Origin of the sequence: Psychrobium sp. 1_MG-2023, assembly GCF_030689115.1 — a bacterium.
Taxonomy (GTDB): domain Bacteria; phylum Pseudomonadota; class Gammaproteobacteria; order Enterobacterales; family Psychrobiaceae; genus Psychrobium.
In genome coordinates this window covers 1-52,967 of sequence record NZ_JAUYVJ010000029.1, presented here as the reverse complement: position 1 = coordinate 52,967, position 52,967 = coordinate 1, and the positions used below count along the sequence as shown (strand labels likewise).

Genomic DNA, 52,967 nt, shown 5'->3' with positions numbered 1-52,967 from the left:
TCCGGCTAACAGCATGCCGGAACGACGGGTTGGGGCTGTCACTTAGCGTCATCCTGAAAGTGTTTAATTCAGGATCTCTGTTTTGCAGTTAAGCGCGAGATTCCGGCTAACAGCATGCCGGAACGACGGGTTGGGGCTGTCACTTAGCGTCATCCTGAAAGTGTTTAATTCAGGATCTTGCTGTTAATTAAAATAAGCAGTTAGAAAAGAGTATAAAAAAGCGAGAATAGTCTCTACAACTATTCTCGCTTTAAACGGTTAAAGGGTGTTAGAAATTACTGCTCAATACCAACGATTAACCATGGTGCATCAGCGTGGCTAAGTTGACGCTCTAAATGCCATACCTCAGCGATATCTTCTTCGATACCTTCAACTGTGTCACGGTAGCGACCTGAGAATTTGACACTAACTTCAGCTACTTGTGCGTTGTTATCAGCACGTACTAACTCCGCATCTAAGAACATCACTTCGGTTTGAGGTGTCGTTTCTAGTTCGCGTCGCTCTTTACTAAGCTCGTTGTATAACTCGTTAGAAACATACTCTTGAATCTTTTCTAAGTCATTGTCATTCCACGCTTGTTGTAGTGTCTTATAGTGACCGCGCGAACCTTCAAGGAATGAACTAAGATCAAAACCTGTTGGTAGGTTAAATGGAACTTGATCGGCTGAGTTAGCAAAACCACCACCTAAACCCGAGCCTTGTGGGTTTTGTGGTTGCTGCTGTTCTCTAAACTGTGCTTGGTTAGCGGCATATGCGGGCTTTTGTGCACTCGCTTTCGCTTGGCTCATACTGCGGAATAGTTTAAATAAGACAAAACCAATGATTGCCATGATTAGGAAGTCCATGAACTGGAAGCCTTCAAAAGCTCCTCCCATCATAGCTGCGATTAAACCACCGGCCAGTAAACCACCTAATAAGCCGCCCATTAGGCCTTTCTTACTTGATGTCTTACCCGCAGTTGCAGTGTTAGCTTTAGCTGCGTCGGTCTGTTTAGGTTGCTCAGCCGCTGTTTTTTGAGTTTTACCAATTGAACGCTTACCGCCAAATTTACGTGCTTCTGCGTCAGGAATCGTGGTGAATAATGCGAAAATCACCGCGAGCATTGTTACAAATGTTTTCATGTCTTGCCCAAGTCGAGTTCAAATAAAGACAACATATTAGCAATGAGACATTTTATGTCAACTGGCGATTGGGTGAAGCCCGAGATTCCAGATAAAAGTGTACCGGAACGACGGGTTGGCGATTGTCACAGATAATCCCTAAGAGTGTTCTATTCAGGACCTCTCAGCCAGTCATCCTGAAAATATTCTATTCAAGAGATTTCTTTGATTGTGGGGCATGAGACGCTGGTTAAAATGATACTGACATTTGCACACCACTATAGATAAACTCCGCAGCACTCCAATGATCACCGTCTATTTGTCGCAAACGGACATGACCTGTTAGTTCAAGATGGCCGAGGTTAATGCCAGCGCCAACGCCGATGTAAGCATCAAGGGAGTTTGAGTGGTCGTGGTCTCTATCGTCGTATTCGTTGTGGTAGTGGTTAAAGTTAGTGTTATTAAAATAGTCATCATTGTCATAGACTAAATCGTGATCATCATATTTATGTTGATTAAAGATGAGCTCCCCCAAATCGATACCAATTTCGCCATAAACGGAAATATCAGAGAAATAGCCGAATTTTAATCCAAGCTCCCAAGCGACATATTCTTCAATGTAATTATCCTCAGTGAGCACTTCAGCATTACCAAGTGAAGTATTTACAGCAAAACCCATGTGAGAATAGTCATCTTTGAAAATGATACCACTGCCCACACTTGAGATTGTGCTTTCGCCATTGGTGTCATGAGTCACAAAGAATGATGACAGGGTGTCAGACGCATAAGTGTTTAGACTGGCTGTGAGTAAAACAAGTGCAGCAAAATATTTCATGGCAAAGCCTTTAGCTAAAATCTAGATGCTTAAGATAGTATGGCACCAAAGCTGAACCTCAGTTGAAAATAGTCTAATTCTTTTAGAAAAAAAATTTTTTTAACAACAAATTATTTCCTGATTTGGATCAACTTTTTTTAATCGTTTAGGCGTAATCTGGAGACAGTTAATTAAGAGTTAGATTTAAAAAGGAATAGAAAAATGAGCGTTGAAAATCATCATTTACATAACGAATTTCCAGAGTTTCACCAACAGATTCATGATCTAAAAATGAGTGACCGTCACTTTATTAAATTGTTTGACGAGTATCATGATGTTGACCGTAATGTTCGTAGAATTGAAGATGCAGCAGAAGCCGCTTCTGATGAGCGCCTAGAAGCCTTAAAGCTTCGTCGACTGCACCTTAAAGATGAACTATTCGTGATGCTTAAAAAAGCATCATAATGAGAGGTTCGATTTGAAAAGAGCGACTAATTAGTCGCTTTTTTATTGCCCTTTTCGTAGCTAATCGTTTGAGCTAATCGCTGTAATTTCTCTAATGCATCCTCATTGCCTTGGTGACGTTGTGATGCACCCTGCTGGGAATAGTAGCTAAATACGTCAAACCATAAATCCAATAACTGGGCGTTGTCACTTTCGCCAAAACTATAAAGTACTTGCGCCGCGACCTCTGCTGTTGCTAATTGTCCCTCGGTAATTGCTTTTCGCAGACGGTAGCGCTCACTCTGCTGCTCTAAATTGATTGATAATAAAGGAAAGCCGTTAAGATATGGGCTTTTACGATACATCTTCTTCGCTTCTCGCCAAGTACCATCGAGTAAAATAAATAATGGACGCTTACCGTTCTCCAATGGAGGCACATGATTGACGATGGTTTGGCCTTCGTGGGCGTATACTTGTGGAAAGACAACAAAGGGCTGATATTGGGGATCATTGATCAATGCCAGCAGTTTCGGGTCGACTTCAGTGCGTTGCCAGATAAAAGCGTGGGTATCGTCGACTAAATCTGCGATGAGCCTACCTGTATTACTGGGTTTGAGTACTTCATCATCCCACATCAATAGTAGAAAAGCGGCGTCACTGTGGCACTGAGGCTTATGTAGACAAATACAGTATTTTATTGAGATACGGCAGTTTTCACAGCGCTCAACTTTGTAGCCTCGGCCTTTAAATGGCCGAGTGGCGATACTTTCACGATATTGATGAAGGCGCTGAACTGCGTGCATAGAAAACCTAAAATAAGAAAAAATTATTAAACTATAACTTTTAGTTATAGTCAGTGCTAGGATAAGATGCAATTTACTAGCGCGAGCTCACCTTTTCAATAATTACTGTACAAAAGGTTACAATTGATAACGATCTATTGGCTTTTTCAGTGTTATGGTGAGATACAAGTTAATCGAACATAGATTGAGGTGTTAATATGAAACAGCTAATCGCTTTGATAGCAGTTATCCTAATTGTCGGTACAACATCATACTTTACTGAAAAAGAACAAAATAAAGTAAACAAGGTAAAGTCTTGTCAGACGGAACCACAGCAGAAACGCTGTGATAAACCAGCGTAATAGCTGAATCTAATGTCACTCGTCATACCCCAACCCCGTCGTTCCGGCAGGTTTTTAGCCGGAACCTCGCTTTACTGAAAACAAAGATCCTGAATTAAACACTTTCATGATGACTGGTTGAGGGGTCCTGAGTAAACACTTTCAGGATGACCGGCTGAGAGGTCTGAGTAAAAGTAGTCAGTGTGAAGACTGTGACAATCCCAACCTCGTCGTTCCGGCAGGTTTTTAGCCGGAATCTCGCTTTACTGAAAACAAAGATCCTGAATTAAACATTTTCAGGATGACTGGTTGAGGGGTCCTGAGTAAACACTTTCAGGATGACCGGCTGTGAGGTCTGAGTAAACATAGTCAGTGTGAAGGCTGTGACAACCCCAACCTCGTTGTTCCGGCAGGTTTTTAGCCGGAATCTCGCTTTACTGAAAACAAAGATCCTGAGTAAACACTTTCAGGATGACCGGCTGAGAGGTCCTGAGTAAACATTTTCAGGGTGGAAGCTGTGAGTTATTAGGTAGCGGTAAGCGTTATATTAGTCACTAAACCTTTCTTCACACCATGTTTGTTGTTGGGCCTTATTCAAAAATGTCCATGCAATAAAGCGGCTAGTCTTCTGGCCTTGCGCCATGCTCACTACTTTGACGTCACTCGCATGTGCTTTTTTGAGGCTTTGTTTCAACGGCCTTAAATTATCTTTCTTTGAGACTAACGCAGTAAACCATAAGACTTGATGGCCATAACTCTTGCTTTCTTTAATCATATTACGAATAAAGGTGAGCTCGCCACCAGGACACCACAGTTCGGCCTTTTGACCACCAAAGTTCAGCTTGTCTTGATGCTGTTTATTGGTTCCTAGATTGTGTCGCTTACGTTGTGAGCCAACCGCTGCATCTGCTAATGACTTGTGAAATGGCGGGTTGCACAAGGTAAAATCGAAGTATTCACTGGCGTTAATGATCCCTTCGAAAATGGCGTTTGCGTTTGGTTGTAACCGTGTACTAACAGTCGAATCTAGGCCTTGGTTACTCTCAATAATCAATTGGCTTGATTTAATCGATATAGGGTCGATATCTGAAGCCACAAAGTGCCAACCATATTCACGCTGTCCTAAAACTGGGTAAATACAACTTGCGCCAGTACCAATATCAAGCCCTGTGATTTTTTTTCCTGCAGGGACTTTGTCATTATTAGTTTGGCGTAATAAATCGGCTAAGTAATGAATATAGTCCACTCGCCCAGGAATAGGTGGGCATAAGAAGCCCTGGGGAATATCCCAGTGCTCTAGTTTATATTGCAGCTTTAAAATGGCGGCATTTAGCGCTTTTACTGCATTAGCATTGGCAAAGTCAATTGATGCGTTGCCAAACCTGTTTGGCGCAACAAACTGGGCAAGGGCTGGTGAGGTTTTACATAGCGCATCAAAGTCATAGCCATTTTTATGGCGATTTCTTGGATGTAATTTGTTTTTTAATGCCGCTTTAGTTGTCATTATTGCACAGATGTCTTGGCTGGATTCACAACTTTTGTACCGACGCGGAAGGTACCATTTGACATAAACTGTACTGCCTGATCACGTTTTTTTCCCACCAATAAAGGCCCATCGTCCATAAATAAGAAATTTTTCCAACAGCGCTTAAAAACTTCCCATGTGGTTTCAATGACATGCTGTCGGTCATTACAAAAATAGACCACCGTATTATTTGGCCATGTTAAGTGTTCTAAAATTAACTCGGGTAAATCACTCTCGTCACTGTCCCAAGTGGGTTCCCATTTTCCTTGTTCAAACCATGTGTTTGGATTGAATGGCCAGTCACCTTTCTTGAAAAAATCAGGGTGGTCCACTTGTTTACTGATAAAGGTATTCCAAAATACAGTCGCACGCTGGGCTTCCATTGGTTTAATTTTGGCTTTGTCTTCTTCGCTAATAGGTAAGCTGTGTTGACGGAAAATCCAAGCTTTCTTGTGTTGATCTAATGGCGTGTAACTCATGGCTGTTTCTTTATCGGGGAATCATAAGCAGATTATAACAATATGGTTGACCAATTGCGCCTGACCATAGATATATTTCTTAATTTATCTTGGTGTTCATCGTTAAGTCAGCTAGGGTTGTTTATGATGATAAAAATTATATAACTCTAAGGAAAGTAATGCCTTATCGATTAAGTGTGCACGTTTTGTTAGGTATGTTACAAGGTATATTGCTGGCGTTAAATATTGCATGGTGGGATTCATGGCAAGCCCACCAAACGTTATTGCTAGGTATCGATATGGGATTAATGTCGATGTTACTTTTTCTTCAATTGTGCCCAGAGGTGTTGCAAAGCAATGTGTCGACGGTTAGTCGTCGATACAGTTGGTTGCCGCTTTTCGTATTAAGCATGTTTCTAGGCTTCACCTCGTATTATGTCGCCTTACAAGATGTTGATGAGTTATATCCATTATGGGTAGTGAGTGCGCTAGTTTTAAGTTATATCACTTTACCTTTTATTCAGCTTAGCGCTGCAGGTTTTACGCAGCCAAACTCTTGGTGTAATGATGCCTATCATCAGCTGTTCGTTCATAGCTGGAGTAATGTGTTAATTGTTGGCTTTGCCTTGTTTTTTACTAGCTTATATTGGCTCGTTATTGTGTTGTGGGTGACACTGTTTTCGGTGATTGGTATTGCAGTGTTTGAGGATATCTTTTATCACGAATGGTTTGCTTGGCCAACGCTTGGAGCTGCTTTTGGTGTGGGTCTATATATGGCGATGAGCTATCAAAATATCATCACCTCATTAAAAAGTTTGCTGTTATCTATCTGTAAAATGCTCCTACCGCTAGTGGCATTTTTAACCGTCATCTTTGTGGCCAACTTGCCTTTTTCTGGCTTAGACGGGGTGTGGTCAACAGGGTTCGCGACCCCGCTAATTTTAGTACTGATTGCATTAAATATTTTCTTATTCAATGGTGCTTGTTACCCAAAAGAAGCGCTAGACAGTCAGTGTTTACATTTTCCTTACCCGAGCGCCGTCCGTTGGTTGGTGTTGGCCAGCATCGCCTCATTGAGTATCTTAATTGTGATTGCTGCTTATTCGGTCTCTTTGCGTGTTGGGCAATATGGCTGGACACCACCGCGGGTGTATTTAAGTTTTGCGGTGATGGGCATTGGTGCATACGTCTTGAGCTACTTAACGCTGCTAATAAAGCCACAAGCAAGCTTTTGTTGGTTAAAGCGGGCTAATGTGATGAGTACAGGCCTCGTCATTATAATGTTATCGGTTGGTCATTCACCGTGGCTTAATCCGCTTACGGTGAGTGTGAATAGTCAGTTAGCGCGTTTACATCAACAGCAAGTCACTGCTCTGGAATTTGATTATGGTGCGTTAAAATTTGGCATGGGACAAGTTGGGCAGGAAGCACTCGAACAATTAGCGAATGACACAACACACTCTGAATTTGAGGTAATTAACAGCCGATTGACCCTATTAGCATTGAGTGAGAGTGCGTGGCAATGGCAGGATGCCTTGCATGACTTGAACAAAGCTGAGGCTAAATTTGTGTGGCCCCTGCAACCATTAATTTCAGCAGAGCGCCTTGCTAGCTTAATTGAGGTGGCGAGTTGTCTTGAGAAAGCCTGTGCTTTATTTCCGATTGACTTAAACTCTGATGGAGAAAGTGAGGTGTTATTCTTTGATAACAACAATTGGGGCAACATTGAAATCCTTGATGAGGTTAATAATCGTTGGCAAGTGACGGGATATTTACCGAACAATGGGGGCAATGACGAACAGCGAGGCGTGTTATTAGAATCGTTAAGGCAAGGAGCGTTTGAATTGCAACCGGCACGCTATCAAGACGTAAGAGTTGGCGATAAGGTCTTTAGAGTGCAGAGTCATTAATACTTAATGCCAATGTTAATACTAAAGCAAACGCTTCAAATAAATTAAATATTTGAAGCGTTTGCTGGTTTTGAACGATTTATTTATCGATGAGTAATGGGGTTAATTGTTCCAGTTTACCGTCAATTGGTCCTGTAACTTGCAGTCCTAATATGTGTGCTAATAATGGCATGATATGGATGTTTTCCGTTGTTGGGTGTTGATAACCTTGCTTGAAAGCTGGACCCGACGCATAGAAAATCCCGTCCATATCTTTACTCGCGAATTGACTCCAACCGTGGTCTCCCTTAATTCGGTGTTCACTAAAGCCAATTGCCCAGCCTTGATTGGCCAAGCAGGTAATATCACCAATGCGTTGTGACTTGTGAGCATTAAATTTAACGGGGATCGTTTGATATTCAAAGCAACGGTAATGTTGTGCTTGTTGGTTTAATTGCGTTAAAGCTTGAGTGATATCAGCTTGACGCAGCGATGGCACTTTATTGTTGTGATAAAGGTGAACGATAGGCCCTTTGCCTTTACTAAAGAATTGCTGTTGCAAGCCTTTCGGGAGAGTTTCAAAATTTCCAGTGTTATGTTGTGCCATGCCATGATCAGACACAATGACTATGTTGACGGCAATATCAAGCTTTGTAAGTTCATGATGGAGTTGCTGTAAAGAGCTATCCACTTTACTAATGGCCGCAGCGACTTGTGGTGAGTTAGGGCCATAGTGATGACCAGCACTATCAACATCGTGAAAGTAGGTAGTGACAAAGTGTGGTCGGCGCGCTGCTGACAGCTTAAACCAATTTACAACCGTATCTAGTCTAGGTTGGTGTGGTGCATTGTGGTCATAGTTGACAAAGTACGTTGGCTTTTTTCCAAAAATTTTAGCTTCAGAGCCTGGCCAAAAGAAACTGGCGGTTCTCATTCCTTGCTCTTCGGCCATAACCCAAATAGGTTTTCGTAAATAGAAATCACCATTAGTTACAGCAGTAGGGTCGGAAATTGAATAATCTTTATTGAGATCGGGAGCATGAAAGCGATTGTTTAAGATACCGTGATGTTGTGGGTATGACCCGGTTACAATGGATAAATGATTAGGAAAGGTCTTAGTTGGAAACGAAGGCTGTAGTGACTTTAGGCTGGCACTGTTCTTAGCGAACTGGCTTAAAAAGGGTGGCTGGTACTTCTCAATGTAATCCCAGCGAAAGCCATCAATGGATACCAAGAGCACATACGGTGCTTGATGACTTTGTTCATTATTCTGAGATTGGTTGGTAGTGTTGTAAATATCAGGCTGGTGGCTGCAAGCGATTAAGACGCTAGTGAGCAGTAAGAGGGTGATATGTTTCACGTTAAGGCCTTGAAATAGTTGAAAGCGGCTAGATTATAACCCTTCTATTAACGCTGTACGAACGTTACAGCTTTATCCTATCAAAACGAGAGGTTGATCACGCTAATCGCTTTCGTTAATGTGAAGTAAAGACTCCGTTAAACGTTAAGTGACGGAAGGCTTAACGTGGCATCGTCAGGATGATAGTGGCAACCCAATATTGCAACTATTTGTTCTAACTGCGGTAACTGCTTATTCGAATCAACAGCCCGTGTTTGGGGCGGTGAGAGGATAAATTATTTTAAACCGATGTATTGGCCATTGCTTTTTTTTCCATTAAATCATGAACTAGTGCAATTAATGCTTTGGAATCGACGGGTTTGGTTAGGTGCATATTCATGCCAGCGTTTAAACTCTTCTCTTCGTCTTCTTTGGTGCTGTGCGCGGTCATGGCAATAATAGGCGTATCATTATTAAACTTTTGACGGATCATTTGGGTCGCTTCTAGCCCATCCATTTGCGGCATTTGCACATCCATTAACACAAGATCGTAGTGTTGTTTTTGCACGGCTTTAACGGCTTCTAAGCCGTTGTTGACACAATCGATAGTGACATTAAGATCTTCTAAAAACCCTTGAATGACCCGTTGATTAATCAGGTTATCTTCAGCTAGCAGTAAATTTAAATGCGCTGAATTAGAGTCATTATTTTCTATTGTTGGCTTTGGAAGCGTGGGAGCTGATGTGGCCTTTTCAAGTTTGGCTAAGCTCGCGATTAATTGTGTAGGCTTGACTGGTTTCTCTAAAATATCGGCAACGGGGGTCGTGCGACTTAAATCAGCAGCGTCACTCTTATCAAACGAAGAAATTAAGATAAAGTGCGGTAAATTGTCTGTGATCACTTGATTGATGATGCGAATCGATTCAAAGCCATCCAGACCGGGCATGCGCCAGTCCATCAATACGACATCAAAGGGAGCTTGTTCGGTGACCGCTTGTTTTAATATTTCTAAGGCTTCGAGCCCCCCCTGTGCTTGCTCAACCTCGAGGTTGAATTTGTTTAGCATATCACTCAATAGCGCTCGAGAGCTTTTGCTATCATCAACGATTAAGATTTTGAATGCTGGTAAACTAACGACTGCTGGGTTCATTAATGAAGAATTAACGTCACTGCCGCTAGAAAGAACGACATTAAAGCTAAAGCACGACCCTTTGCCGAGTTCACTGGTGACATGGATACTGCCAGACATCAACTCGACGATTTCTTTACAGATGACTAACCCTAATCCAGTGCCGCCATAGCGCCGAGTGATAGAGTTGTCAGATTGAGAGAACGCTTGAAATAGCTTATCGAGCTGCTCTTCGGCGATACCAATTCCGTGATCGGTTACGGCGAACGATAAGCGACTAACCGATCCCTGTTGTTCAAGCAGCGAAATGTGAAGCGCGATATCGCCTTGCTCAGTAAATTTAATCGCGTTATTCACTAGATTAATTAACACTTGCTCAAGGCGCAGCGCATCACCATTAAACGCATCGGGCACGTCACTATCAATGACGATATTGAGCTTAAGTTGTTTTTCTTGGGCACTGAAGTGACAGACATTTAGTAAGCGGTCTATCGAGTCGCTCAGTGAAAAATCGGCTTGTTCGAGTTCTAGTTTGTGCGCCTCAATTTTAGAAAAATCTAATAAATCGTTCAGTAAGGTTAATAACGATTGAGACGAGGCATGGACCATCGAAATGTTTTCACGCTGTTTGTCAGACAGCGCGTCTTTGAGACTCAGCTGACTTAGGCCGATAATCGCATTCATTGGCGTGCGTATCTCATGGCTCATTTTAGCAAGAAAGTTACTTTTAGCTTTATTTGCGGTTTCAGCCTCAAGAGCCAATTGCTGCATTTTTCTCTTCACTTTGTGCGCTTTAATGAGGTAGTAAACCATGAAAAGCACGAGCACAATGAACAGGCCTAATGCAATATCTCGAAGTTGAGATGTTCGTTGCTTTTGAGCTTGTTGAAACGCTTGTTGCTCTTGTTGCTGTTTGAGCAGTTTGATTTGTTGCTCTTGATGCTCTAAATCTAAGCGGGCACGTAAGAAGGTTGATTTACTCTGTTGGTTTTTCTGATTGATGTTATCACTAATGTTCTTAAATGCGATTTGATGTTGCAATGCAGCTTTATAATCACCTTGCTGTTCTAATAAGCTGGCGAACATTTGCTCAGCTTGGCGCTCTGCCGCTTGATCTTTGTGGAGTCTAGCGGTGGGCAGCAAAGCCTGTAAAATAGCAATGGCTTTAGTGTTATTGCCTATGGTTTGATGAACCTTAGCTCTGAGTAGTTCAGCTTTTAGTTGGGCAGCAAAGTAACTATTTTTGGTGGCCATGGCTGTGCTAGTGTTTAGTATGTCGATGGCCTGCTGAGTGTTGCCCGTTAACAGTTCTAATTCGGCTAATGAAATATAGGCTTCGCTGACCCAAGTGGATGACATACTGTTTAATATACGAATCGAGTTGATTAAGTGGGGTCTTGCCTCTTCGTATTGCCCTAGTTTTAAGAGCCCCTCTCCAATAGTATATTCGGCGGTGCCTTTATATTGGGGGCCACTTTTTACAAGCGGGTGTTCAATAAGCAAGCGTCCGTACTCTAAATATTTATTGAAGTCATGCTGATTGCGATAGTAAAGGCTGATGCCTTGTAATGTATGAAACTCTTTTTTTGAACCTAACTGTTTATGCAAGGCCAGCGCTTCTAAAAATAAAGGCAGGCTTTCTTCAGGGAGGTTGGTGAGTGAATATAACACTCCTTTTAGTCGTTTCGATTCTGCTTGGGCATAAACATTATTAGCTTCAAGGGCATACTTTTGGCTGAGAGAGAGGTACTTATACGCTTGCTCATATTCTCTGGATAATAAATGCGTATAAGCCGTTAAATTATTGAACGTTGCCAGCTGGGCAGGTGTGGATTTTTGCGCTAACAAGGCTTTTGTTGCTAAGATGAGCTTTTTGGACTGCTCCAAGTCTGAAAGAGCTAATTGTTCAATTTCAGCTAACTTATTGTCAATAGTTAGGTTTTTTTGAGTGACATTATCAGTTGCTGTTAAGGCAGAAGATAAAAGCACCGTCATGACAAACAGTACAATTTTAAAAGTCATGTGCATATTATTTACGCTACTTTTATCTTGAGGTGGGGTTACGGCTTAAAGAACATAATCATCGTGCCTTTAGTATCAATTGGCGATGAGTCGCAGCGTTTTTGTATCTCTGCTACATCTTGGTCGAGAATTAACTGAATGTCTGCCTCATCTAAGCCGAAGTCGCGAGCAGCTTGCTCAGGGTTCGCTTCGTGAGCAGCGAGTGCTTCAGGGTTTGAATTAAGTTCTAATACATATTCTACGAGTAAATCTGTCATTTGTTATACCTTACTAACTTTTCAGAGAGTTTCTGATATCTATTTGAGTCCCTATAGTAATAGGATTGAATTATTTATCAATGGATAACGCGTTATCGATATCCTCTGGTGTTAAGCCCAGTTGTTTTAACACCGCAAGATCGAGGGGGGCCTCTTGGTAAGGAGGAATCGCTAATGTTGATATTGCAGTGAGCTTCGCCTGAGGTAGCTGCGCTAGGGCAATATGTTCTATTCTCGGCGGAAATAATGCTAGCGTAGCCGCTTCGTAGATTATCACTTGATGGTCGCTCGGATAATATTTAAGTAACTCATTCGAGAGCACTTTTAGTCCACGTTGGTAGTTGTCGGTCTTATCTAAGGCGAGGGTGTGATCCCCAACCAGACCAATTTGCCATAACACGAGGAGTGAATAGGGGTCTATGGTGCGTTGATAAAACAGAAACTGGGTCGCTTCAATACTAATACAACCACTTTTTCCCGGATCTATGCCAAGGTCCGCAACCAACCAGTCTTCAGCTGAAATGCCCGGTTGCATCTTGGCACGATAGCCTAGGGCTTTTAGTTGACGAATGGCTAAGTGACTTGCATAGGCAAATACGCCGGGGTGACCGTAAAAGGCGGCGCAGACGTTGTTGCCTTGTTTGACTGACTCAACAAGAGCATTGGCCATTTCGTTGTAGGTAATTAACCGTGATTTATTGCTGCCATAAAACTCAGTCATATCAACGGTATTTGGATTTAACTTGGCAAGCCATTGTTTTGATACTTTATCTGGCACCACAGTAAAAACGATGTCGGCCTGCTTGATTTGCGCTTGAGTATTGAGTGTCATGTCGCCAGCAATTTTAATCCCTGTGCCGACAACCGTGAGCGAACCTTGTTTATTCATTACATATTACTTTTTATAATCGATAAGGCATTGTGCGTAATATGAATAGCTGGATCAATTGGTTATTTGAGAAAAAGGGGAGTTGCGTTTGAACGATAATCCTTAGCTAAAGATTATCGCTACTCTTCTTTGTTGGGAAATAACCAAATACGCATGACAGACACCAATTCATCAAACACAAAGGGTTTGGTGATATATTCTGAAGCGCCTGCCTCGAAGCATCTCTCTTTATCTTCAGGCATAGTTTTCGCTGTTAGCGCAATAATAGGCACCTCTTGGTAAGCGGCCATCTTACGAATCGCTTCGGTTGCTTGATTACCATCCATAACAGGCATCATGGTGTCCATTAGAATCAACTCAAAATCATCAGCTTGTTCTAAAAGCTCAATAGCTTCTTGGCCATTTTCTGCAATTGCAACGTCTATGCCGATCTCCATCAGCATTTTTGACAGGGCGTAGCAGTTTCTCATGTCATCATCGACTAGAAGTACTTTACGCCCTTGAAGTAGGGCTTCTTCATCATGCAACGCACAGACATTCTCGACCTGAGAGAGTGGGGTTTGGTGTAAAAAGAGTGATACGTCATCAACTAAGCGCTCGGCTGAATCAGCGCCTTTAAGAACGATTGAAGAAGAGTACTTGTCGAGCTCTCGTTGTTGTTCATTGTCGATTTCCTTACCGGTATAAATAATGATAGGAGGGATATTTGGAGCGTCTTGATTATGGAGCGATTCGAGTAATTCAAACCCACTAATGTCAGGCAACCCAAGGTCTAGAATAATGCAATCAAAATCCCCCTTTATAATCGCAGCGAGGCCGGCTTCGCCTGTGGCGACACAGGTAACTTTAATGTCTTCTGTTTCTAGTAGTTGTGAGGTTGCGCGTTGATTTCCTGTTGAATCTTCTATCAATAAAATATGACGGGTATTGTTTTTAACCAAGCGAGAGACTTTGTCAAAGGCCGACTGCAGTTCGTTGTTATCAATTGGTTTGGTTAAGCAGCCCATGCGTCCTTGTGTTAAAAAGCGCGGCTTGTCATCCGCTGATGTCGCAATAATGTGGATTGGAATATGCTTGGTGGCGGCACTGAAGTCTAGCTGCTCTAAAACATGATTAATGTTGATATCAACAAGTTCAGTATCTAAGAAAATGGTGGTTGGCTGATACTCCTTGGCTAAGTAAATCGCACTACGCCCACTTTCTGCTAATAAACACTTAAAGTTATTTTCGCGTGCTTTTTCGCATAAGAACAACGCTAAATTTTTGTCTAATTCTGCAATTAATACGGTTTTATCTCCGGCATGAATGCTGCGTCGATCATCAACAATGATATCACTTGGTGGAGCATGATTTGCCGTAGTATCGACAAGTTGTTCTTGAGGAGGCTCGCGTAAGGGAGAATGATGACTTAAAGTTTTATTGCCCATGGGTTTGGAGCGGGTGTCTATCACGTTGTGGTCAGCGTGTTGAAGTGCTAACTTTTTAGGTAAGTAGAGTGTGAAGGTACTGCCTTGATCAAGTTGACTTTGCAAGTGTATTTCCCCACTGAGTAATCGACTTAGCTCTCTTGCAATAGTTAGGCCTAGTCCTGTCCCACCATACTTGCGACAGGTGGTGCCATCTTCTTGTTGAAATGCTTCAAAAATGGCTTGTTGTTTATCAGCAGCGATGCCGATACCAGTATCTGTGACCGCGAGAGCGATTGTTTCACTTAGGTTTAGTTTACTTTGTGATGGAACGACTGTTTCATCAGCGTTGGCGATGGTTAACGTGACATTACCTTGGGGAGTAAATTTCATGGCGTTGGAGAGTAAGTTACGGAGGATTTGTTCAATGCGTAAACCATCACTAATGATAGTATTAGGAACATTATCAGCGATGTCTATAGTAAACGTTAATTCCCGATCTTTTGCGATAGGGGTAAAGGTTTTTTCTAAATTCTTCGTTAAGAGATCAAAAGCGACCGCTTCGTGGTTGATGGTTAATTTTCCTGCTTCTACTTTTGATAAGTCCATGATGTCATTAATCAATGATAATAAACTACTACCACCCTCAAAAATGACTTTTGCGTCTTCGACTTGAACAGGGGTTAAATTGCCATCTTTGTTATTAGACAGAGCTTTTGCTAAGAGAAGGAGACTATTTAAAGGCGTTCTTAATTCATGAGACATATTGGCTAGAAATTCTGATTTGTATTTACTTGCCACGGATAGCTCTTCCGCTTTTTGTTCAATTTGTTGGTTTTTAATTTCAATATCGCGTTGCTTTATTTCGAGTGCTTGTGTTTTTTGTTCTAAATCTTGGTTGGTCAATTGCAGTTGATCTGATTGCTTATTCAGCTCAGAAGCTTTGAGTTTGAGCTCGGTATTAGTGGCTTGTAACTCTTCAGATTGCACCTGTAATTGTTCTGTCTGATTTTGAGATTGCTGCAATAAATCCACTATACGCTGGCGGCTGAGTAAGCTGTTCATTGTGATTCCTAAGCTAGGAATAGCCTGCTCTAAAAAATCCATTTGAGTGTCATTGAAATGATTAAAGCTGGCAAGTTCAATAACAGCAATACACGTGTTTTCAAACAGTATTGGGATTAGAGCAATGTTTAGAGGCGGTTTTTCCCCCAAGCCAGAGGTAATTTTTATGTAATCATCTGGTACATTAGTGAGTACGATATTATGTTGCTCTAGTGCACATTGCCCCACTAACCCTTCCCCTAATTTATACTCGTTGGAAATATTTTTGCGTTTAACATAGGCGTAACTTGATAGTAAACGGAAGATTGCCTCGCTTTTTCCATCATTGTCTTCCAACATGTAAAAAGCGGCATGCCCGGCGCCGAGTATGGTGGCCAATTCGCTGACGAGTTGTTGTGACATCTTCTCTATATTATCAACTGCTTGAGATATTTTACTGATTTTAACCACTTGCGTTTTTAACCAGTTTTGTGATTCAACTTGTTTATTTCTATCGGTTACTTGTTGCATCATGTGTGATAACGCAATGCCGAATTCGTCTTGCGCAGAACGCGGGGTTATTTGACTATTGTAATTACCATTGGCAAAGGCGTTGGCTTGCTCGATCATGTCTTTAAAGTTGAGCTGCATTTTGTTTAGTGCAATACCTAAGCTATCTTTGTCTGATGTGAGGGGAATATCGGTGGAAAGATCACCTTGGGCGATCTTTTCTGTCATGGTTATTTTTATACGAAGGGCAACGATCATTTTCTGCAAAGCGGCATAGATCCCGGTTTCATTATTGCTATCAAAGTTAAGTTCAATGTTACCTTTAGCGACTTCGTTCGCCATCTCTTCGATGACAGCGGGTTCACCACCCACGGCGCGCAATATGGTGTTAGAGATCCAGTAACTAATCAGCACGCCAATAATTAATGACGCTATCGCTAAACTAATGACAATGGCGTTAACCGTTGTTAAGGTCTGCGATAGTTGATTTAATGCCGTACTTGCATCTTGCTGTTCTTCCAGTGAAGAGCTATCAAGGATATTCTCTAATTGCTCTATTTTATCGTGTTCAAGAGAGTCAATAATCGCTAAGGCGTTAAGCCGGACTTTGGGATCGAAGCGACGGAAAACAGCATCGGCGGTCAGGACAATATCGTTATAGAGACGGTTGATTGTGATTAAATCTCTTATTTCAGAAGGTTTTTGCTCTAGGGGCTCAAGTAAATTGAAATAACGGGTAAAATCTTCGGCATTGGCTCTAAACTCTTGTTCTTCATCGAGCTCTCCGCTGACATAATCACTCAGTGATGCAAGCATATCCCCAGCTTCATCCACGAGTTCTAGATAATATCTCACACCGGGAAGGTCATCGTTGATGGCTCGGTCGATATTTTTCGCTGCTAGGGCCTCTTGATATTCTTGCTCTTTTAACGAATCTAATAGCTTTTCTAATTCAGCCCCTTGCTTATGTTCTAACTCATCAACAATTTGTTTTGCCCAAAGCTCATCTTGTGGATCATATTTTTCAAACACATCCCGTATGATTTGACTGGCGTAATCATTGACTAAACGCTCTATCGTCGCCATTTTCTCATTATCGCTTTCAGTCCCTTGCTCTAGTGGTTCTAATTGAGAAAAGTAATATTGAAACTCTTTGAAATTAGAATGGAACTCTTCAACTTCGTCAATTTCGCCAGTGCTGTACTCAACAACATTACTGTGCATATCGCCAATTTCATCTAGGATTTGCAGGTATAAAATAACCCCAGGGACATCATCATCACGAATATCTTCAGAATCAGTGAGAATCCCTGTTGTTAAGGTATAAACCGTGATACCCATGGCGATAATGAGTAACAAAATAACCGCGAATGCCGCGCCAATTTTTCTTCCAATAGTAAAAGCCATACAAAGCCAATGGTTAATTAACCGTATCTTTTAGCTTAGTTTATAAATAGTTTTTTTTCTTTCGGCTATGGTAATAACTGGGATTTTTTAGGGTTATTTTCTGTTGGGTAGTTTGTTGAAGTTCGTGATTTAGGCGGGGAGGAAGCGATAAAAGGACAAACAGCTTTCACTGGTTGTGCTGTCTATTAAAAATATGCGCCCGTTTTGAGCATGACACAGCCGCTGGCGTGATCGAGTTGAATCTTAACGGTGCTGGGTTTTAGGCTGTGGCTGAGATTGTTTACTCTTTGTTGAATACCAGTAAATCCCCCGGTTGGCATTCTAAGTAATTGCAGATGCTGGCTAAGGTTTCAAAACGCACGCCTTTGACCTTGCCGCGTTTGAGTAGCGATAAGTTCGCTTCTGTAATGCCAATCGCTTTTGCCAGCTCTTTTGAGCTGACTTTGCGCATTGCCATCATTACATCTAAATTGACAATAATTTCCATCGCTTAAATAAACTCTTTGTTTTCAGCTTCAATCGCCTTTGCTTGTTTTAGTAAGTGGGCGACAAGTAATAAGAATATGATAGTTAAAGTTTCACCAAGGTCGACACCAATAACCAGTTTTGTTTCTTCAAAAAATTGAGAGTGGTAATAGGCTACGGCAATATCTTCAACAACGGTCACTCCAATGCTGATCACTTTGATCCAAATGAGCCAAAAGAATGATTTGATCGCATCATCGCAGAAGAACTGCCCCTGTTGAAAGTTCGCCAATAGGCGCTGTAACCAGTAGCCCGCTAAAAATAAAATGGCAAAGCTTGGCAGTAAGGTCAGCGCCAAAACAGGATGACTACTTTGTTCACTCTGCCACAGCTGAGTGAATAGTTCGCTGGTTGATAATACTAACGCATCATTTTTCACGTATTGATAAACGAGATAAAACACACTAAGCGCAATGGTTGCCAGCACTAATACTCTTAAGATGTAAGCAAGTTTTTGCAGTTTTTGTAACTTTTGTATTTGAGAATTCATAACAACTCGAAGAACCTATCATTTGTGGCGCTAGTATAGCAATGTTTGATAATTTATAAAAATAATAATTAATTATCGTTTGACGATAATTAATTTGCGTAATACTATGTTTCGAAACTAAAGGGGCGAACAAGAGGTTTGCTTCCATGATTTGCTGTATAGGAATTGATATGAATTTTAAGAAGACACTCATCGCTGCCACTTTTGCTGGGCTACTGACCTCTGGATTAACGGGCTGCACTCTTTTACAGCAATCGCCAGCGACAACGAGCATGGAGCAAACTCAACAAGCTGCGTTAATTCCACTGGAGCAGTTTTTTACCAGCAATGAAACTACCAAATTGCATGTATCGAGTGATGGGCAATGGGTCGCGTTTACTAAAGAGCATTTAGGGACGGCCAATATTTTTATTATGCCTAAAGGAGCTCACCCCGATCAGGCGCAGCCATTAACACAATCAAAAGAGCCGATTCAAACGTTTTTCTGGTCGGCTAATGGCAATGAATTATTCTTCGCTAAAGATATCGGCGGCAGTGAAAACACGCAAATTTATCGAGTCTCTTTTGAGGCCAATGAATCAACAAATCAACTGGTTAACACCACAGTAACGGCACTAACCAATAACAACAAAGTGCGTTATATTTTGTCGCAGCAGGTACGTAATGATGCGAACAAATTAGCTATTTTCGCCAACCATGATAAGCCATCACGATTAGATGGCTATACATTGGATATCAACAGCAAAGTATTAACTCGCAAGTTAATTAATAATAATAACTTTCAATCTGCGCATTTTGATAAGCAAGGCCAAGTGGTATTAGGCGTTGCTATGAACCCTGATAACAGCCGTGAACTTTTTAGCAGGGTTAACCAACAATGGCACAGTGTGATTAAAAGCCTGCCGGGCGAAGCCATCGACATCGTTGCCTATAATGGTGAGAAGAAACTCGCTTTTATTAAAGCCAGTATTGAGGGCAGGGATAAGCAGGAACTATTAAGCTTAGATTTAAATACGCTTTCATTTACTACATTACACCGCGACCCAAACAATGAGTCTGATGTACACAGTGCGATCTTTAGTGATGATGGTACGCCACTGAGTGTTTCCTATTATGGTGGGCGTTTACGTACTTATCCATTAGATGCAACCTTTGCCAGTCATTGGCAGAAAATTAATCAACACTTTAAGCACGATGTTGAAATTACTATTACCAAGCGTAATGAGAAAACTGGCGCATGGCAGCTACATGTCGCCAGTGATGTTGAGGCGGGCACCGATTATATTTACCAAGCGACAACAGGTGAAGTTAGTGTGTTAGCCACACAAACACCTAGTATTCAGCCTGAGCTGTTGTCTAAGCGTCAGTCGATTACTTATCAGGCGCGTGATGGCGAAACAATCCAAGCCTATTTAACCTTGCCGAAAGGGGAAAAGACCAATCTACCGACGATAGTCCTGCCCCATGGCGGTCCGTGGGCTAGAGTACATTGGACGTTGAAATCAGATACTTTTAATCCTGTGGCTCAGTTATTAGCGAATCGTGGCTATGCCGTGTTACAGCCTAACTTTAGAGCCTCGACAGGGTTTGGTAAGCGTTTCCTTAATTTAGGTGATAAAAATTGGGGCACGGGTACCATGCAACATGACTTAACCGATGGTGCTAACTTCCTTGTTGAGCAAGGCATTGCGGATAAAGAACGATTAGGCATTATGGGTGGGTCGTATGGCGGTTATGCGTCATTAGCGGGTGCAACCTTTACACCGGATATGTATAAAGCGGTGATTTCATTTTGTGGCCCATCAAGCCTATCAACCTTGATGGATGCATTTCCTGATTGGGCTCGACCGTACTTAGGAACATGGTTTAGCGCCGTTGGTGATACAAAAATTCCAAGTGAATTAGCTGATATGCAAGCACGTTCGCCAATTAACTTTATTGATCAAATTACCGCGCCAGTTTTACTAATCCAGGGGGCTAACGATGTTCGTGTTACCCAGCAGGAGTCTGATAACATCGCCAAGGAAATGGCAGCTAAAGGCTTGCCTGTTGAATATATCCTTGCCAAAGACGAAGGGCATGGTTTTAAAAAGTCGAATAATATGTTGGCCGCGATGTTCGCCATGGAGCAGTTCTTTGGTAAGCACTTAGGCGGTCGAGTGAGCCAACACACCAATGTTGAGGTGCGTGAGCATCTAGAGAGCTTAACGCAAGATGTGAAGAGCCTATAATATCAAAAGCTCCACGACATCATAGCGATGGCGTGGAGCCTTTTTTCACAGCGATTTTGATTAAAGTGTCGCTGCGGTCGTTTGAACTTAATACACTAATCGATTTAGCTGCTTGGCGTGTTATTCTGGCGCGTAGCTAATTTGCCCCTGCTGATTAACCACCACTAAATACGACTCTCCGTAGTTACCTTGTTGGCATAAATCAATTTCATTACCACCAACATACAGATCGCTACAGTTTTGTAGCGTATAAGTTGGGGTTGCTTTTCCTGCTTCGGTATTTGGATAGTTGGCGTCATCGTCTAAGATGTTGAGGCTAAGAGCTTGGTTGGCAAAGACCCGAACGCGCATCACATCATTTTGATTACTGGCTTTTTTTTCAAACACGCTTAACACTTCATTGCCATTATCCATCCATGCAATCGCCCAATATTTATCATTGTCTGATAAGCTATATTTTAATTCGTCCATATTTTCGCCGCTGGTACTGTCTTCAATCGCGAATTCTGACTTATGGCCTGAGCTGGCCCATTTATGTTCAATTGCACGACTCACTTGACCGACGGGTAAATTGGTGGTGACAAAGTCGCGATGATAAACGCTTTTAAGATACTGCCGGCTTTTTAAATAAAAGGTCGTCGCATTGTCTGCGGCATTAATATAGGTTATTTCTGCACTATTTTTTTTATCGGCATGATCTAACAGCTCATCGTGAGTATCACTACAAGCAGTAACGCCGACTAATAAGCCTGCCAGTAACAGTGTTTTGATTCCGTTTTGTCGATTGCTCACACCTATTCTCCTTGGATAATAATGAAGGTAGCTTTTGTCTGGGCGTAGTGTAGGGCGAGGTAGCAGCTAACAGTATGATATTTATGTTGGCGCTTTGTTAGGGAGTGTTAGGGAATGTAAGAAAGTGTTGAGTCGAAGAGCTTTGGCTTGTCACAGGTTACAATTCAAGCTTATTATCTTGCTCACTATAAACAAGGACTGCTTGTACTGTGATTTATAACTTTGCATACGGCAATAATCATTATCAGCTTCATAATTACTGGATAAAAGGGTTGCTGCTCTATTGTAATGATGAACTCATTTTTCATCAGCCGAGCACTCAGAGCTTTGAGATTAGGCAGCGTTTTTGCGTCACTACCGTCGATGGAGCAATAGAAATTAACGCCAACGTAAAGAGCTTATCGGTCGATTGGTCTGTTTCTTTAACACCGAAGAGCTCAACGGAACCCGTTGAATTAACACTCAATAAAGTCTTAGATAAATACCGCGTTATTGAAGAACTGAAAGGGGTTAAGTTCATTTTAGATAAGCCTAGTGGCAGCTCGATGAGTTATGCGTTATTTGGCTTAGAAGTCATGTCGTTGCTATTGTCGTTCTATTTAATTTATAACAGTGAATTATTTAGTGGGGTATTGCTGCTCGTATTGTCGCTCTTTGGGCTATTAAGGCCCATAGCTAAGTCGGTTAATTAATGTATTCTGGTCTAATAACGTTTAGTATCTTAATAATATTTTAAGCCTGTCCTACTTTACGTTTTTAGTTTGGGAAAGGAGAAGGGATTCATGTGTAGGTATATTTTTTTCGTATTGTTAAGTGTCGTGTTTTTTCATAACACTCTATATGCGCAATCACTGAACACAGTAATAAGCGATGAAGAAAACCAAGTTAAGAGTGTTTTAGTTAACAGTTGTGGGCGTATGGAGCTAAACAGTAAAGATAGCTTTATTAGCGCGCTTGAAGGGTATAGGGAGTGCTTGGGTCGAAGCCGACTTGGCAATGACCTAATACTGTTAGATTATTCAATTTTGATTCTACAATCAGGTTCTAAAGAGCACGCAAGGTATATCAATGAATATTTAGTTGAAGCATTAAAAACCCCTAAGAGAGGGGACTTTCTTGTTAATACAGCTCAAATCTATTTACATTTATTAAAGAGTGAACAAAATACATTATACGCCTTAGAGCTATTAACTGAGGCAAGTAACTCAGGTAAAGATATAGCGACGGAGATCCTTGCGGACTATTACTATGGTAAGCAGCAGTATGAAAAATCAGCTGTGCTCTATCAACAAAGTGGCAATGTAGGAAACTTTGAGTCTAGATTTATGTATGCGCAACACTTACATTATGGTTTAGGTGTTAATAAGAATGAGATTTTGGCGCTTAATGAATATATTTATTTAGATAAAAAGAAGCATGATCGAGCCCCTCACGCTATTTTTATCCTTTTTAGCGAATCAAGTAATATCGACCATGGACTATCTAGCGCTGATGCTATCCGCTTTTTACACAAAAGTGCTGAGCGACAAGTCGCTGGCGCTAATTTTGATTTAGGGATACATTACTTTATTGATAAGTTAGTCGCTAGAGATATGAGCAAAGCTCTTTTTTATTTGAAGCAAGCTGATGAGTTAGGCGATATAAGAGCTGCACACTCGATAGGGATTTTATTATTGACTGAAAATAAATTGAAACAATCATGTGAGTGGTTTGAAAAGTCTTTAGTGAATGGGTATGTCAAAAGCACAAATAAAATTGATAGTTACTGTAAATGACAATAAATAAGAGAAAGGCGCAAATTAAATTATGAAGAATTAAAGTGAGCGGGGCATTCTCCTTTGGTTAATTTGTCTTGGTGGCATGCTGGCTTTATTTTTTATGCAATCAATACTTAATAATAAACTCGTGTCGTTGTTAGGTTTTCTATTTGTTTTTGGGGGATTTATAGGTTTAATGTATTGGGGCTTTAAAAAGGATAAAGCTGTTACAAAACCTCGAAAAAAGAAGAAATAAAAAGCCCAATCAACGTTCATTGATTGGGCTTTTAGCAAATAGGTTAACTACTACTAGAAAGGTCTAGTCTTAGTTCATGCCGTATTTTTTTAATTTCTTACGTAATGTACCGCGGTTGATGCCTAATAGGTTTGCTGCGCGTGTTTGGTTACCGCGAGTAAACTGCATAGTCAGGTCTAATAGTGGACGTTCCATTTCACATAAAACCATTTCGTATACTTCAGTTGGCTCTTCGCCATCTAGTTGAGCAAAAAAGTTGCTTACAGCACGTTTTACTGAGTCACGTAGTAATTGTGGCTTAACTGTACCGTTGGCTAATTGGATAGGGTCAACAGTTAGTTGGTTTTCAGTTGTAGTACTTGTAGTGTGTTGATCAAACATGTGAAATTTGCTCTTCTTAATTAATTTTATCGGTAAAAATGCGTTCCAATACAGCCAGCTGTTCCTCGGCTGTTTCTATCTTAAACAACTCTTGGCGTAATTCATTACGCTGTTCCTTGAGATACCAACCAATGTGTTTGCGTGCAATACGCACCCCTAAAAAGTCACCATAAAACTGGTGGAGGGCATGCACATGGTTAAGTAATGTATCGCGAACCTCAGTGTGTGGCACTGGCGCTAGCTTTTGTCCTGTCGTTAGGTAATGATTGATTTCACGGAAGATCCAAGGGTTACCTTGGGCTCCACGGCCAATCATAATAGCGTCGGCACCGGTGTAGTCTAAAACTTCACTGGCCTTTTCCGGGCTAGTAATGTCACCATTGGCTACCACAGGAATCGAAATTGCCTGTTTGATGGCTCTAATAGTGTCATATTCAGCAAAACCCTTGTACAAACATGCACGTGTTCTGCCGTGTACGGCTAAGGAAGCAATGCCTGCATCTTGTGCGAGCTTTGCGATATCAACACCATTTCGGTTGTCAGTATCCCAGCCTGTACGAATCTTAAGTGTTACCGGAACATCAACTGCACTGACAACGCTGTCTAAGATTTGCTTAACCAAATCTGGGTGCTGTAGTAATGCTGAACCCGCTAACTTTTTGTTCACCTTCTTGGCTGGACAACCCATATTAATATCGATTATCTGTGCGCCTTGCTCAACGTTGAATTGAGCGGCTAATGCCATTTCTTGTGGATCGCTGCCTGCAATTTGCACGCTGCTAATACCCGCTTCCTCGGTATGGGTCATGCGATGCGTTGATTTGCTGCTTTGCCATACTTTTGGGTTCGATGAACACATTTCAGAAACAGTCATTCCGGCACCAAGCTTAAAGCATAGTTCGCGAAATGGTTTATCGGTAATACCGGCCATTGGGGCTAAAATGAGTGGATTGGCTAATTGGTAATCTCCAATCTTCATACGATAACTACCTCTACTTCGTCAGGGGTGCGTATAGTACGCATTTTTTCTTAAATTGAAAAGCTCAATATTTAAACGAAAAGCAATTATTTTTCTTGACTGGTCAAAAATGTGACGTTGGGCGGTGTTGTTAATAAAAAAAGGTGTAAAGCAAGTGGGAATATAGGCTTAGAGCGTTAATGATGTTAACAAAATGCAGCAAATCAGTAATGATTTGCTGCAAAAGTGAGCTACTTATCTTTTAAGTCCGTTAAGGCGAATCCATTCGTCTTGTTCTGTTGCAGGCTCCATGTCAAACCATTGGCTGTAAACTTCAAGCAGGCGGTCTGCTTGTTCAGGTAATAAGCCTGACAGCGAGAGTGGGCCACCGGTTTTTACTAAGCCTTGCATCAATGGTGCTAGTTCTTCTAACGGTCCTGCTAGGATGTTAGCAACCAATACATCGGCTTGAATGCCGTCGGGTTGATCTTGCGGTAAATAAAGTTCTATCTTATCTTCAACACCGTTACGTCTAGCATTCTCTTTACTAGCGATAATCGCTTGTGGGTCAATGTCGATACCAATGACGCGTTTTGCGCCTAATTTGAGGGCTGCGATGGCTAAAATACCTGAACCACAACCAAAGTCGACAACAGTTTTACCCGCTAGGTCTAATCCATCTAACCATTGTAAACACAATGCTGTTGTTGGATGAGTGCCTGTACCAAAAGCGAGGCCAGGATCAAGCATCACATTAACGGCTGTTGGATCTGGTACATCACGCCAGCTTGGGCAAATCCATAAGCGTTTACCAAATTGCATAGGGTGGAAGTTATCCATCCATTCACGAACCCAATCTTTGTCCTCTAATGCTTCAACTTTATGGGTGAAGTTAGGACCAAGTTCAGGCTGTGCGCTGAGAAAGTCAACCACCGCTGTCATGTCTTGGGTGCCTTCATAGAGTGCAACGATATCAGTTTCACCCCATAGACGAGTTTCACCCGGTAGCGGCTCAAACACTGGGGTGTCTTTAGCGTCTAAAAAGGTCACTGATAGTGCACCGCTTTCAGATAGTAGATCACCAAGGTGTTCGGCTGATTCATTGGTTGCGTTGAGCTTAAGTTGGATCCAAGGCATGGCTGGGGTTCTCGATTTCGGTAGTTGCGTTGGATTATAGCAATAAAAGGGGGTTGGGTGTCATTTGTCTGAGGCGCTTGATGGAGGGTGGGCTAGATTCTGGCTAAAAGACTGCCAGAACGACGTTTTTAGGGGATGTCTACTTAATGTCACCCTGACATTGTTTTATTCAGGATCTTATGTTGCAGTTAAAAGAGAGATTCTGGCTAAAAGACTGCCAGAACGACGTTTTTAGGGTATGCCTACTCAATGTCATTCTGACATTGTTTTATTCAGGATCTTATGTTGCAGTTAAAAGAGAAATTCTGGTTAAGAGGCTGCCGGAACGACGATAGGGCATAAAAAAACCAGCCAAACGGCTGGTCTTTTGATTCAAGAAAAACCGGCTTAATTATAGGCCTAGTTTTTTCTCTAGGTAGTGGATGTTTGCACCACCGTTTTGGAAGTTTTCGTCATCCATAATGCGTTGTTGTAGTGGGGTATTGGTTTTAATCCCTTCTACAATGAATTCGCTTAATGCGTTACGCATACGTGCAATGGCGATACCACGGTTTTCACCGTAAGTAATTAGCTTGCCAACCATTGAATCATAGTGTGGTGGCACTTTGTAGCCTGCGTAGATGTGTGAATCCCAACGAATACCTAAACCGCCTGGTGCGTGGAAACGTTTGATTTCACCCGGTGAAGGGATGAAAGTCACTGGATCTTCTGCATTAATACGACATTCAATAGCATGGCCGCGAATTTGTACTTCGTCTTGAGTAATAGATAATGGTTGGCCAGCAGCAACACGTAGTTGCTCTTTGATTAAATCAACGCCAGTTACCATTTCTGTAACACAATGCTCTACCTGAATACGCGTGTTCATTTCAATGAAGTAGAACTCACCGTTTTCATATAAGAACTCAAAGGTACCTGCACCGCGGTAGCCAATATCGATACAGGCTTTCGCACAACGCTCACCGATGAAACGGCGAGTTTCTTCTGTGATACCCGGTGCTGGCGCTTCTTCAACAACTTTTTGATGACGACGTTGCATTGAACAGTCACGTTCACCTAGGTGAATCGCTTGACCTTGACCATCGGCTAATACTTGGATCTCGATATGACGAGGGTTCTCTAGGAACTTCTCCATGTACAGTTGGCCATTATTGAAACAGGCAATCGCTTCTGCTTGCGTAAGTGAAATTGTTTCAATTAACTCTTCTTCAGAGCGAACTACGCGCATACCACGACCACCGCCGCCGCCAGAAGCTTTAACGATAACAGGGTAACCAATACGCTTAGCAATCTTCTTGTTCACTTCATCATCATCGCCTAACACGCCGTCTGAACCAGGTACCGTTGGTACGCCAGCTTTACGCATCGCATCAATTGCAGACACTTTATCACCCATAAGGCGAATCGTATCGGCTTTAGGGCCAATGAAAATGAAACCAGATTGTTCGATTTGCTCGGCAAAATCAGCATTTTCAGCTAAGAAGCCATAACCTGGGTGAATAGCAACAGCGCCAGTAATTTCAGCAGCACTAATGATTGCTGGAATATTTAGGTAACTTTGCGTTGCTGGTGCTGGGCCGATACATAATGTTTCATCAGCTAGCAGTACGTGTTTTAAGTCGCGGTCAGCCGTTGAGTGAACTGCTACGGTCTTAATGCCCATTTCTTTACAAGCACGAAGAATACGTAAAGCTATTTCACCACGGTTGGCGATAACTACTTTATCTAACATAATCAGTCAGCCTTATTCGATGATTACTAGAACCTGGTCAAACTCAACCGCTGCAGTGTCGTCTACTTCAATAGCAACAACAGTACCGGCTTTATCCGCTTCGATTTGGTTCATCATTTTCATCGCTTCAACGATACATAGTGTATCGCCAACGTTTACTTTGCTACCAACTTCAACAAATGGCTTTGCTTCTGGAGAAGCTGCACGGTAGAACGTACCAACCATTGGAGATTTTACTTGATGGCCGCTAACTTGAGCTGGTGCTGCTTCAACTGCTGGAGCTGCTACTGGAGCAGGAGCTGCTGCAACTGGGGCTGCTGCTACCGCTACTGGAGCTGGTGCTGCAACTGCTGCTGTCGTACGACTGATGCGTACTGACTCTTCACCTTCAGCGATTTCTAACTCAGAAATACCTGATTCTTCTACCAGCTCAATTAATTTTTTTATTTTACGAATATCCATGGTGTTCTCTTCTCAAAAGTTTAGGACTGCGCCAAATGCGACGCTGCCGCTTGTAAAGCGTATTCATAACCCGCTGGGCCTAAGCCACAAATCACCCCAATTGCTACATCTGAGAAGTAGGAATGGTGACGAAATGGTTCGCGTTTATGAACGTTAGATAAATGAATTTCTATAAAAGGAATGTTGACAGACAAAATGGCATCACGCAGCGCTACACTGGTATGTGTAAAGGCGGCAGGATTAATAATAATAAAATCCGCATCGGTTTGGTGAATTGCATTAATGAGCTCAAATTCAGCATTTGACTGAATATGACTTAAGCTAATATCCATTGCTTGAGCTTGCTGGGTTAATGTATCAACAATCTCTGGTAGAGTTTGTTGACCGTAATGACCAGGCTCGCGGCGGCCTAACATATTTAAGTTTGGACCATTTACCAATAAGATGTGGTTATTTTCGCTCATCTTGAAGACATCCCCTGAGTATATCTTTAATCTTGCTATTTTTATTTAAAAACCAGTCTAGCTGTGTTTCATTTGATAGGCAAATCGTTAAGATAACTTTATCACGACACATTATATACAAATCGCGACATTTGGCAGCCAATTACTGGTCTTATCACCTAAGACTTATGGCTACTAGTTGTTATCAAGCATAATCAAGTGAGCGAAATAAACCCTGATCCTAATCACTTTTAATGGCGATCTCAGTAATGTTGCTTGGTAAAGCTTAGGCTAAATTTAGCGCCTAGCAACTCAGAGTCATTAATTGTAAAGCTGCCGTTGTAGCTATTAATAATATCAACGACAACGGCCATACCAATGCCTTGCCCTTGCTCTTGGGTGTCAAGTCTTGCGCCGCGTTGGGTGATTTTTTCCCGCGCTTGCTCTTCAATACCGGGACCGTTATCTTCAATGATGAACTGAAGTTGCTTTGAATCCTCTGCTACTGAGACTTTGACTTCTCCTGCGCCATATTTATAGGCGTTGTCCATGAGGTTACCGAGCATCTCAAGTAAGTCGCCTTGATCGCCATGAAAGAAACTCTCACTTGGAATATGCAACTGACATAATACGGCCTTATCTTTATAGACTTTGTCCAATGCATTTTTGACTTGAGTGGCGTGCTCTAAGATATTAACCCGAGTGATACCTGTAACCTGTTGGCTAACCACTGCACGTTGCAATTGATAACGAACAATTTGATCCATGCGTTGGCTTTGTTCTTTCACTAATTGATGCAGCTCGACTGTCGATTCGTCAGCGGCGTTCGTGAGCACCGCAAGAGGTGTCTTTAACGAATGAGCGAGATCGCCCAAGCGTTGATGGTAGCGAGTACGTTGCTTGCGTTCACTGTCAACCAAGCGATTCAGGTTGCCCGTTAAACGGCTTAGCTCTTTGGGGTAATCATCACTTAATGCTTCAATGTGACCATCTTCTATGTCTTTAAGCTCATGGGCTAAATTATACAGCGGACGTAAACCACGGCTTAATAAGAAGTGCTGAGTTGTTAGCAGTAGGAGCGCCACAATAGCGAGCCACATCCACAGATCGGAGCGATAGCTGGTGAGAGCACGCTGAAAGGCGATATTGTCCTGCATCACGACAAAGGTATATTGATAGTCTTTACCGTGGCTTTCTTCAATGGTGCCATAGGTTGCAACAAAATATTCTACGCCAACGTGCGTATTATCGATGCCAAAACTGCTCTTGCCTGGGCGCTGTGGCCTTGCTGTAACAGGGGAGACCGTTAAGGCGGAGCGTGATCGCCATAACTCGCGGCCTGCGCGATCTAGCACATAACCATAAAGCCCGGAACTTGCTTCATTAAAGCGCGACTCTTGTTGATAAGCTGGAATGATTAAGTCACGCCCTTGTTGTTCGGCGCTGGAGATTAAACTCAGGATATACAGTTGGAGCTTTTCTTTTTCTGCACTCTTGGTCGCGTTAGTGAATGCTGAATCGAGAACTGCGGCGGTAATACTAAAAAAGACCAGCATAAAGAAGCTGGCCATAAGCAGTATTCGTGTACGAAGTGAATAGTTCTTCACTGATTAACCGTTAGCAATTGCTGGGTTGATTCGATAACCTCGGCCACGCAATGTTTCAATCGGTTCAATGGTACCGTTAGGGTCAAGTTTTTTGCGCAGGCGACGCACGAACACTTCAATAACGTTTGAATCACGATCGTAATCTTGATCGTAAATATGCTCGGTGAGTACTGTTTTTGAGATTACTTGATGTGGGTGAGTCAATAGGTATTCAATAACCTTATACTCATAAGCTGTTAGCTCAATCTCAGTGCCATCAACCGCCACTGATTGTGCATTTAAGTCTAAAGATAGCGGGCCGAAGTGTTGGGAGGCGCTTGCCATGCCGACGCTACGACGCAGTAATGCTTTAACACGGGCTAACAGTTCATCCATTTCAAATGGTTTGGTCAAGTAGTCATCCGCGCCAGAGTCGAGGCCAATGACTTTCTCTTGCCATTGGTCACGAGCAGTTAAAATAAGAATAGGGTAATTCTTACCTTGCTCACGCAATTTTTTAATCACATCAAGACCATCGATTTTCGGTAAGCCTAAATCAATGATTGCTAAATCGTAAGGGTATTCGGTTCCTTGAAATAAGCCTTCTTCACCGTCTGCAGCACAGTCAACGGCGTAACCTTGTTTGGTGAGACTTGAATTTAGTTGTTCGAGTAATAGAGGTTCATCTTCGACAATTAAAATACGCATAGTTTTCCTTTCATCAATGTCATTAATCTAACATTACTTGTTGTTTTTATTGTTTGGTCACTTTTTTCTTTCGCTTACTTTGCCACTTTTTGTGTTGACGAAGACGGTTTTTAAACGCCCATTGGCTAGAAGTAATTTGACCTTAAACTGTTGTTCTTTCACTCGCTCGACTTTAAGCAGTTTAGTTGCTTTATATTTAGTTAACGCTAACTTCGATGCTTTTTGCTCATTACTATCCGCTGCAATGGTATTCGCAGAGAAGGTAATGAGAGCGATTAAACTGAGTCGCTTTAATATGCTAGTTATCATTTTATTCCCGAGTTATTGGATGTCTACTAGAACGTAATTCAGCTTATCCATAAACCAAATGAGGTTATAACTTCCTCATCATAACATAAGCGATAAATTCAACTTATCGTGATAACGAATGAGGCTTTAGTTTATCGCAAGCTGATTAACTGTTGCTGAACTCAATAGAGTGTTAGCTAACGGTTGTATCAGTGGTTAAAAAAAGCTTAAGGTTTTCTCGACCGCTTTAGTAAATTCTTCAACTTCATCAAAGGTATTATATGGTGCAAAAGACGCGCGAATTGTCCCGGAGTGCTCGATGTACTCCATTAGGGGCATTGCACAATGGTGTCCTGCTCGCACTGCAATATTCTGTTGATCCAGTAAGGTGGCAACGTCTGATGAATGCTCTTCATCAACCACAAAGCTAAGAACGGGAAGCTTATGGTTCACATCACCAATAATATTGACTTCTTCAAGTTGCTTAAGCCGTTCTGTTGCATAGTTTAGCAACTGTTGTTCATAATCAAAAACTTGCTTGTGTTCAAATTGCTGAATAAAGTTGATAGCTTGACTTAGGCCTAAAACGCCACTGATATTAGGCGTGCCAGCCTCAAACTTAAAGGGGAGTTGATTATACGTTGTACCGCTAAAGCTCACCTTTTTAATCATTTCACCACCGCCTTGCCATGGCGGCATTGCCTCTAATAGTGCTTCTTTGCCATATAGAATTCCAACACCGGTTGGGCCAAACATTTTATGTGCCGAGAAAACGTAAAAATCACAATCAAGTTGTTGCACATCAACGGGCAGGTGCGCGATAGCTTGGGCGCCATCGATGACTGTCACGGCATTAACATTTTTAGCCAAGCTAATTAATTCTTCGATTGGGTTAATGACACCCGTGACATTGGAAGCGTGTGCGATAGCGACGATTTTTGTATCTTGGTCAATCAATGATAAAGCATGGTTTAAGTCGAGCTCGTAATTATCATTTAAGTGAATAACCCGTAACTCCGCGCCAGTTTGCTGACAAACCATTTGCCATGGCACAATATTGGCGTGGTGCTCTGATACTGCTACGACAATATTATGAATAGCGGCGAGATTTGGTCGGGCATAACTTTGGGCAATGAGGTTAATTGACTCTGTTGTGCCTTTGGTGAAGATGACTTCTTTGCTGTTATGCGCATGAATAAATTTGGCGACATTTGAACGTGCTAACTCATATTGCGCTGTTGCTTTAGCGCTGAGCTGGTGTGCTGCGCGATGAACATTGGCATTACTCTCACTATAGAACTTATTGATACAGTCGATAACACACTGTGGCTTTTGCGCGGTAGCAGCGCTATCCAAATAAATTTGGTCACTGTCGCAAATCAATGGAAATTGCTGGCGAAACTGGTGAGCGTCAAAGGTCATAATGTCCTCGTCTAGAGTCTTCAAATGTTGTTCTAAAGATTAGTTTAAGTAGTAACTTAAGTGATACCTTACTTAAGTTACTACTTTTTATCATAAAATTACAATAACACTGATATTAAAGTAGCGGCTTTAAGAATCTTGCCGTGTGGGATACCGGATGATCAACGATGTCTTCAGGGGTTCCTGCACACAAGATTTGACCACCGCCATTACCGCCCTCAGGTCCTAAATCAATGATCCAGTCTGCCGTCTTAACCACATCAAGGTTATGCTCAATTACCACGATGGTATTGCCGTGATCACGCAGGCGATGTAATACATCGAGCAACATTTGAATATCTTTAAAATGTAGACCCGTGGTTGGCTCATCTAAAATGTATAAGGTTTTACCCGTATCGCGTTTTGAGAGCTCTTTGGCGAGTTTGACCCGCTGTGCTTCACCACCAGAAAGTGTGGTCGCGGATTGACCAAGCGTAATGTAAGACAGGCCAACATCCATTAAGGTTTGCAGCTTACGTGCAATAGCAGGGACGGGTTTGAAGAACTCATTGGCATCTTCGACCGTCATTTCCAGCACTTGGTGAATGTTTTTGCCTTTATAAAGGACTTCAAGGGTTTCACGGTTATAACGTTTAGAATGACAAACATCACAAGGCACGTATACATCTGGTAAGAAGTGCATTTCTACCTTAGTCACCCCGTCGCCCTGACAGGCTTCACAACGACCGCCCTTGACATTAAAACTAAAACGACCTGCCTTATAACCGCGCGAGCGTGACTCTTGGGTGGCTGCAAATAGTTCACGAATAGGGGTGAAAATACCCGTATAAGTTGCTGGGTTTGAACGTGGCGTTCGGCCAATTGGACTTTGATCAATGTCGACGACTTTGTCGCAATGCTCTAAGCCTTCGATGCGATCATGCGGCGCGGGCTCATCATTAACCGCTTTATTTAACGCAATATGTGCCAGTGGGTAGAAGGTATTATTAATTAAGGTCGATTTACCCGAGCCAGAAACACCTGTGACACAGGTGAGCAATCCTGTCGGTATCGCTAAATCAACATTTTTTAAGTTGTTACCGCGTGCGCCAAACAATTTGATCCATTGATCTTGATGTTGGGTACGTTCTTTGCGGTATTCGATTTGTTTTGCGCCCGATAAGTATTGGCCTGTCACCGATTGCTCATTATCGATGATTTGTTGATAAGAGCCTTGGGCAATGATTTCACCGCCATGAACGCCAGCACCAGGGCCGATATCGATAATATAATCGGCACAGCGGATTGCATCTTCATCATGTTCAACCACAATAACGGTATTACCTAAATCGCGAAGGTGGTTTAGGGTTTTTAGCAGACGCTCGTTATCACGTTGATGTAAACCAATGGAAGGCTCGTCAAGCACATACATGACACCAACAAGGCCGGCACCAATTTGACTAGCTAAACGAATACGCTGAGCTTCACCCCCTGATAAGGTATCTGCGCTGCGCGAAAGGCTCAGGTAATTAAGGCCAACATTGACTAAAAAGCCTAAACGATCGCGGATCTCTTTTAGGATTTTTTCCGCAATTTGGGCTTTTTGACCCGTAAATTCAAGCTGGTCAAAGAAATCCATACAATCGCCAATGGAATATTCTGCAACCGTTGGTAAATTGGTTGTGCCAATAAATACATGACGCGCTTCTTGACGTAAACGGCTGCCATCACAGCTTGGACATGACTGCTGGTTTAAGTATTTAGTGAGTTCTTCTCGTACCGCATTGGACTCTGTTTCACGGTAGCGGCGATCCATGTTATTGATGATCCCTTCAAAGGGGTGGTTTCTAACCACCATATCACCGCGATCGTTCATGTACTTAAATTCAAGTGACTTGGTACCACTACCAAAGAAGATGTGTTTTTTATCTTCATCCGTTAGCGATTCAAACGGCGCTTCTAAGTCAAAACCGTAATGCTCGCTCAGAGCGGTGAGCATTTGGAAATAATAGAAATTACGACGATCCCAGCCACGAATTGCACCGCCTGCAAGGCTAAGCTCTGGATTAACCACGATGCGTTGTGGATCAAAAAACTGTTTAACCCCTAAACCGTCACAACTACCACAGGCACCTGCTGGGTTATTAAAAGAAAATAAGCGAGGTTCTAACTCAGCCATCGAATAGCCACACTGACTACAGGCAAAGTTTGCAGAAAAAAGAATAGGCTCAAGTTCACTGTCATCATCCATTGCAACAATACTGGCGACACCACCTGAAAGCTCAAGTGCGGTTTCAAATGACTCGGCTAAGCGTTGTTGGAGATCTTCGCGAACTTTAAAACGGTCAACAACCACTTCAATATCGTGTTTCTTTTGTAGTTCTAGCGTCGGTGGATCAGATAAGTCACATACCGAGCCATCGATACGAGCGCGAATAAAGCCTTGCGCTGCGAGGTTGTCGAGCAATTTAGTGTGCTCACCTTTACGTTGTTGTACCACGGGCGCTAATAGCATCAGCTTACTGCCTTGGGGCAGCGCTAAAACTTTATCGACCATTTGACTAATGGTTTGTGCCGCTAATGGTAAGTCATGGGTAGGGCAACGCGGCTCACCAACGCGGGCAAATAATAAACGTAGATAATCGTGAATTTCTGTAATGGTACCCACTGTTGAGCGCGGGTTATGTGATGTCGATTTTTGTTCGATTGAAATCGCAGGACTGAGTCCTTCGATTGAATCAACATCAGGCTTTTCCATTAATGATAAGAATTGGCGAGCATAGGCTGATAAAGATTCTACATAGCGGCGCTGTCCTTCGGCATAGAGTGTGTCAAAGGCGAGTGAGGACTTGCCCGACCCTGATAATCCGGTGATCACGATGAGTTTATCGCGTGGGATGGTTAGGTTGATGTTTTTTAAATTGTGGGTGCGTGCGCCCCGTACTTCAATTTTATCCATGAACAACACTTCTATGACGATTATCGAACCCGAAATTATTGCATAGTTTGCTGTCCATTGCAGTGCTTTGCCCGAATTATCTCACCGTGTTTGCTATTAATTGATCTGATTTGTTGCGCTAGCACATTTTTATATTAGCTAATCTAATTCAACACTGGGGATCAAAAATCGCTCATGTTACAATTCTGTTTTTTTATGGGGATAGCAATTGTCTGATGAGTAACGTGAGTGGATTAAATTCAATTGAAAAGCGTGCTGCGATTTCTCTAGCCTTGGTGTTTGGCTTACGCATGCTGGGTTTGTTTATGATCATGCCTGTTTTTGCAATTTATGGTCAGGAGCTCGACGGTTATTCTCCGATGTGGGTTGGTATTGCTATTGGTGCCTATGGCTTAACCCAAGCCTTATTACAAATCCCGATGGGCATGCTTTCTGACCGCTTTGGTCGCAAACCAGTGATTCTGATTGGTCTTGCTATTTTCTGTATTGGTAGCTTAATTGCTGCTTATGCTGATTCAGTAATGGGCGTGACAATTGGCCGTGCTATTCAAGGGATGGGGGCGATTGCTAGTACTATTTTAGCCTTAGCTGCCGATGTGACTCGCGATGAACATCGTCCGAAAGTGATGGCGACCATTGGTATGTGTATTGGTTTGTCATTTGCGGTATCGCTGATTTTAGGTCCAGTGCTGGTAGATAGTATTGGTTTATCTGGCTTATTTAACTTAACCGCTGGGCTGGCTTTATTAGGTATGCTGGTGGTGTTATTTATCGCACCTAATGCGGTCAGCAAAGCACCGAAAGGCGATACTCGCGCGGCGCCAGAGCTGATTTCTGCGATGTTAAAAGACGGCCAGCTATTGCGTTTAGATGTCGGTATTTTCGTGCTGCATCTTGTTATCACCTCTATTTTTGTCGTATTACCGCTGATGTTAATGGAACTTGATTTCGCTACGACTGATCATTGGCAACTCTATTTCCCGACCTTGTTGGTGTCTTTTGTGTTGATGGTGCCACTGATTATCATCGGTGCTAAAAATGAAAGCATGAAACAAATGTATCGCTTTTCTTTGCTGCTGTTAGCGGTTTCATTGGTGATGATGTATCTGTTACAAGGTTCATTTATTGGCCTGTTCGTCGCTGTGATTGTGTTCTTTACCGCATTTAATTATTTAGAAGCCTCATTACCCTCATTAATCGCTAAGTTTGCGCCTGCTGGCCAGAAGGGAACGGCGATGGGGATTTACTCATCAAGCCAATTCTTTGGTGCGTTCTGGGGCGGAATCTTAGGTGGTTTATGTTATCAATATCTAGGGTTAGCTGGTGTGTTTGCAACATCAACAATTTTGGTTATTGCGTGGTGGTTTTACACCGCTGGCATGGTTAACCCGAAGGTGCTCAAGACATATACCCTCGATGCTGACGCCCATGATCAACCGACAGCGGAAAACATGTCACAACAGCTAATGGCGCTGCCCGGTGTTAAAGAAGCGATAGTAATTTTTGATGATCAAGCCGCTTACCTTAAAGTGGATGCGAAGGTTTTTGAGCTTAATGAAGCTCGTGCGGTGTTACTCGCGCCAATTGAAGTTTAAGGCAATCGATTCAGAACTCCCACTTCGTCGTCCTGAAGTGTTTTATTCAGGAACTCTCACTTCGTCATCCTGAAAGTGTTTTATTCAGGACCTCGCTTGTGCATCAAACACGAGATTCCGGCTAACCCACTGCCGGAACGACGGGGTTGGGGACATGTCGCAGTGAGGTGTTACGCTGCAACGAAACGACTAATCAAATCTAAACTGGCTCGATACTCTTCCTCTACTATGCTATTGAGCAGCATATAAGCATGAATCATGTCGTCAAATTGGTGGTGGGTGACCGGCACGCCTACCTCTTGTAGGGCCTTAACATAAGCATGGCCTTCGTCTCGCAATGGATCGCAGCCAGCAGTGATCACTAAGGTTTTTGGCATGGAAGGAGAAAATGCACCTAACAGTGGAGAAGCTGTTTTAATGATGGGGTGAGTCGAATCGCTTTGTTGGAAATACTGCTCGAAATACCAACTGATCTTATCTTGCTCTAGTAAGAATCCCGTACCATTTTCTTCGATTGAAAGCTGACTCATGGTGTAATCAACACTAGGATAGATCAGGATTTGTTTATCAATTTTAATGTGCTCATTATGAATGTTATTCATCACCAATGTGGTACTAATAGCACCGCCCGCACTGTCGCCAGCTATGTAGAGCGTGTCATTGTGTTTCATGCCTTTGACTGCTTCTTTATAGTGACTTAATACGTGTTGGCAATCATTAACGCCTGCTGGGTAAGGGAATTCCGGCGCGAGGCGGTAATCGATACAAATGACAATAGCTTGAGCAGCTAAAGCAAGGTCACGACTGATCGGGTCATATAACTCAACACTACCACACATGTGACCGCCACCATGAAAATGTAATAATACTGGCAAGGTCTTTTCTGGATTGGGATTATATAACCGAGCAGGGATAGCTTGTGCACCAGCATAAAACATCACATCTTTTATTAGCGGAATATCAGCGCCAGTCATCATCAGCCCTGCCAGCTTGTCGAGATTTGCACGCACGATACTTGGCGCAAAGGCTTGATTATCCTGTTTCGCTTGAGCGATAGCTGCATTTGCTTGCTCGAGTAATGGTACGAGTTTTGGGGAGACTACTCCGCGCATAAAACCTCCTTCTTTTCTTCCCCCGTTTCAGGAAGAAAAAAGCTGCCAATAAAAAACGTTGAACTTAATAACGTTATTAAAATGAAGGAGTGAGTGTAATCACCATTGTTAATATCAACAAGACGACCAAAGCACCATAACATCACGGTTGAGACACTAACTTCTAGCTAGAAGGTTTTTATTTAACGAATGTTTATTTGAGTTAAATTTATTTTCTATCCTAAAGTCTAGGCCTAGCATAGGTTTAGGATCTAAATAGATCCTGAGTTAAGCATAAAAGCGACGAAGTAGGCTGCTAAGCTCTCGCACCGTGACTAATAAATCAGTATAATGAAAATCATCGCACTTTAACGTTTCATGTGGTTTTAAATAACTGATAGAAACGTAATTTAAGTTAAAGTGAAACTTATTGATTATCGGCTATACAGCCATACTAAACAGATAGATAGGGGCGAATATGGCCAGTAAGGGAATTAATAAAGTCATTCTTGTAGGTAACTTAGGTAAAGATCCTGAGATCCGTTACTTACCAAGTGGTGGCGCAGTTGCTAACTTAACTTTAGCAACATCAGAGTCGTGGCGTGATAAGAACACCGGCGAGCAAAAAGAAAAAACTGAATGGCACAATATTTCAGTGTTCGGTAAGTTAGCTGAAATTGCTGGTGAATACCTGCGTAAAGGCTCACAAGTTTACATTGAAGGCGCATTACAAACTCGTAAATGGCAAGACCAAAGCGGTAATGACCGTTATACCACTGAAGTCGTTGTTCAAGGCTTTAATGGCACCATGCAAATGTTAGGCGGCCGTCAAGGCGGTGGCCAAGGTGGTTATCAGCAACAAGCACCTCAACAGCAAGGTGGCTATCAGCAAGCTGCGGCTCCACAGCAACAAGGCGGTTTCCAACAGCAGGCACCACAGCAAGCGGCACCTCAACAACAAGGTGGCTATCAGCAAGCTCCGCAACAGGCTGCGCCTCAGCAACAAAATAATTTTGCTAGTCAGCCACAGCAAGGTGGTTTTCAACAGCCAGCACAACAGCCTGCGCAGCAACCTGCACAACAGCCAGCTAAAGCACCAGATTTAGATGATGGCTGGGATGACGATATCCCGTTCTAATTCAAGAATTATAAACTTGATTTACACAAAAGGGCTTGTTTTTACAAGCCCTTTTTTAATGGAATGATATTGATAAAGGGTCTTCTCATATGACTGTTGAAGGTCTTTCAATTTACAGAAATGCGTGGCGGCAAGCTACTCTAGCTGGCCGTTCAGCGTATGGTGGAAACTAGCCAAAGCTAAGTCTAAGCCTTTACCAAGTTTATTAGTGAGGTGTTTGAACTACAAGATGATTATGGGCCAGTTGTAATTATCTAAGTGAACACTGCTCTGTTTAATATCATGGCGGAACAATTGGAAAAGTTGCATCTTGATGCATGTAATTACAACCCACGAGTTTCAAGGTTTTTCATGATCTTAAAGATGAATTAAGCTTTCCATTTGAATAGCAAGGTTTATGGCAGGTTTGGTTGGCTTGGTGTCATGGCTGCCTTTTTTTAAACAGTGTAAGATGCATTTCAATCGACATTAAGAATAAAATTTATTATGCCAAAGACAATTTGCTTTTTAGCTTATGATGGCGTTGAGTTGCTTGATTTAGCTGGTCCGCAATCCGCTTTTAATGAGGCAATACAAGTCCATAAAAATAGTTATCAGTTACAAGTAATTGGATTTTGCGATACAGCGATCAATTGCGAGGCTGGTTTAACAATAACCCCATCTGTTTCTATAGAAGATGTGAAAAATTGTCATACTTTAATCATTCCCGGAGGAAAGGGGGCGAGGAGTACGTCAATTGATTCTAAGCAATTGTCTCGCTTGAAAGTGCTGATGTCTAAATGTGAGAGAGTGGTATCAATATGCACCGGAGTTTACCTAACTGCTAGAGCTGGACTTCCTAATAATACGAACGTCGCAACACATTGGGCATTTGTTAGTGATCTAAAGAAACGCTACCCCAAGTTAAATGTTGACAGTGAAAAGCTATTTGTTAGGGATGGGCGATATTGGTCTTCGGCAGGGGTTACATCGGGGATTGATTTGGCGCTACGCCTTATAGAAATAGATGAAGGAAAAAACTTAGCGCATCATGTTGCAAAGCACCTCGTCGTCTATTTAAAGCGTACAGGAGGGCAAAAACAATTTTCAGATATTATGGATGTGCAAACACCAAAAACAGATCGCTTAGAGTCGTTATTTAATTGGATTAAAGAACATATTGAAGAAGAGTTAACTGTTAATCGTTTGGCTGATGTCATTCATTTGAGTGAAAGGCAATGTCATAGGTTTTTTGTAAAAGAAACAGGATTTACACCTGCACAATATGTAGAAAAATATCGAATGCAATTGGCCTCAGAGCTATTGTTATCAAGCCAAAAAGAAATAAAAATTATTGCTAAAACTGTTGGTTTTAGTTCTCCTGACGGGTTCAGGAGAGCGTTCGAACGCAACTTTTCTATTTCTCCGTTAGCCTACCGTAAAGCATTTCAATCTAAAACTGAGGAAGTAAACAATGTTTAAGAACAAACTAGGGAAACTTGTGAGCTTTGCTTTCTTTTTGCTTGCTTCAATACCTCTACAGGCTAAAGAGGCTTTAAAGGTTGTTCAATTAGAAAATGTTACTATTAATTATCACTTTATGGATGAGCAGTCAGTTAAGAAAGAAAATGAAATCAATCAATTAACAAATAAAGCATTTTTATCTTATACAAAATTCTTTGGTGGACTGCCTAGAGATAAAAAAGGTGTCGAATACTCTGAGATTTCTATTCATGTCAGGCAAGGAAAGTATTTAGGAGGTGAAGCCGATCCTAAATTGATCATACTCTCTTGGAATAATGGTAAAACATTTGGTTTTTCTACTTGGCAAAGAATATTACTTCATGAACTATTTCATTTGTGGAGTGCTGAATCTTTTCGATATCAAGATGGGAGAGAACATTGGTTTAATGAGGGGTTTTCTGAGTTTTATACTTTCAAGACCGCTGTTGAATTAGGTTTGATATCCTCGGAAGAAATGTTGGCGGTTGTGTCTTCTGTTATTGGTTACTACTCAACGTCGTCAGGTCTTGGCAAAATATCTATGAGACGTGCTGGTCGAACAAATAAACTCAAGTTTGAAAATTACTTTCTCGTATACGGTGGTGGTTGGGTTGTAGCAATGGTGCTAGACCACGATATAAGAAAAAGAACAAATAATAACAAGAGTATCGATGAACTGATGCGTTGGATGTACGTTAATTTCCACAGGGACAAAAAGTTGTACAGTTTGGGCGATATTACCCAAGGGTTGAAGTATACTACTGGGATTGATTATTCTAATTTTATGAAGTCTTTCGTAGATGGGAATAAAATACTTCCGGTACCCGATTATTTATCAATAAGTGATGCGCAATGGGCGCTGACATTTAACCAAAAAAGTATAAGCAACTATAAAATTTTGTTTGAAACTCTAGGTATTAAGCGCACACTGTAAAGTGCAGCTTTATAGGGGGGGCGCTGTTTATAAAGCGCCACAACAAATGAGCCTGTAAATAATTTTGTTAAATATTATACATCCAGCATCCTTGCTGGGCTTTTCCAAACAAAAACAGAATTAATGTGGAACATTGAACAGTATCACTCACGCTTGAAGGCATGTCATGAGCTGCGTCTCTAATGATTCTGGAAGTTCGGTGGCGATCATTTCAACTCTGCTTTCCAAACAGTCATCCAGCTCTTCTTCGGTTAGCATATCTGTTGTTAGGTTATAAGCAAAGATTCCATCGTTAGTGATAAATACTGCTTTTACACGTTCAATCTGGAGTTTAGGAAGCTTAGATAGAAAAGAGATTAACTTGTGTCGGTAAAATACCTTGGTGGGGGAGAAGCGCCAGCCGATACTTTTAAATCCTTCACCCTCATTACATGCTTTAATGAAGCCACATTCAGGGATAGCGAGTTGAGAGGCCAATGGTTTTGATTGTGCTTGGTGATGGTGATGGTGGGCTGCGGGGCGGATTGCAGCTGTTGCACCATTGAGGTAGCTAGTCTCAATAACGCCGTGTTGTGCGAAGATGACGTTCACTTGTGGCTGACAATTATTTTTGATATATGAGGTTAGGTTGGCGCTATCACCTTCGCGGTATAAGTCGGACTTGTTGCCTATGACCGTGTCTGCGATCGCTATCTGTTGATTGAAGGTTTCATGCGATGTGTATTGCTTGCTGGATAATTTTCGCGCATCAACTAAGGTTAGTGTTTTTTGTAACGAAAGCACGTCATGATAGTGTGTTGACGATAAGATATTGAGCACTTCCTGAGGGTGGCCGAGTCCTGTGGGTTCAATTAGTAAACGGTCTGGCTTTGCTTTAGTCAATAGCTGGTTAAGGGCTACTTGCATTGGCAAGCCTGCCGCGCAGCACATACAGCCACCGGGTACTTCGCGGATATATATGCCTTGTCCCTGTGAATGCTTGCCTTCAAATAAACTGCCATCAATACCAATTTCCCCGAACTCATTGACTAGGACTGCCCAGCGTTCATTATCCGGTTTGCTTTTTAATAAATGAAGAATGGCTGATGTTTTTCCTGCCCCTAAAAAGCCGGTGATAATATTAGTAGGAATAGCACTTATTTCGAAATTACTCGCTTTCATTATGAGTCTCTGCACTTTGTATGTTTTGTTATATTATAACGTTTGTTGCGGTGGGTAAAGGTATGTCAATGAGAGCTAATTACAGCGGAAATTATTTAACTAAAGTATCAGACTTTTATCATATCAACAGCCTTAGGGTTATTGATTTAGATCAATAATGACTCGACTCAAGAAACTATGTTAAAAGGACTGTGATAGTATCGTCAGTATTTTTACATGCGTCAATAAAGCTCTAAGAGCTTTAAAGTGGTAAACATGAACGAAAACTCATTATGTAGTGTAGTCGAGCGTAACGTGGTGACTTGCTTTAAGGAGACCTCCCTTAGAGAAGCCACTGGGTTAATGCATCAAAGACGTTGTAGCTCAATTATTGTCACGGAAAATCATAAGCCGATAGGGATTTGGACTGAAGCGGATTCGTTATCAGTGGATTTAAATAACCCCGATGCATTGGGTGTGCCTTTAGGTGAGGTGATGAGTGTTAACTTATTTATGGTTAATATTCACCTGTCACTTGATGACGTGGCGCTGGAATTGAAATTACGGGAGGTTCGTCACCTCATTGTTATTGATGATGATGGGCTGTTAGTAGGTGTCGTTTCACAGAGCGATATTATTATCAATCAAGATGCGCAATACTTTTTGAGCCTTACTCAAGTTCAAAACATCATGCCTAAAAAGCAGGCGCCATTATTAGATGCATCAAAGCCAATTCATGACGCAATCGAATTAATGCGTAAGCGGCGAAGCGACTCCTTAGTTGCGACTATCGATGATCAGCCTGCTGGTTTGCTTACTGAGCGGGATATTGTTCGTTTGATTGCGACTAATCAGTTAGATACCTCTATAGAAAGCGTAATGAGTCAGCCGCTCATCTCTGTTTCTAACAGTATGAGCTTGTTATCAATCCGCTCGTTTATGCAAAAACGCCATATTCGACATCTTGGGGTTCAAGGAGATAATGGTGAATTCTTAGGCATTGTTTCTTTCTCTGATATTCTTAACCGTATAGAGCGTAGCTATATCAACCGCTTACGCAGTGCGTTGGCTGAAACAAGTGCAAGCCTAAAAGAAAAAGAATATAACTTGCACATGGCTCACGCTTTAATTGAAGCGTCAGTTGATGGCATCATGGTGACGGACAGAAATACAATCATCAAGACAGTAAACCCTGCGTTTACTCAGGTGACTGGTTATAGTGAAGCAGAGGCTCTAGGTCAGCCCGCATCAATGGTCAGCTCGGGCAGGCATGATAAAGAATTCTATGATGTGATGTGGCAGACGCTTGATGAAGAGGGCTATTGGCAAGGTGAAGTCTGGAATAGAAAAAAGAACGGAGAAATTTATCCGGAATGGCTTACCATCACACGTATTGTTGAGCCTACCACCCAGCAAGTATTATACGCGGGAATTTTTAATGATATTTCTGATCGTAAAAACTCAGAATTAATCATTGAACACCTTGCATATTATGACCCCCTAACCAAGCTTCCTAATCGTCAATTGCTGTTTGATCGTATTGATAATGCTTTAACGCACGCTCACGAAGAACAAAGTCAACTTGGGCTATTATTTATTGATTTGGACCATTTTAAGCGAATTAATGAATCGTTAGGGCACGATATTGGTGACTTAGTACTCTGTGAAGTGGCTAATCGATTAAACCAATGTATTAGTCATAATGATACTCTTGCACGCGTTGGAGGTGATGAGTTAGTCATTGTGCTATCTGAACTTGAAGACAAAGCAGTTGCTTATCGTACTGCCCAGCAAGTGATCGAATGCTTTGAAACACCATTAATTATTGATGATAAAAAGTTATTTATCACCAGTAGTGTTGGCTGTTCTATTTTCCCGCAAGACGGCTTGACTAGAACTGAGCTGCTGAGAAACTCGGATTCGGCGATGCATCGTGCCAAAGAGAAAGGGCGAAATCAATTCTGTCTTTATTCATCAGAAATGAATAAAGAATCTCAAATGCAACTCGCACTTGAACAGCGCTTACGTGCTGCGTTAATTAATAATGAGTTTTTCCTAGAGTATCAGCCAAAAGTTGATGTTAAATCACGCAAAGTGGTTGGTGTTGAAGCTTTACTGCGTTGGCAGGATAAAATTTTAGGGCGCGTGGCACCTGATGTCTTTATCCCCCTTGCTGAAGAGCTTGGCCTTATTTCTGATATTGGATTTTGGGTGCTTAAGCAATCTATTTGCCAAGGATTAGCATGGAAAGAGCAGGGACTGCCTCCACTCCGTATCTCGGTGAATATTTCTGTGAAGCAGTTTGCAAATCACAATTTGGTTTCGCAACTTGCCGAGTTAATTGAATGCTATGACTACGATCCATCGTTATTAGATATTGAAGTAACAGAAACTAGTTTCATTGAAGATGCTGAATATGTCTTCCGTTGTCTTGATGTTATTCGTCAGCTTGGTGTTAGTGTATCGATGGATGATTTTGGTACGGGCTACTCCAGTCTGAGCTTATTGACTAAGATGCCCCTTGACCAATTAAAAGTGGACCGAAGTTTTATGGAAGGTATTCCCGGGTGTAAAGATAATGAAGAGCTTGTCTCCACTATTATTTTAATGGCACATAACCTTAACTTAACGGTTGTGGCTGAAGGGGTTGAAACGGAAGAACAATTGATGTTCTTACAAAACCTTAACTGCGAAGAAATTCAAGGTTACTATTTTAGTCGACCAGTAAGCGCTAAAAATCTAACTCATTTAGTTGCTTAGTCAGTGCAGCTAACTGTTTTAACAATGAGTAAGTGATAGACTGCTCATCTTTTATGACAGAGCGACGATGATGAAAACGTTATATTTTGGTGGTCAAAAAAGTGGTAAGAGTAATTTAGCGGCTGCTTATACTTTATCCTTACAAGGTCCAAAACCTCACTATATTGCCACTTATGATAATTCTTATCATGACGAAGCCATGGCTGAAAGGGTGTTTAAACATCAGGTGCAACGGCAAGATGATTTTATTACGCTAGAGCAAAGTCATGATTTAAGTAAGGTGATGCGTTCTGGCGAAACATATTTGATCGATTGCCTGTCGATGTGGATTTTTAATAACCTCGAGCAGACAGAAGAGTATTTGATTAATCAGCTAGCATACTTATTTTCATTGGATTGCAATATTGTGTTTGTATTGAACGATGTGAGTTGTGGGGTGATTCCAATGGAAGCTCAATCACGACGCTTTGTTGATATGTCGGGTATTATTGGTCAATATGTCGCTGCGCAGAGTGATGAGGTGTACCGAGTCAGTTATGGCTTGCCTCAGCAGTTAAAGTAACTATTTGCGTGTTACTTTAACTGCGGGCGATGTCGTGGCTATGGCTAGGTGTGATTTGCTAACATCAACCAGGCTTGTCGCTGCTGTTCAAACGATTGTTGTAACTCTTTTAGCTGCTTAACTAGCTGTAACTTGTCATAGTCTTTGAGCGCTTTACGCTTTTTAACTTCAAACAAACGCTTTTTCAGCGTATAAAACTCATTTAGTTTAGTGACGAGGATTTCGTATTCTGCATGAAGCTTCTGTTTCATTTCTTCTGCATCGTGGCGTAAATCTAAGCGTTGCGTACTACGCTTTAATATCATCGCCAATTGCGCTTGTTCGATTTTTTGTTGTGGTGTTTTGCGTAAGTTCGTTGCTAAACCCAACCATGATAACGTCTTAATTAACCATTTTGTTGGATCGTAATGATACCACTTTATGCCATTACGGTAATCAGACTCAAAGATGTGATGGAAATTATGGTAACCCTCTCCGTGAGTGAAGACCGCTAAAAGTGCATTATCTTTGGCAGTATTTTTGTCAGTATAAGGCTGCGAGCCCCACATGTGTGCCCATGAGTTAATGAAGAAAGTAAAGTGATGGCTTAATACTAATCGCGTAATGCCGACCGCAATAAAGCTTGCTAGCATTTGTCCACTTAACCAACCGACTAACAATGCAAAACCAATATTAGTGATTAAGGTTAATGCTAGGTAATGTTTATGTTGCCACATCACTATAGGGTCACGTTGGAGATCTCGGCAATTACTATAATCATCGTATTGCTCGTGATTGTAGTGGCGCAGCATCCAACCGATATGTGAGAACCAAAAACCACGTTTGGCGCTGTATGGGTCTTTATCATTAATATCGACAAATTTATGGTGGACGCGGTGGTCACTTGACCAGTGTAACGCAGAATTTTGTAATGCAAATGCACCACCAATAGCAAAGAATAAGCGTACAGACCAATGAGCTTGATAAGTACGATGAGACCATAAACGATGATAACCAGCAGTGATTGACAGACCACAGAAAAATAAAGACGCCACGGCGGCTATAATCACAAAGGCGTCAAAGCCATAAGTTACTTGGTACCAAGGCACAAGGATTAGCGCAGCTAATAGCGTACTGCTAAACAGTATGACATTAGTCCAAATGATAGGTGGCTTATTCATTAAACTTCCTAAATATATTAATTGAGCTTACAAGTGTACGCTAAGTTATATTGAGAGTTCAAGTGTGTGTTTAAAAATGTAATTCCTTTATAGGCCCATTTTTATAACTTAATTCATTGGTGATGATAAAAAGCTATTGTCTAAGGGATCTCAAATTTCAATCCAAAAGTTGACCAATAATCTTATATAGGCTGGGAAATCTTAAATTTTATTCGTGACTATTCTCCGGTGTTAATCATAACCAACTCTTTTCGTTTGTGTCTTAAAGGTTACGTCGAACTGAACACTACCGACTTTTGACTGATCCCAATCAGTTAGTATTTAGACTAGAATAATAAAAAGATGCATATATTTTTTCTATTATGTTGTGCCAACTTAAGTGTTCCATTACCCTTATGTTAATTTATAATGTTTTATGGTGTGTCAATGGGAGTAAGAGCTCAACAAAAGGAAAAAACACGGCGTGGTTTAATTGATGCTGCATTTAATCAATTGTCTGCTGAGCATGGTTTTTCTAACTTGAGTTTACGTGAAGTGGCGCGAGAGGCTGGTATTGCACCTACCTCTTTTTATCGTCATTTTAAAGACATGAACGAACTGGGTTTAACTATGGTTGACGAAGGGGGATTGATGTTACGTCAATTAATGCGTAAGGCACGACAACGGATTAATAAAGGCGGCAGTGTTATTCGTATATCAACGGAAACTTTTATGGAGTTCGTTGACTCTAGACCTAATGTGTTTAGATTATTATTACAAGAGCGCTCTGGAAATGCTGCTGCATTTCGACAAGCTGTGAATCGAGAGATTCGCCATTTTGTCGAAGAGTTAACTGACTATTTGATTCAAAACACAACACTAGAACGTTCATTGGCTACAATACAAAGTGAAGCCATGCTAATTATCGTATTCAATGCAGGTGCAGAAGCGTTGGATATGACACAAGAAGACCGCAAAGATCTTGCGGAGCGAGTTATATTACAATTACATATGATTGCAACCGGTGCTAATTATATGTCGAACAATAATACGGAGATTTAATCAATGTTAACAATTTCATCTGAAGATAAAAAAATTCTTATCTTTTCTTTAGTTGCTGGTATTAGTGCTAATGCAGGCCTAACTGGTTTTACCTTAGAGGAAGTCACGTTCTCAATCTTCCCTATCGTTAGTTGTATTTTGGCATTCTATTGTATGTTGCAACAATATCAAACTCGCGAAATCGGCGGTGATATCCCTGTGCTAACAGCTGCTAGCTTTATTTTAGGTGCATTAGGTTATGCCGCTAGTATCCGTGTTGCTATGCCAGAACTTGGTAGTAACTTCTTACCTGTGATGTTATGTATGGGTCTGATCTTCTGGATGTTGAAGAAAGTTGGAATGTTTAAGGCGTAAGTACTTAATCAAGTATGAGTTTGAGTTATGACCAAAAAGGGCTATCTGATGATAGCCCTTTTTATTGTCTCGTGTTTATGTAGCTGCTTTACTTTTTTGTAAGGTAAACACCAGATTCCATATGGTGGGTATATGGAAATTGATCGAACAGGGCAAACCGTGTGATGTTATGTGTTTCACAGAGCGTTAATAAGTTATCGGCTAACGTCTCAGGGTTACATGAGATGTAGATAATGTTGTCGTAAGCTTGGATCATGGCTAGTGTTGCTTGATCAAGACCTGCTCGTGGTGGGTCAACTAAAATGGTATTACAGTTGAAGCTTTTAAGATCGATGCCTTTTAAACGTCTAAACTCGCGTTCGCCATGCATCGCTTGAGTGAACTCTTCAGCTGCCATGCGCAAAATAGTGACATTATCAATTTTGTTTTCGCTAATGTTATATTGAGCAGAGTCTACCGATGGTTTAGCGATTTCAGTGGCAAGCACGCGATTGAAGTTTTCAGCCAATGCTAATGAGAAGTTACCGTTACCACAGTACAATTCCAGTAAATCGCCTGTTGCATCTTTGGTGATGTCGGTAGCCCATTCCAGCATTTTTTGATTAATACCGCCATTAGGTTGAGTGAAACTATTCTCGACTTGCTTATAAATAAGTTCTTTGTTATTTACTTGAAGTTTTTCGATAACGAAATCGTGGTCTAAGCAAATCTTTTGCTTACGAGCACGGCCAATGATCTGCACGTTAAACTCTTTACTCAAGCGTTCTTTTAACGCAACGGCCTCTGCTTGCCAAGCTTCATCTAGTTGACGGTGATAAAGCATTGAAACGATAATTTCACCGCTTAATGTTGAGAGGTAGTCAATTTGAAATAACTTAAATCGCAGCGCAGGGTTATCTTTTAGTTCAGCCATCAACGCCGTCATCATTTGATTGATTAATACCGATGCTGATGGAAACTGATCAACTCGGACTTTTTCCTTGGTCGCGGAGTTAAAAACAATATGGTAAAGATCATCACCTTGATGCCATACGCGAAATTCAGCGCGCAGCCGATAGTTTTCAGGTTGTGAACAGTAACTTTCTAGCGCTGGTGGGTTAAATTGCTTAAAGTGATCTTTTAAAAAATCTTCTTTTTCGGTGAGTTGCTTCTGATAATTTGCAACATCAACAAGACCTGGCAACATAAATGGGATCCTAAGGAATATGAATGGCGCAGATTCTAGGGTAATTTATTTATTTGTCCAGACGTGTCGATTAAAAATTAGACATTGAGCTTAAGTTTTGTGTGATTGTGCCGATAAATTTTTAATAGTCTATTCTTCTTAGGTGACCTCATGAAAGTCAATCAATTTACAGCCCCAGCAAATGTAATGAATAAAAAAGATAAATTGGATGAGATGGGGTCGAATAATAAGCCTGACCATGCACAGGATAAGCAAAATGATGTTCTGTCTATGTCCTCAAATCATAAATTATTGATTGGTGCTAAGTCGTTAATGGCGGCATTAAATCAACAGCTTTCAGTGAATAGCTCTTTTAGCTTTTCATCCTCAAAACAGCAATCAATTAGCGTAGATGTCGAGACCGGCTCTATTTTAGATAAAATTGATGTTGAGCCAATCTCGTTTGACTTTGAAGCCGTAGCTAAAAATGTAATGGATTTTGTTAGCGGTGCTATTTATGGGGCCAAATCCGGTGGTGCCGACGATGCAAAACTGAATTTAATGATGCAACAAGCTCGTGAAGGCATTGATAAAGGTTTTGATATGGCTCGCGAAGAGCTGGGTTCTATGGATATGCTGACGAGTGATGTTGAGCAAGGAATAGATAAGAGCTATGACTTGATTCAGCAAGGAATGAATGATCTTGATAAATCTTTGTTTGGTAAAGAGAGTGCTACAACCCCTCAGGTTTCTTCAAGAGCCATAGAATTATCTGAGGTTGAAACTGGTAGTATTGATATTCAAACCCGTGATGGAGATAAGATTTCAATTTCGTTCGGCCAAAGCGCTCAGCTAAGTCAATCTCAAAGCGTTAGTAACGACAGTAAACACACAGAAATATCAACGAGCCATGGTCAATCATTTAATTTGACTGTTGAAGGCGATTTAAATGATGATGAACTAGAGGCTATTTCAAGTTTAGTAGGCGATATGGCACAGCTAGCGGATGATTTTTTTAGTGGCAATGTTGAACAAGCGTGGCAACAAGCGAATGAATTAGGCTTTGACTCTCAGCAAATAGTCAGCTTTGCTTATGACTTTAAAGAAGTTAAACAACTGGCGATTACTGAGCATTATGCAACGGTAAAAGAAAATGGTGACCAATCCAGTAACAACCCAATTGCAACACTATCGCCTTATGTTAAAGGGCTAGATGATGTAATGAAGGCTGGCGAATCTCTATTTGCAGGCGATAATGTTAAGCAATTGATTAATGATGTCGCTAATAAGCAACTTGATTTGATGGATCAGATGGTTTCGAAAACATTAGATAGCTTTAATGATTTTAATCAGAAGATATTAAATAGCTTGTAATCGAAGTACTGGCAAACAAAAAACTTGTTGTCGCAGGCTCGGTGAGAGAAAATAGCCGCTGAATTGCTGTTTATTTGAGGTTAATTTTGACTAGTCGTGTTTTAGTCTTTGACTCCGGTGTCGGAGGTGTCAGTGTGTTTCGTGAAATCACGAAGCTACTACCTTCAGTGTCAATTGACTATTTATTTGATAATAAGTTTTACCCTTATGGCCAATTGTCAGAGCAGCAGTTAATTACTCGCTTACTTGAGCTACTTCCTGCTGTTATAGAGTTAACTCAACCTGATTTACTTGTTATAGCTTGCAACTCTGCCAGTACAGTTGCGTTGCCTGCGCTACGTAATACCTTGCGTATCCCTGTAGTCGGGGTCGTTCCCGCAATAAAACCAGCCGCTCTGTTATCAAAAAGCAAAAAAATTGGCCTTGTAGCAACGCAAGGGACGATAAACCGATCTTATATTGATGAACTAATGAATGCATACGCCCCCCAATGTGAGCTTTATAAGCTTGGCAGCAATAAATTAGTCCAGATAGCAGAAATGGCGTTTCAAGGTATCGAACCAAACGATAAAGAACTAATAGCTATATTTGAGCCTGTCATGGGGCGGATTGACACCCTCATTTTAGGTTGCACTCATTTTCCGCTATTAAAGAAAGAAATTGCTCGTGTTACTGAAGGAAAGATTGTTCTTGTTGATTCGGGAATTGCTATTGCTCAACGTGTTAAGTCATTACTTATTAGTGACTGCAAACAGCGATCAAAAAAGCCCGGGGGAAAGATTCACCACCGAGCTTTTTATACGGAAGATAGCTTAGAAGAGATGTTAAACCAATCATTACTTAATGAAGGCTTTAGTTCTCTATCTATAGTTAACCATCAACTTGGCTAGTGTTTTCTGGGCTTGTTTTTTCTTTTGCCTCGCGTACTTTCAATATGCGCTCTTGAAACTCTTGTTCGTTTAGTTCTGCCATGGCTTGTGCCGCACCTTCACCATTCATCGTAACGAAGCCGAACCCACGACGACGCCCTGTCTGCTTGTCTTTTACTAAGCGAACCGAGAAAACAGGTCCATGTGATTCGAATAACTCGCGAACTACAGACTCATTAGCACGGTATGGCAAGTTACCTACATATAGTGTTTGACGATCGTCATCAGCGACGGCTGCGCTAGAGGTGGTAGCTGAAGAAGTTGCAGCGCTAGGAGATAATAGAGCGACAGTTGTACCACCTAATGCAATACCTATAGCAAAAACAACAGAAGCACTTTCCATACTTGGTGCAATTAAAGGTAGTACAAAGAAGCCGACTACAGCTAATACGAATGTAATTAGTAGCGGAGTGAATTTATTTGATTTCATAATGTAACCTAAAGATTAGTGAAGAAAAATAGAAACTTAAGCGCATTATAATAGAGATCTTTTATTCAAGTTACTACCGATACGCCTAAAATAGTTTAAATTATATGCAATTGAGTGATCCAATTAACTAAAATAAATGATGGAATCTGATCCAGGGATCATTGCCTTCCCTCTATATTGAGTGAATTGGCTTGAATTATGTTTGAAACAGGGTTGTTTTGGTGGATTTATAATCGTATTGTTTCATTTGTGTACGCTTGAAATAAAAGATCCAAAAAGCCCTTGCCATGTGTCAGAAGATCCCTATAATGCGCATCCACTGACACGGGGAAGCAACTGCTAGAGCGCTA

Annotated in this window: 45 protein-coding genes; 16 read left to right on the top strand and 29 right to left on the bottom strand. The window is 41.6% G+C overall.

Features of this window, described 5'->3' with window-relative positions; genetic code table 11:
* Window positions 1-275 precede the first annotated feature (275 nt).
* Together Q8W26_RS14255 and Q8W26_RS14250 are read right to left on the bottom strand one after the other, a co-directional pair.
* Window positions 276-1,121, bottom strand: coding sequence for a Tim44 domain-containing protein (locus tag Q8W26_RS14255; RefSeq protein ID WP_101215590.1), 846 nt, complete (start codon window positions 1,119-1,121; stop codon window positions 276-278).
* Between the two features lie 229 nt (window positions 1,122-1,350).
* Window positions 1,351-1,935 (bottom strand): hypothetical protein, encoded by a 585-nt coding sequence (locus tag Q8W26_RS14250; protein ID WP_101215589.1) that lies wholly within the window; start codon window positions 1,933-1,935, stop codon window positions 1,351-1,353.
* Between the two features lie 201 nt (window positions 1,936-2,136).
* Here Q8W26_RS14250 and Q8W26_RS14245 point away from each other — a divergent pair, with 201 nt between their 5' ends.
* Window positions 2,137-2,379 (top strand): YdcH family protein, encoded by a 243-nt coding sequence (locus Q8W26_RS14245; RefSeq protein WP_101215588.1) that lies wholly within the window; start codon window positions 2,137-2,139, stop codon window positions 2,377-2,379.
* A 26-nt stretch (window positions 2,380-2,405) separates the two neighbouring features.
* Here Q8W26_RS14245 and Q8W26_RS14240 read toward each other — a convergent pair whose 3' ends face one another.
* Window positions 2,406-3,161, bottom strand: coding sequence for a tRNA-uridine aminocarboxypropyltransferase (locus tag Q8W26_RS14240; RefSeq protein WP_101215587.1), 756 nt, complete (start codon window positions 3,159-3,161; stop codon window positions 2,406-2,408).
* A gap of 197 nt (window positions 3,162-3,358) precedes the next feature.
* On the opposite strand from Q8W26_RS14240, the gene Q8W26_RS14235 reads away from it, so the two are divergent.
* Window positions 3,359-3,502, top strand: coding sequence for a hypothetical protein (locus Q8W26_RS14235; protein WP_305473670.1), 144 nt, complete (start codon window positions 3,359-3,361; stop codon window positions 3,500-3,502).
* A gap of 526 nt (window positions 3,503-4,028) precedes the next feature.
* Here Q8W26_RS14235 and rlmF read toward each other — a convergent pair.
* A complete protein-coding gene (gene rlmF / locus Q8W26_RS14230) occupies window positions 4,029-4,985 on the bottom strand; it encodes a 23S rRNA (adenine(1618)-N(6))-methyltransferase RlmF (RefSeq protein ID WP_101215586.1) in 957 nt (318 codons plus the stop codon).
* Entirely contained in the window at window positions 4,985-5,485 is a 501-nt protein-coding gene (locus Q8W26_RS14225) for a DUF2947 domain-containing protein (protein ID WP_101215585.1), read from the bottom strand. Before Q8W26_RS14225 ends, rlmF begins: the two co-directional genes overlap by 1 nt.
* A gap of 158 nt (window positions 5,486-5,643) precedes the next feature.
* Between Q8W26_RS14225 and Q8W26_RS14220 the strand changes: the two genes are divergently transcribed.
* Window positions 5,644-7,374 carry a DUF4153 domain-containing protein gene (locus tag Q8W26_RS14220; RefSeq protein WP_101215584.1) on the top strand — a complete coding sequence of 577 codons (1,731 nt, stop codon included), beginning with the start codon at window positions 5,644-5,646 and terminating at the stop codon, window positions 7,372-7,374.
* A gap of 79 nt (window positions 7,375-7,453) precedes the next feature.
* On the opposite strand, the gene Q8W26_RS14215 is transcribed toward Q8W26_RS14220, so the two are convergent.
* The 7 genes from Q8W26_RS14215 to Q8W26_RS14185 form a co-directional block, all read right to left on the bottom strand.
* Window positions 7,454-8,713, bottom strand: coding sequence for an ectonucleotide pyrophosphatase/phosphodiesterase (locus Q8W26_RS14215; RefSeq protein WP_101215583.1), 1,260 nt, complete (start codon window positions 8,711-8,713; stop codon window positions 7,454-7,456).
* Between the two features lie 280 nt (window positions 8,714-8,993).
* Window positions 8,994-11,843, bottom strand: coding sequence for a response regulator (locus Q8W26_RS14210; RefSeq protein WP_305473668.1), 2,850 nt, complete (start codon window positions 11,841-11,843; stop codon window positions 8,994-8,996).
* Between the two features lie 38 nt (window positions 11,844-11,881).
* Window positions 11,882-12,100, bottom strand: a complete 219-nt coding sequence (locus Q8W26_RS14205) for a hypothetical protein (RefSeq protein ID WP_101215581.1) — start codon at window positions 12,098-12,100, stop codon at window positions 11,882-11,884.
* 70 nt (window positions 12,101-12,170) lie between these two features.
* Window positions 12,171-12,989, bottom strand: a complete 819-nt coding sequence (locus Q8W26_RS14200) for an SAM-dependent methyltransferase (protein ID WP_101215580.1) — start codon at window positions 12,987-12,989, stop codon at window positions 12,171-12,173.
* 119 nt (window positions 12,990-13,108) lie between these two features.
* Window positions 13,109-17,356, bottom strand: coding sequence for a response regulator (locus tag Q8W26_RS14195; protein WP_101215579.1), 4,248 nt, complete (start codon window positions 17,354-17,356; stop codon window positions 13,109-13,111).
* 280 nt (window positions 17,357-17,636) lie between these two features.
* The gene (locus Q8W26_RS14190; RefSeq protein WP_101215578.1) at window positions 17,637-17,843 is read right to left on the bottom strand and encodes a helix-turn-helix transcriptional regulator; all 207 of its coding nucleotides are present in this window, start codon (window positions 17,841-17,843) and stop codon (window positions 17,637-17,639) included.
* Window positions 17,844-17,846: 3 nt separating this feature from the next.
* Entirely contained in the window at window positions 17,847-18,371 is a 525-nt protein-coding gene (locus tag Q8W26_RS14185; RefSeq protein ID WP_101215577.1) for a DUF2975 domain-containing protein, read from the bottom strand.
* Window positions 18,372-18,541: 170 nt separating this feature from the next.
* Here Q8W26_RS14185 and Q8W26_RS14180 point away from each other — a divergent pair, with 170 nt between their 5' ends.
* Entirely contained in the window at window positions 18,542-20,602 is a 2,061-nt protein-coding gene (locus Q8W26_RS14180; RefSeq protein ID WP_101215576.1) for a S9 family peptidase, read from the top strand.
* Window positions 20,603-20,722: 120 nt separating this feature from the next.
* Here Q8W26_RS14180 and Q8W26_RS14175 read toward each other — a convergent pair whose 3' ends face one another.
* Window positions 20,723-21,394, bottom strand: a complete 672-nt coding sequence (locus tag Q8W26_RS14175) for a hypothetical protein (RefSeq protein ID WP_101215575.1) — start codon at window positions 21,392-21,394, stop codon at window positions 20,723-20,725.
* Between the two features lie 209 nt (window positions 21,395-21,603).
* Between Q8W26_RS14175 and Q8W26_RS14170 the strand changes: the two genes are divergently transcribed.
* Both Q8W26_RS14170 and Q8W26_RS14165 read left to right on the top strand, forming a co-directional pair.
* Window positions 21,604-22,086 (top strand): hypothetical protein, encoded by a 483-nt coding sequence (locus tag Q8W26_RS14170; RefSeq protein ID WP_101215574.1) that lies wholly within the window; start codon window positions 21,604-21,606, stop codon window positions 22,084-22,086.
* A gap of 90 nt (window positions 22,087-22,176) precedes the next feature.
* Window positions 22,177-23,169, top strand: coding sequence for a tetratricopeptide repeat protein (locus Q8W26_RS14165; RefSeq protein WP_153071533.1), 993 nt, complete (start codon window positions 22,177-22,179; stop codon window positions 23,167-23,169).
* A gap of 307 nt (window positions 23,170-23,476) precedes the next feature.
* Here Q8W26_RS14165 and fis read toward each other — a convergent pair whose 3' ends face one another.
* The 11 genes from fis to uvrA form a co-directional block, all read right to left on the bottom strand.
* Window positions 23,477-23,788, bottom strand: a complete 312-nt coding sequence (gene fis, locus Q8W26_RS14160; RefSeq protein ID WP_101215572.1) for a DNA-binding transcriptional regulator Fis — start codon at window positions 23,786-23,788, stop codon at window positions 23,477-23,479.
* Between the two features lie 16 nt (window positions 23,789-23,804).
* Window positions 23,805-24,767 carry a tRNA dihydrouridine synthase DusB gene (dusB, locus tag Q8W26_RS14155; RefSeq protein WP_101215571.1) on the bottom strand — a complete coding sequence of 321 codons (963 nt, stop codon included), beginning with the start codon at window positions 24,765-24,767 and terminating at the stop codon, window positions 23,805-23,807.
* A gap of 234 nt (window positions 24,768-25,001) precedes the next feature.
* Entirely contained in the window at window positions 25,002-25,883 is an 882-nt protein-coding gene (prmA, locus tag Q8W26_RS14150) for a 50S ribosomal protein L11 methyltransferase (RefSeq protein WP_101215570.1), read from the bottom strand.
* Between the two features lie 391 nt (window positions 25,884-26,274).
* A complete protein-coding gene (gene accC, locus Q8W26_RS14145) occupies window positions 26,275-27,615 on the bottom strand; it encodes an acetyl-CoA carboxylase biotin carboxylase subunit (protein ID WP_101215569.1) in 1,341 nt (446 codons plus the stop codon).
* 12 nt (window positions 27,616-27,627) lie between these two features.
* Window positions 27,628-28,077 (bottom strand): acetyl-CoA carboxylase biotin carboxyl carrier protein, encoded by a 450-nt coding sequence (gene accB / locus Q8W26_RS14140; protein ID WP_101215568.1) that lies wholly within the window; start codon window positions 28,075-28,077, stop codon window positions 27,628-27,630.
* A 20-nt stretch (window positions 28,078-28,097) separates the two neighbouring features.
* On the bottom strand, window positions 28,098-28,541 hold the full coding sequence (gene aroQ, locus Q8W26_RS14135) for a type II 3-dehydroquinate dehydratase (protein WP_101215567.1): 444 nt from the start codon (window positions 28,539-28,541) through the stop codon (window positions 28,098-28,100).
* Window positions 28,542-28,783: 242 nt separating this feature from the next.
* Window positions 28,784-30,127: an ATP-binding protein gene (locus Q8W26_RS14130; RefSeq protein WP_153071532.1), complete on the bottom strand. Its 1,344-nt coding sequence runs from the start codon at window positions 30,125-30,127 to the stop codon at window positions 28,784-28,786.
* A gap of 3 nt (window positions 30,128-30,130) precedes the next feature.
* Entirely contained in the window at window positions 30,131-30,814 is a 684-nt protein-coding gene (locus tag Q8W26_RS14125) for a response regulator transcription factor (protein WP_101215565.1), read from the bottom strand.
* A gap of 57 nt (window positions 30,815-30,871) precedes the next feature.
* Window positions 30,872-31,123, bottom strand: coding sequence for a hypothetical protein (locus Q8W26_RS14120; RefSeq protein ID WP_101215564.1), 252 nt, complete (start codon window positions 31,121-31,123; stop codon window positions 30,872-30,874).
* 195 nt (window positions 31,124-31,318) lie between these two features.
* On the bottom strand, window positions 31,319-32,524 hold the full coding sequence (locus Q8W26_RS14115) for an aminotransferase class V-fold PLP-dependent enzyme (protein ID WP_101215563.1): 1,206 nt from the start codon (window positions 32,522-32,524) through the stop codon (window positions 31,319-31,321).
* Window positions 32,525-32,639: 115 nt separating this feature from the next.
* A complete protein-coding gene (gene uvrA / locus Q8W26_RS14110) occupies window positions 32,640-35,462 on the bottom strand; it encodes an excinuclease ABC subunit UvrA (RefSeq protein WP_101215562.1) in 2,823 nt (940 codons plus the stop codon).
* A gap of 215 nt (window positions 35,463-35,677) precedes the next feature.
* Between uvrA and Q8W26_RS14105 the strand changes: the two genes are divergently transcribed.
* A complete protein-coding gene (locus tag Q8W26_RS14105) occupies window positions 35,678-37,057 on the top strand; it encodes an MFS transporter (RefSeq protein ID WP_101215561.1) in 1,380 nt (459 codons plus the stop codon).
* Between the two features lie 170 nt (window positions 37,058-37,227).
* Here the strand turns inward: Q8W26_RS14105 and Q8W26_RS14100 are convergent, their stop codons facing one another.
* Window positions 37,228-38,169 (bottom strand): alpha/beta hydrolase, encoded by a 942-nt coding sequence (locus tag Q8W26_RS14100; protein ID WP_101215560.1) that lies wholly within the window; start codon window positions 38,167-38,169, stop codon window positions 37,228-37,230.
* 457 nt (window positions 38,170-38,626) lie between these two features.
* On the opposite strand from Q8W26_RS14100, the gene ssb reads away from it, so the two are divergent.
* The 3 genes from ssb to Q8W26_RS14085 all read left to right on the top strand — a co-directional run bounded on the left by ssb (window position 38,627) and on the right by Q8W26_RS14085 (window position 41,702).
* Window positions 38,627-39,286 (top strand): single-stranded DNA-binding protein, encoded by a 660-nt coding sequence (gene ssb, locus Q8W26_RS14095; protein ID WP_101215559.1) that lies wholly within the window; start codon window positions 38,627-38,629, stop codon window positions 39,284-39,286.
* Window positions 39,287-39,772: 486 nt separating this feature from the next.
* Window positions 39,773-40,747: a GlxA family transcriptional regulator gene (locus Q8W26_RS14090; protein ID WP_101215558.1), complete on the top strand. Its 975-nt coding sequence runs from the start codon at window positions 39,773-39,775 to the stop codon at window positions 40,745-40,747.
* On the top strand, window positions 40,740-41,702 hold the full coding sequence (locus Q8W26_RS14085) for a hypothetical protein (protein WP_305473665.1): 963 nt from the start codon (window positions 40,740-40,742) through the stop codon (window positions 41,700-41,702). The genes Q8W26_RS14090 and Q8W26_RS14085 overlap by 8 nt, the downstream gene beginning before the upstream one ends.
* Before the next feature lie 147 nt (window positions 41,703-41,849).
* Here the strand turns inward: Q8W26_RS14085 and Q8W26_RS14080 are convergent, their stop codons facing one another.
* The gene (locus Q8W26_RS14080; RefSeq protein WP_305473664.1) at window positions 41,850-42,863 is read right to left on the bottom strand and encodes a GTP-binding protein; all 1,014 of its coding nucleotides are present in this window, start codon (window positions 42,861-42,863) and stop codon (window positions 41,850-41,852) included.
* Window positions 42,864-43,118: 255 nt separating this feature from the next.
* Between Q8W26_RS14080 and Q8W26_RS14075 the strand changes: the two genes are divergently transcribed.
* Together Q8W26_RS14075 and Q8W26_RS14070 are read left to right on the top strand one after the other, a co-directional pair.
* The gene (locus Q8W26_RS14075; protein ID WP_101215555.1) at window positions 43,119-45,602 is read left to right on the top strand and encodes an EAL domain-containing protein; all 2,484 of its coding nucleotides are present in this window, start codon (window positions 43,119-43,121) and stop codon (window positions 45,600-45,602) included.
* A 67-nt stretch (window positions 45,603-45,669) separates the two neighbouring features.
* A complete protein-coding gene (locus Q8W26_RS14070; RefSeq protein WP_305473663.1) occupies window positions 45,670-46,164 on the top strand; it encodes a bifunctional adenosylcobinamide kinase/adenosylcobinamide-phosphate guanylyltransferase in 495 nt (164 codons plus the stop codon).
* Window positions 46,165-46,208: 44 nt separating this feature from the next.
* On the opposite strand, the gene Q8W26_RS14065 is transcribed toward Q8W26_RS14070, so the two are convergent.
* On the bottom strand, window positions 46,209-47,324 hold the full coding sequence (locus tag Q8W26_RS14065; protein ID WP_101215554.1) for a fatty acid desaturase: 1,116 nt from the start codon (window positions 47,322-47,324) through the stop codon (window positions 46,209-46,211).
* Between the two features lie 426 nt (window positions 47,325-47,750).
* Between Q8W26_RS14065 and fabR the strand changes: the two genes are divergently transcribed.
* Together fabR and Q8W26_RS14055 are read left to right on the top strand one after the other, a co-directional pair.
* The gene (fabR, locus tag Q8W26_RS14060; RefSeq protein WP_101215553.1) at window positions 47,751-48,365 is read left to right on the top strand and encodes an HTH-type transcriptional repressor FabR; all 615 of its coding nucleotides are present in this window, start codon (window positions 47,751-47,753) and stop codon (window positions 48,363-48,365) included.
* A gap of 3 nt (window positions 48,366-48,368) precedes the next feature.
* Window positions 48,369-48,719, top strand: coding sequence for a DUF1422 family protein (locus tag Q8W26_RS14055; protein WP_101215552.1), 351 nt, complete (start codon window positions 48,369-48,371; stop codon window positions 48,717-48,719).
* Window positions 48,720-48,807: 88 nt separating this feature from the next.
* Here the strand turns inward: Q8W26_RS14055 and trmA are convergent, their stop codons facing one another.
* On the bottom strand, window positions 48,808-49,905 hold the full coding sequence (gene trmA / locus Q8W26_RS14050; protein ID WP_101215551.1) for a tRNA (uridine(54)-C5)-methyltransferase TrmA: 1,098 nt from the start codon (window positions 49,903-49,905) through the stop codon (window positions 48,808-48,810).
* Between the two features lie 150 nt (window positions 49,906-50,055).
* Here trmA and Q8W26_RS14045 point away from each other — a divergent pair, with 150 nt between their 5' ends.
* Together Q8W26_RS14045 and murI are read left to right on the top strand one after the other, a co-directional pair.
* Complete coding sequence (locus Q8W26_RS14045) at window positions 50,056-51,258, top strand: DUF5610 domain-containing protein (RefSeq protein ID WP_101215550.1); 1,203 nt, start codon at window positions 50,056-50,058, stop codon at window positions 51,256-51,258.
* An 86-nt stretch (window positions 51,259-51,344) separates the two neighbouring features.
* Entirely contained in the window at window positions 51,345-52,148 is an 804-nt protein-coding gene (gene murI, locus Q8W26_RS14040; protein WP_305473662.1) for a glutamate racemase, read from the top strand.
* Here the strand turns inward: murI and Q8W26_RS14035 are convergent.
* Window positions 52,129-52,617, bottom strand: a complete 489-nt coding sequence (locus Q8W26_RS14035; RefSeq protein ID WP_101215548.1) for an RNA-binding protein — start codon at window positions 52,615-52,617, stop codon at window positions 52,129-52,131. The two genes, murI and Q8W26_RS14035, sit on opposite strands and share 20 nt — an antisense overlap.
* Window positions 52,618-52,967: the final 350 nt, after the last annotated feature.

What these genes read in the sequence shown, in the direction of transcription:
- Q8W26_RS14255 (WP_101215590.1), bottom strand. Translation starts at nt 1,121, where the DNA reads ATGAAAACATTTGTAACAATGCTCGCGGTGATTTTCGCATTATTCACC.
- Q8W26_RS14250 (WP_101215589.1), bottom strand. Translation starts at nt 1,935, where the DNA reads ATGAAATATTTTGCTGCACTTGTTTTACTCACAGCCAGTCTAAACACT.
- Q8W26_RS14245 (WP_101215588.1), top strand. Translation starts at nt 2,137, where the DNA reads ATGAGCGTTGAAAATCATCATTTACATAACGAATTTCCAGAGTTTCAC.
- Q8W26_RS14240 (WP_101215587.1), bottom strand. Translation starts at nt 3,161, where the DNA reads ATGCACGCAGTTCAGCGCCTTCATCAATATCGTGAAAGTATCGCCACT.
- Q8W26_RS14235 (WP_305473670.1), top strand. Translation starts at nt 3,359, where the DNA reads ATGAAACAGCTAATCGCTTTGATAGCAGTTATCCTAATTGTCGGTACA.
- rlmF (WP_101215586.1), bottom strand. Translation starts at nt 4,985, where the DNA reads ATGACAACTAAAGCGGCATTAAAAAACAAATTACATCCAAGAAATCGC.
- Q8W26_RS14225 (WP_101215585.1), bottom strand. Translation starts at nt 5,485, where the DNA reads ATGAGTTACACGCCATTAGATCAACACAAGAAAGCTTGGATTTTCCGT.
- Q8W26_RS14220 (WP_101215584.1), top strand. Translation starts at nt 5,644, where the DNA reads ATGCCTTATCGATTAAGTGTGCACGTTTTGTTAGGTATGTTACAAGGT.
- Q8W26_RS14210 (WP_305473668.1), bottom strand. Translation starts at nt 11,843, where the DNA reads ATGACTTTTAAAATTGTACTGTTTGTCATGACGGTGCTTTTATCTTCT.
- Q8W26_RS14205 (WP_101215581.1), bottom strand. Translation starts at nt 12,100, where the DNA reads ATGACAGATTTACTCGTAGAATATGTATTAGAACTTAATTCAAACCCT.
- Q8W26_RS14200 (WP_101215580.1), bottom strand. Translation starts at nt 12,989, where the DNA reads ATGAATAAACAAGGTTCGCTCACGGTTGTCGGCACAGGGATTAAAATT.
- Q8W26_RS14195 (WP_101215579.1), bottom strand. Translation starts at nt 17,356, where the DNA reads ATGGCTTTTACTATTGGAAGAAAAATTGGCGCGGCATTCGCGGTTATT.
- Q8W26_RS14190 (WP_101215578.1), bottom strand. Translation starts at nt 17,843, where the DNA reads ATGGAAATTATTGTCAATTTAGATGTAATGATGGCAATGCGCAAAGTC.
- Q8W26_RS14185 (WP_101215577.1), bottom strand. Translation starts at nt 18,371, where the DNA reads ATGAATTCTCAAATACAAAAGTTACAAAAACTGCAAAAACTTGCTTAC.
- Q8W26_RS14180 (WP_101215576.1), top strand. Translation starts at nt 18,542, where the DNA reads ATGAATTTTAAGAAGACACTCATCGCTGCCACTTTTGCTGGGCTACTG.
- Q8W26_RS14165 (WP_153071533.1), top strand. Translation starts at nt 22,177, where the DNA reads ATGTGTAGGTATATTTTTTTCGTATTGTTAAGTGTCGTGTTTTTTCAT.
- fis (WP_101215572.1), bottom strand. Translation starts at nt 23,788, where the DNA reads ATGTTTGATCAACACACTACAAGTACTACAACTGAAAACCAACTAACT.
- dusB (WP_101215571.1), bottom strand. Translation starts at nt 24,767, where the DNA reads ATGAAGATTGGAGATTACCAATTAGCCAATCCACTCATTTTAGCCCCA.
- prmA (WP_101215570.1), bottom strand. Translation starts at nt 25,883, where the DNA reads ATGCCTTGGATCCAACTTAAGCTCAACGCAACCAATGAATCAGCCGAA.
- accC (WP_101215569.1), bottom strand. Translation starts at nt 27,615, where the DNA reads ATGTTAGATAAAGTAGTTATCGCCAACCGTGGTGAAATAGCTTTACGT.
- accB (WP_101215568.1), bottom strand. Translation starts at nt 28,077, where the DNA reads ATGGATATTCGTAAAATAAAAAAATTAATTGAGCTGGTAGAAGAATCA.
- aroQ (WP_101215567.1), bottom strand. Translation starts at nt 28,541, where the DNA reads ATGAGCGAAAATAACCACATCTTATTGGTAAATGGTCCAAACTTAAAT.
- Q8W26_RS14125 (WP_101215565.1), bottom strand. Translation starts at nt 30,814, where the DNA reads ATGCGTATTTTAATTGTCGAAGATGAACCTCTATTACTCGAACAACTA.
- Q8W26_RS14120 (WP_101215564.1), bottom strand. Translation starts at nt 31,123, where the DNA reads ATGATAACTAGCATATTAAAGCGACTCAGTTTAATCGCTCTCATTACC.
- Q8W26_RS14115 (WP_101215563.1), bottom strand. Translation starts at nt 32,524, where the DNA reads ATGACCTTTGACGCTCACCAGTTTCGCCAGCAATTTCCATTGATTTGC.
- uvrA (WP_101215562.1), bottom strand. Translation starts at nt 35,462, where the DNA reads ATGGATAAAATTGAAGTACGGGGCGCACGCACCCACAATTTAAAAAAC.
- Q8W26_RS14105 (WP_101215561.1), top strand. Translation starts at nt 35,678, where the DNA reads ATGAGTAACGTGAGTGGATTAAATTCAATTGAAAAGCGTGCTGCGATT.
- Q8W26_RS14100 (WP_101215560.1), bottom strand. Translation starts at nt 38,169, where the DNA reads ATGCGCGGAGTAGTCTCCCCAAAACTCGTACCATTACTCGAGCAAGCA.
- ssb (WP_101215559.1), top strand. Translation starts at nt 38,627, where the DNA reads ATGGCCAGTAAGGGAATTAATAAAGTCATTCTTGTAGGTAACTTAGGT.
- Q8W26_RS14090 (WP_101215558.1), top strand. Translation starts at nt 39,773, where the DNA reads ATGCCAAAGACAATTTGCTTTTTAGCTTATGATGGCGTTGAGTTGCTT.
- Q8W26_RS14085 (WP_305473665.1), top strand. Translation starts at nt 40,740, where the DNA reads ATGTTTAAGAACAAACTAGGGAAACTTGTGAGCTTTGCTTTCTTTTTG.
- Q8W26_RS14080 (WP_305473664.1), bottom strand. Translation starts at nt 42,863, where the DNA reads ATGAAAGCGAGTAATTTCGAAATAAGTGCTATTCCTACTAATATTATC.
- Q8W26_RS14075 (WP_101215555.1), top strand. Translation starts at nt 43,119, where the DNA reads ATGAACGAAAACTCATTATGTAGTGTAGTCGAGCGTAACGTGGTGACT.
- Q8W26_RS14070 (WP_305473663.1), top strand. Translation starts at nt 45,670, where the DNA reads ATGATGAAAACGTTATATTTTGGTGGTCAAAAAAGTGGTAAGAGTAAT.
- Q8W26_RS14065 (WP_101215554.1), bottom strand. Translation starts at nt 47,324, where the DNA reads ATGAATAAGCCACCTATCATTTGGACTAATGTCATACTGTTTAGCAGT.
- fabR (WP_101215553.1), top strand. Translation starts at nt 47,751, where the DNA reads ATGGGAGTAAGAGCTCAACAAAAGGAAAAAACACGGCGTGGTTTAATT.
- Q8W26_RS14055 (WP_101215552.1), top strand. Translation starts at nt 48,369, where the DNA reads ATGTTAACAATTTCATCTGAAGATAAAAAAATTCTTATCTTTTCTTTA.
- trmA (WP_101215551.1), bottom strand. Translation starts at nt 49,905, where the DNA reads ATGTTGCCAGGTCTTGTTGATGTTGCAAATTATCAGAAGCAACTCACC.
- Q8W26_RS14045 (WP_101215550.1), top strand. Translation starts at nt 50,056, where the DNA reads ATGAAAGTCAATCAATTTACAGCCCCAGCAAATGTAATGAATAAAAAA.
- Q8W26_RS14035 (WP_101215548.1), bottom strand. Translation starts at nt 52,617, where the DNA reads ATGAAATCAAATAAATTCACTCCGCTACTAATTACATTCGTATTAGCT.